The organism is Amycolatopsis coloradensis (assembly GCF_001953865.1).
In the GTDB taxonomy this organism is placed as follows: Bacteria; Actinomycetota; Actinomycetes; order Mycobacteriales; family Pseudonocardiaceae; genus Amycolatopsis; species Amycolatopsis coloradensis.
This window is the reverse complement of the sequence record NZ_MQUQ01000025.1, coordinates 1-57671: the sequence shown is the minus strand read 5'-3', so window position 1 is coordinate 57671 and position 57671 is coordinate 1. Positions and strand designations below refer to the sequence as shown.

At 70.0% G+C, this 57671-nt stretch carries 37 protein-coding genes (1 of these 37 running past the window's edge); 31 read left to right on the top strand and 6 right to left on the bottom strand.

Annotation, left to right across the window (positions count from 1 at the left end; translation table 11 throughout):
• The 3 genes in view from cysD to BS329_RS36210 are tightly spaced (at most 19 nt apart) and all read left to right on the top strand, a layout consistent with a single transcriptional unit that may run on beyond the window.
• A protein-coding gene (gene cysD / locus BS329_RS36220) for a sulfate adenylyltransferase subunit CysD (RefSeq protein WP_143253344.1) crosses the window boundary here: on the top strand, nucleotides 1-161 show its end. 772 nt of this gene lie to the left of the window's left edge; the window shows 161 of its 933 coding nt (coding positions 773-933); its start codon lies off the left edge, out of view; it ends in the stop codon at nucleotides 159-161.
• Nucleotides 161-1987 carry an adenylyl-sulfate kinase gene (gene cysC, locus BS329_RS36215; protein ID WP_076167395.1) on the top strand — a complete coding sequence of 609 codons (1827 nt, stop codon included), beginning with the start codon at nucleotides 161-163 and terminating at the stop codon, nucleotides 1985-1987. Before cysD ends, cysC begins: the two co-directional genes overlap by 1 nt.
• A 19-nt stretch (nucleotides 1988-2006) precedes the next feature.
• Nucleotides 2007-3347, top strand: a complete 1341-nt coding sequence (locus BS329_RS36210) for a M20/M25/M40 family metallo-hydrolase (RefSeq protein WP_076167394.1) — start codon at nucleotides 2007-2009, stop codon at nucleotides 3345-3347.
• Nucleotides 3348-3634: 287 nt separating this feature from the next.
• On the opposite strand, the gene BS329_RS36205 is transcribed toward BS329_RS36210, so the two are convergent.
• A complete protein-coding gene (locus BS329_RS36205; protein WP_076167392.1) occupies nucleotides 3635-4897 on the bottom strand; it encodes an MFS transporter in 1263 nt (420 codons plus the stop codon).
• Nucleotides 4898-5045: 148 nt separating this feature from the next.
• Here BS329_RS36205 and BS329_RS36200 point away from each other — a divergent pair, with 148 nt between their 5' ends.
• The 18 genes from BS329_RS36200 (at nucleotide 5046) to BS329_RS36115 (ending at nucleotide 34299) form a co-directional block, all read left to right on the top strand.
• Nucleotides 5046-7670, top strand: a complete 2625-nt coding sequence (locus tag BS329_RS36200; RefSeq protein WP_208619336.1) for a penicillin acylase family protein — start codon at nucleotides 5046-5048, stop codon at nucleotides 7668-7670.
• Between the two features lie 370 nt (nucleotides 7671-8040).
• A complete protein-coding gene (locus tag BS329_RS36195; protein WP_076167390.1) occupies nucleotides 8041-11448 on the top strand; it encodes a non-ribosomal peptide synthetase in 3408 nt (1135 codons plus the stop codon).
• A gap of 40 nt (nucleotides 11449-11488) precedes the next feature.
• Nucleotides 11489-12193, top strand: a complete 705-nt coding sequence (locus BS329_RS36190) for a thioesterase II family protein (protein WP_076167388.1) — start codon at nucleotides 11489-11491, stop codon at nucleotides 12191-12193.
• A 91-nt stretch (nucleotides 12194-12284) separates the two neighbouring features.
• Nucleotides 12285-13103, top strand: a complete 819-nt coding sequence (locus BS329_RS36185) for a thioesterase II family protein (RefSeq protein ID WP_084750629.1) — start codon at nucleotides 12285-12287, stop codon at nucleotides 13101-13103.
• Nucleotides 13049-15115: a condensation domain-containing protein gene (locus BS329_RS36180; protein ID WP_076167384.1), complete on the top strand. Its 2067-nt coding sequence runs from the start codon at nucleotides 13049-13051 to the stop codon at nucleotides 15113-15115. Before BS329_RS36185 ends, BS329_RS36180 begins: the two co-directional genes overlap by 55 nt.
• Nucleotides 15108-18290 carry a non-ribosomal peptide synthetase gene (locus tag BS329_RS36175; protein WP_076167382.1) on the top strand — a complete coding sequence of 1061 codons (3183 nt, stop codon included), beginning with the start codon at nucleotides 15108-15110 and terminating at the stop codon, nucleotides 18288-18290. Before BS329_RS36180 ends, BS329_RS36175 begins: the two co-directional genes overlap by 8 nt.
• Nucleotides 18287-19048 carry a 2OG-Fe dioxygenase family protein gene (locus BS329_RS36170; RefSeq protein ID WP_076167380.1) on the top strand — a complete coding sequence of 254 codons (762 nt, stop codon included), beginning with the start codon at nucleotides 18287-18289 and terminating at the stop codon, nucleotides 19046-19048. The genes BS329_RS36175 and BS329_RS36170 overlap by 4 nt, the downstream gene beginning before the upstream one ends.
• 59 nt (nucleotides 19049-19107) lie before the next feature.
• The gene (locus BS329_RS36165; RefSeq protein WP_076167378.1) at nucleotides 19108-19971 is read left to right on the top strand and encodes a RimK family alpha-L-glutamate ligase; all 864 of its coding nucleotides are present in this window, start codon (nucleotides 19108-19110) and stop codon (nucleotides 19969-19971) included.
• Between the two features lie 7 nt (nucleotides 19972-19978).
• Entirely contained in the window at nucleotides 19979-20317 is a 339-nt protein-coding gene (locus tag BS329_RS36160) for a hypothetical protein (protein ID WP_143253343.1), read from the top strand.
• Nucleotides 20317-20895 carry a hypothetical protein gene (locus tag BS329_RS43600; protein WP_076167375.1) on the top strand — a complete coding sequence of 193 codons (579 nt, stop codon included), beginning with the start codon at nucleotides 20317-20319 and terminating at the stop codon, nucleotides 20893-20895. The genes BS329_RS36160 and BS329_RS43600 overlap by 1 nt, the downstream gene beginning before the upstream one ends.
• The gene (locus BS329_RS43595) at nucleotides 20892-21905 is read left to right on the top strand and encodes a BtrH N-terminal domain-containing protein (RefSeq protein WP_076167373.1); all 1014 of its coding nucleotides are present in this window, start codon (nucleotides 20892-20894) and stop codon (nucleotides 21903-21905) included. The genes BS329_RS43600 and BS329_RS43595 overlap by 4 nt, the downstream gene beginning before the upstream one ends.
• Nucleotides 21906-22316: 411 nt before the next feature.
• Nucleotides 22317-22487, top strand: coding sequence for a hypothetical protein (locus BS329_RS36145; protein WP_020635739.1), 171 nt, complete (start codon nucleotides 22317-22319; stop codon nucleotides 22485-22487).
• Nucleotides 22488-22533: 46 nt separating this feature from the next.
• On the top strand, nucleotides 22534-27774 hold the full coding sequence (locus BS329_RS36140) for a non-ribosomal peptide synthetase (protein ID WP_076167371.1): 5241 nt from the start codon (nucleotides 22534-22536) through the stop codon (nucleotides 27772-27774).
• Nucleotides 27775-27879: 105 nt separating this feature from the next.
• On the top strand, nucleotides 27880-31038 hold the full coding sequence (locus BS329_RS36135) for a non-ribosomal peptide synthetase (RefSeq protein ID WP_076167370.1): 3159 nt from the start codon (nucleotides 27880-27882) through the stop codon (nucleotides 31036-31038).
• Between the two features lie 65 nt (nucleotides 31039-31103).
• Entirely contained in the window at nucleotides 31104-31931 is an 828-nt protein-coding gene (locus BS329_RS36130) for a phytanoyl-CoA dioxygenase family protein (protein ID WP_158075862.1), read from the top strand.
• 86 nt (nucleotides 31932-32017) lie between these two features.
• The gene (locus tag BS329_RS36125; protein ID WP_076167368.1) at nucleotides 32018-32443 is read left to right on the top strand and encodes a VOC family protein; all 426 of its coding nucleotides are present in this window, start codon (nucleotides 32018-32020) and stop codon (nucleotides 32441-32443) included.
• Between the two features lie 110 nt (nucleotides 32444-32553).
• Complete coding sequence (locus tag BS329_RS36120) at nucleotides 32554-33513, top strand: ParB/RepB/Spo0J family partition protein (RefSeq protein ID WP_076167367.1); 960 nt, start codon at nucleotides 32554-32556, stop codon at nucleotides 33511-33513.
• Nucleotides 33514-33678: 165 nt separating this feature from the next.
• On the top strand, nucleotides 33679-34299 hold the full coding sequence (locus BS329_RS36115; RefSeq protein ID WP_076167365.1) for a helix-turn-helix transcriptional regulator: 621 nt from the start codon (nucleotides 33679-33681) through the stop codon (nucleotides 34297-34299).
• A 138-nt stretch (nucleotides 34300-34437) separates the two neighbouring features.
• Here BS329_RS36115 and BS329_RS36110 read toward each other — a convergent pair whose 3' ends face one another.
• From BS329_RS36110 to BS329_RS36090, 5 genes are read right to left on the bottom strand one after another with little or no spacing between them, the layout of a single operon-like run.
• Nucleotides 34438-35172 carry a thioesterase II family protein gene (locus BS329_RS36110; RefSeq protein ID WP_244197430.1) on the bottom strand — a complete coding sequence of 245 codons (735 nt, stop codon included), beginning with the start codon at nucleotides 35170-35172 and terminating at the stop codon, nucleotides 34438-34440.
• Nucleotides 35173-35174: 2 nt separating this feature from the next.
• Nucleotides 35175-35909 (bottom strand): thioesterase II family protein, encoded by a 735-nt coding sequence (locus tag BS329_RS36105; protein WP_076167364.1) that lies wholly within the window; start codon nucleotides 35907-35909, stop codon nucleotides 35175-35177.
• A 17-nt stretch (nucleotides 35910-35926) separates the two neighbouring features.
• On the bottom strand, nucleotides 35927-37183 hold the full coding sequence (locus BS329_RS36100; RefSeq protein WP_244197429.1) for a cytochrome P450: 1257 nt from the start codon (nucleotides 37181-37183) through the stop codon (nucleotides 35927-35929).
• Nucleotides 37167-38999: a non-ribosomal peptide synthetase gene (locus tag BS329_RS36095; RefSeq protein ID WP_244197428.1), complete on the bottom strand. Its 1833-nt coding sequence runs from the start codon at nucleotides 38997-38999 to the stop codon at nucleotides 37167-37169. Before BS329_RS36095 ends, BS329_RS36100 begins: the two co-directional genes overlap by 17 nt.
• 52 nt (nucleotides 39000-39051) lie before the next feature.
• Nucleotides 39052-39270 (bottom strand): MbtH family protein, encoded by a 219-nt coding sequence (locus BS329_RS36090; RefSeq protein ID WP_076167362.1) that lies wholly within the window; start codon nucleotides 39268-39270, stop codon nucleotides 39052-39054.
• Between the two features lie 558 nt (nucleotides 39271-39828).
• Here BS329_RS36090 and BS329_RS36085 point away from each other — a divergent pair.
• From BS329_RS36085 to BS329_RS36040, 10 genes are all read left to right on the top strand, one after another.
• Nucleotides 39829-40935 (top strand): branched-chain amino acid aminotransferase, encoded by a 1107-nt coding sequence (locus BS329_RS36085; RefSeq protein ID WP_076167495.1) that lies wholly within the window; start codon nucleotides 39829-39831, stop codon nucleotides 40933-40935.
• Between the two features lie 102 nt (nucleotides 40936-41037).
• A complete protein-coding gene (locus BS329_RS36080; protein WP_076167361.1) occupies nucleotides 41038-43023 on the top strand; it encodes a SidA/IucD/PvdA family monooxygenase in 1986 nt (661 codons plus the stop codon).
• Nucleotides 43020-44939, top strand: a complete 1920-nt coding sequence (locus BS329_RS36075) for a helix-turn-helix domain-containing protein (protein ID WP_143253341.1) — start codon at nucleotides 43020-43022, stop codon at nucleotides 44937-44939. Before BS329_RS36080 ends, BS329_RS36075 begins: the two co-directional genes overlap by 4 nt.
• 70 nt (nucleotides 44940-45009) lie before the next feature.
• Entirely contained in the window at nucleotides 45010-46425 is a 1416-nt protein-coding gene (locus tag BS329_RS36070; protein ID WP_076167357.1) for a DUF6002 family protein, read from the top strand.
• Nucleotides 46419-47564, top strand: a complete 1146-nt coding sequence (locus BS329_RS36065; protein ID WP_143253340.1) for a hypothetical protein — start codon at nucleotides 46419-46421, stop codon at nucleotides 47562-47564. Before BS329_RS36070 ends, BS329_RS36065 begins: the two co-directional genes overlap by 7 nt.
• Nucleotides 47564-48442 (top strand): LLM class flavin-dependent oxidoreductase, encoded by an 879-nt coding sequence (locus BS329_RS36060; RefSeq protein WP_208619335.1) that lies wholly within the window; start codon nucleotides 47564-47566, stop codon nucleotides 48440-48442. The genes BS329_RS36065 and BS329_RS36060 overlap by 1 nt, the downstream gene beginning before the upstream one ends.
• A 3-nt stretch (nucleotides 48443-48445) precedes the next feature.
• Entirely contained in the window at nucleotides 48446-50278 is a 1833-nt protein-coding gene (gene asnB / locus BS329_RS36055) for an asparagine synthase (glutamine-hydrolyzing) (RefSeq protein ID WP_076167354.1), read from the top strand.
• A gap of 21 nt (nucleotides 50279-50299) precedes the next feature.
• Nucleotides 50300-55159 carry a non-ribosomal peptide synthetase gene (locus BS329_RS36050; RefSeq protein ID WP_076167352.1) on the top strand — a complete coding sequence of 1620 codons (4860 nt, stop codon included), beginning with the start codon at nucleotides 50300-50302 and terminating at the stop codon, nucleotides 55157-55159.
• A 20-nt stretch (nucleotides 55160-55179) separates the two neighbouring features.
• Nucleotides 55180-56325 carry an acyl-CoA dehydrogenase family protein gene (locus BS329_RS36045; protein ID WP_076167492.1) on the top strand — a complete coding sequence of 382 codons (1146 nt, stop codon included), beginning with the start codon at nucleotides 55180-55182 and terminating at the stop codon, nucleotides 56323-56325.
• 60 nt (nucleotides 56326-56385) lie between these two features.
• Entirely contained in the window at nucleotides 56386-57579 is a 1194-nt protein-coding gene (locus BS329_RS36040; RefSeq protein ID WP_076167351.1) for an MFS transporter, read from the top strand.
• The last annotated feature ends 92 nt before the right edge of the window (nucleotides 57580-57671 follow it).

Genomic DNA, 57671 nt, shown 5'->3' with positions numbered 1-57671 from the left:
ACGCGACCTGCACCGGATGCGTCGAATCCACCGCGGGCACGCCGGAGGAGGTGGTCGCCGAGGTGGCCGCCAGCCGGGTCACCGAACGCGGGGCGACCCGCGCGGACGACCGGATCTCCGAAACCGGCATGGAGGACAGGAAGCGGGAGGGGTACTTCTAGTGCGGTCTCGAGCACAGCTGCTGCGCCTGGCCACGGCGGGGAGCGTCGACGACGGGAAGTCGACACTGATCGGACGGCTGCTCTACGACTCCAAAGCCATCTTCACCGATCAGCTGGCGTCGATCGAACGGGCGGGCCGCGCTCGCGGCGGTGACCAGCTCGACCTCGCCCTGCTCACCGACGGACTGCGTGCCGAACGGGAACAGGGCATCACCATCGACGTCGCCTACCGTTATTTCGCCACGCCCCGGCGCCGGTTCGTCATCGCCGACACCCCAGGGCACCTGCAGTACACCCGCAACATGGTCACCGGGGCGTCGACGGCCGATCTCGCGCTCATCCTGGTGGACGCGCGCAAGGGGCTGCTGGAGCAGTCGAGGCGGCACGCCTTCCTCGCCAGCCTGCTCGGCATCGGGCATCTCGTGGTGTGCGTCAACAAGATGGACCTCGTGGACTGGTCGGCCGAGCGCTTCGACCGGATCCGCGAGGACTTCGAGCGGTTCGCGATGAAACTGCGGGTCGCCGACGTGACCCTCGTGCCGATGTCGGCCCTGCACGGGGACAACGTCGTGTTCCGCGGTGCGCAGATGCCGTGGTACGACGGGCCTCCGCTGTTGCGGCATCTCGAACAGGTCCACATCGCCGCCGGCCGCAACCTGATCGACGCCCGGCTGCCCGTGCAGTACGTGGCGCGGCACGGCGAGTTCCGCGGGTACGCGGGAACCGTCGCCGGTGGGGTGTTCCGCCCGGGCGACGACGTCGTCGTGCTGCCGTCGGGTGTCGGCTCGACCGTCGAAGCGATCCACGCGCCCGGAGGACGGGAAGCGGCGTACGCGTTCGCGCGGCAGGCGGTGACCGTGCGGCTGGCCGACGAACTCGACGTGCGCCGCGGCGACCTGATCTGCAAGGTGGGCAACCGGCCGGAGGTCGGGCGCGATCTCGACGCGATGGTCTGCTGGCTCAGCGACCGCGGCACCCTCACCGCGGGCTCGCGGCTGCTCGTCCAGCACAGCACACAGCAGGCGAGGGCCACCGTGCACGGCCTGCGCTACCGGATCGACGTCACCACGCTGCACCGTGACGAAACGGCGGAATCGCTGTCCCTCAACGAGATCGGCCGGATCAGCCTGCACACCCAGACCCCGCTGGCCTACGACACCTACGAGCGCAACCGGACCACCGGCAGTTTCATCCTCATCGACGAGAGCACCGGCGACACCGTCGCCGCCGGGATGATCCTCCGCCCGGCCGAGGCCGCGCCGACCGTGGTGCGGCACCGCGCGACGGTCACCAGGAGCCACCGCGCCACCCTCGGCGGCACGGTGTGGCTCACCGGCCTTTCGGCGTCGGGCAAGTCCACCATCGCCGCCGAGCTCGAACGGTCGCTGATCGACGCGGGCAGGCCCGCCTACCTGCTCGACGGCGACAACATCCGGCTCGGGCTCAACGCCGATCTGGGCTTCAGCGCCGAGGATCGCGCCGAGAACGTCCGGCGCGTCGGCGAGGTCGCGCGGCTGTTCGCCGACTCGGGCGCGGTGGCGATCGTCGCGCTGATCAGTCCGTACCGGGCCGACCGGGACCGGGTGCGCGCGAAGCACGACGAAGCGGGCCTGCCGTTCCTCGAAGTCTTCGTGGACACACCGATCGAGGTCTGCGAGTCACGCGATCCCAAGGGCCTCTACGAACGGGCCCGCAAGGGTGAGATCCCCGGTTTCACCGGGATCAGCGCACCGTACGAGTCGCCCCGGCGGCCGGACCTGGTCCTGCGCCCCGACGACGGCGACGTGCGAACGCTGGCCGCCAGAATCCGCACCCTGCTCGACTGACCCGAAGGAGCCCGCGCCGATGCCGCCGGAGTTCGCCAGCGATCCGTTGCCCCTGTTGCAGGACCTGATCAGGATCGACACCACCAACCCGCCGGGCCGCGAAGGTGAAGTCGTCGCCTACCTGCGGCGGCTGCTGGCCGACAGCGGGGCGGAGTTGACGGTCCTCGGGCCGGATCCCTTGCGCACCAACCTCGTCGCCCGGTTCCCCGGCCGGGGCGAGGCCCCGCCGCTGCTGCTGCACGCGCATTCCGACGTGGTCCCGGTGGACGGGCAGGAGTGGGACCATCCGCCGTTCGAGGCCAGGATCGTCGACGACCACGTCTGGGGCCGCGGCGCGATCGACATGAAGGGCGGCCTGGCGATGATGCTCGCCGCGCTGTCCCGGCTGGCCGCGACCGGAGAACGGCCGTCGGGTGACGTGCTGCTGGCGGTGGTGGCCGACGAGGAGGCGGGCAGCGCCGTCGGCGCCCGTTATCTGGTGGACCGGCATCCCGGCCTGTTCGACGGCGTGCGGTACGCCATCGGTGAGGAGGGCGGCGCCGGTGTCGATCTGGCCGGGCAGCGGTTCCATCCGATCGTGGTGGCCGAGAAGCGGGCCTGCTGGCTGCGGGTGACCCTGCGCGGCCCCGGTGGCCACGGCTCGCGGCTGACCCCGCCGGACACGCCGATGGCGCGTCTCGGCAAGCTGCTCACCACGCTGAGCGGGACCAGGATGCCGCGGCACCAGACCCAGGCCGCCGACCGGATGCTCGCCGCGCTGGCCGCCGCGCTGCCGGAGCCGATGGCGGCCGGGGTCGCCCGGTACCGGGCGGACCAGGCGGGCGATCCCCGCCCGGAAGGCCTGCCGCTGAGCGAGGCGCTGCGCCTCGACTCGGTGCTCCGGCACACCGCCAACCCGACGATCGTGCGGACCACGGAGAAGATCAACGTGGTCCCCAGCGAGATCACCGTCGACCTGGACGGCCGGGTGCTGCCCGGCGGGTTCACCGTCGAGGATTTCACCGGCGAACTGCGCGGCCTCATCGGCCACGACGCCGAGTTCGAGTTGCTGCTGGAAGGGTCGATGGTCCGCCCGGAGCTGATCGCGGAACCGGAGTTCGGCGGCTTCTACGACACCATGGCCGAGATCCTCACCAAAGCCGACGCCGGCGCGACCCCGCTGCCGATGGTGTCTCCGGCGTCCACCGACGCCCGGCTGTTCGCGCAGCTGGGCATCCGGTGCTACGGCTGGCTTCCGCTGCGGCTGCCCGCCGGGGTCGACTACCGCGGCATGCTGCACACCGCCAACGAACGGGTCCCGGTCGAGGCACTGGAGTTCGGCACCACCTGCCTGCGGGACCTCCTCCGCTCCTACCGCTGACCCGCTCTTTCGCGCGAACCAAGGTCGTGAAGGCCTCCTTGCTTACCCTGGGTCCCTCAAGGGGGCCTTCACGGATCGCCGCTCACGCCGCCCTTGAGTTCCTGGCATCGACCTTGACGATACGGACATATGGCATCCGAGTTTCGTCCACAAAGGACAGTTGTTCGGTCGATTAGGTGCGATTTGCTGACGTTTGACGCTTTTCTCGAGTACGTGAAGGGCGAGTTTCTTGCGCTAGGCGCAAGCAAGGGGGCCTTCACGTACTTGAGAAGGCGTGAAGGTCCAGGTCAGCCGAGATCCGGCAGGGTGCGCAGGGTGCGGATCGGGCGGCTCGCCGCCGGGATGACCGACAGCAGCAGCAGGCACGGCGCGAGGAACAGCACCGCCCTGGCGCCGAACGCGTCGACAAGGAAACCGGCCGTGCCCGCCCCGATCGACAACATGCCGAAGCTGATCAACCGGTAGCTGGCGTTCATCCGGGCGTGCAGCGTGCTCGGCGTGGACCGCTGGCGGATGGTCAGCGCGATCACGCTGCCGCTCGACGACCCGGTCACGCCGAGGAACAGGCCGATCCCGCAGATCAGGATGTCGCCGCTGTCGCCGTCGGCCAGTGGCAGCAGGAAGTAGGAGCTGGTGGAGAACACCAGCGCGACCAGCAGCGAGTGGCCGTAGCCGAGTCGCCGGATCAGCACCGGGATGCCCAGTGAGCCCACGATGCCGCCGATCCCGCTGGCCACCATGACCGCGCCGTAGACCGCCGGATCGTGGCCGAGTACCCGCACGAAGTAGATCAGGAACGCCACCACGATCATCGCGGAACCGGCGTTGTAGATCCCGGCGTGGGTCACCAGGGCGCGCACCGGCGGGTTGCGGAGGACCGCACGCAGCCCTTCGGCGAGTTCGCGGCGTGGATCCCGGTCCGCCTTCCGCTCCGGGACGGCCTCACGGTGCCGGATGAGCAGCAGGGCGTTGGCCGAGGTGAGATAGGACAACCCGTCGAACACGAGCGTGCCCGCCGGGCCGAACAGTCCGCTGAGCCAGCCGGCGAGACCGGGGCCCGCGGTGGCGCTGACCGCCAGGTTGACCGAGACCGCGCTGTTGGCCGAGGTCAGGTGGTGCGCGCTGACGAGCCGGGGCACGTAGCTGGTCGCGGCGATGTCGTACACCACCGTCATCGCCCCGCCCGCGATCGCGACGACGTAGAGCAGCGGGAGCGTCAGCAACCCGAACAGCGCCAGCAGCGGGACCGCCATCACCAGCACGAACCGGCCGAAGTCCATGGCGATCATCACCGGCCGTTTGGTCCGGCGCTCCAGCCACACCCCGGCGAACAGCGGGAGCAGGAAGAACGGCGCCAGATAACACGCCTGCAACAGGCCGACCTGCGCGCCCGAGCCGTCGAGCACGGTCACCACCAGCAGGGGCAGCACGAACTCGGTGATGCGGGAACCGAACTGGGACACCAGGTCCCCGGTCCAGAACCGGCGGAAGTCCCGCTGGGACCGCAACCGTCGCGGGCTGTCGGCCTTGGCGGCCGCGTCGATGGCCATCTCACTCGTCCCCAAGGATGGTGCGTGGTCACGCGGCAGCGCTCGGCCCGCGCGGTGAACCCGGCAAGGGTCGCATCGCGCGGATGCCGACGGCAGTCAGGAGAATCCCCGGCTACTCCACCCGGTGGCCGCGGACGATCCTGCGTGGGTGGGCGACGCGCTGAACACCGTGGACACCGAAACCGAAGCAGACCGGGGCGAACAGTCCGGCTCCGGCCGCAAGCGGCGCCGGGGCTGGCGGCGGTTGCGGATCATCGCCTGGTCGCTCGTCGTCGTGCTCATCGTGATCCTCTCCAGCGCCGGTCTCTACCTGACCTGGGCGGTGCGGCATTCGTTCCCCACCGTGGACGGCACGCTCGCGGTGCCGGGGCTGACCGGCCCGGCCGAGGTGCTGCGCGACGGCTACGGCGTGCCGCAGATCTACGCCGACAATCCGCACGACCTGTTCCTCGCCCAGGGCTACACGCACGCCCAAGACCGGTTCTGGGAGATGGACGTCCGCCGTCACATCACCTCCGGCAGGCTCTCGGAACTCTTCGGCGAGAGCCAGGTGGTCACCGACTCGACCGTGCGGACCATGGGCTGGCGCCAGGTGGCCGAGCAGGAGCTTCCGCTGCTGTCCCAGAGCACCAGGGACTACCTACAGGCCTACGCGGACGGCGTGAACGCCTACCTGGCCGAGCACAGCGGCACCGGGCTGAGCCTGGAATACACCGTGCTCGGCCTGATCAACCCCGGCTACACCCCGGAACCCTGGACCCCGGTCGACTCGGTCGCCTGGCTGAAGGCCATGGCGTGGGATCTCAACGGCACGGTGACCGACCAGGCCCGGCACGCGATGCTGGCCGCGGTCCTGCCCCAGGAGACGATCCGGCAGTTGTACCCGGACTACGACTTCCAGCGCTGGGAGCCCACCGTGCAGCCCGGCGAGACCAGCCGTGACCCGAAACCGGTCGGCGGCGGTGGCGGCACCGCGGCCTCCGGCGGGACCGGCACCGAGGACATGGCCGGCGCGCTGCGCGACGCGGCGGAGGCGTCGACGGCGCTCGACGACGTGCTGGGCCCGCGCGGCGAAGGCATCGGGTCCAACGGCTGGGTGGTCTCCGGAAAGCTCACCGCGAGCGGAAAACCCATGCTGGCCAACGATCCCCACCTCGGCCCGCAGATGCCGAGCCTGTGGTACCAGAACGGCCTGCACTGCCGGTCGGTCAGCCGGGACTGCCAGTTCGACGTGTCCGGGTTCAGCTTCTCCGGCATGCCGGGGGTCATCATCGGGCACAACGCCGACATCTCCTGGGGGCTCACCAACCTCGGTCCCGCCGACACCGACCTGTACCTGGAGCGGGTGACCGGCGGGAACTACGAATACCAGGGCAGGCAGGTCCCGCTGCGGACCCGCCAGGAGGTGATCAAGGTCGCGGGCGGCCAGGACCGGGTGATCACCGTACGCTCCACCGAGCACGGGCCGATCCTCTCCGACGTCGTCGACCGGCTGAAGTCCACCGGGCAGAGCGGCCGGTCACCCGGGGCCGATCCGGGCGGCGGATACGCGGTCGCCATCAAGTGGACCGCGTTGCAGCCTGCCCGCACCCTCGACGCCGTCTTCGCGCTGGACGCCGCGCACGACTGGCGCTCGTTCCGCGAGGCCGCGTCGCAGTTCGCGGCCCCGGCGCAGAACATGCTCTACGCCGACCGGTTCGGCCACATCGGCTATCAGGCCCCCGGCCGGATCCCGATCCGCAAACAGGGCGACGGCCGGTATCCGGTGCCGGGCTGGACCGACGAGTACGAATGGACGGGCTACATCCCGTTCGACGCGCTGCCCAGCGCGCTGGACCCGGCGAGCGGGTACTTCGTCAACGCGAACAACGCGGTCACCGATCCGTCGTACCCGTACCTGATCACCAAGGCCTGGGGCGACGGCAACCGCAGCCAGCGGATCACCGACCTGATCAAGCAGGGCGGCAAGCTCGACGTCACCGCGATGCAGCGGATCCAGCTCGACACCTACAACGTCAACGCCGCCACGCTGACCCCGCGCCTGCTGGCCGCCCAGGTCGGCAAGGACACCGAGAAGGCAAAGAACCTGTTGCGGGGCTGGGATTTCACCCAGCCGGCCGACTCGGCGCCCGCCGCCTACTTCAACGCAGTCTGGCGGAACCTGCTCGGCCTGATGTTCACCGACAAACTGACCAACGGCGCGCCGAAGGTCGACGTGGACGGCGGTGGCCAGTGGTTCGAGGTGGTCCGCGGCCTGCTGGATCGTCCCGACGACCAGTTCTGGCACAACACCACCGACCCGCGTGGCCCGCGTGGCCGCGACGCCATGCTGGGCGCGGCGATGGACGACGCCGCCAAGGAACTGACCGGCCGCCTCGGAGCGGACCCCGGTGCCTGGCGCTGGGGCGAGCTGCACAAGCTCACCCTGAAGAACCAGACCCTCGGCACCGGCCCGGCGCCGGTGCAATGGCTGCTCAACCGCGGGCCGTACGAACTCGGGGGCGGGCCCGCCACCATCAACGCCGCCGGCTGGAACGCCAAGAAGGGCTACGACGTCAACTGGGTCCCGTCCATGCGCGTGGTGGTCGACTGGGCGAACCTGGACTCCTCGCGCTGGATCAACCTCACCGGGGCGTCCGGGCACGCGTTCGACGCGCACTACGACGACCAGATGCCGCTCTGGCAACGCGGCGAGTCCACCGCGTGGGCGTTCAGCCGGGACGCGGTCACGGCCGCCACGAAGAACCACTTGACGCTGAAGCCAGCGGGTTAGGCCGTGTCTCTCAGATCGGTGTCGTGAGTGATTAGGGGTCGTTGGAGCCATGGTGTCTCGGGTACCCGCCGGTGTGCTGTGGCGGTGTCGCGTGATCAGCGGGACGACTCGCCGCGCAGTCCGGAACGGCCGTGTCGCGAAAGCCACTTTCGGGGCATCAGATGTCCCGAAAGTGGCTTTCGCGACACCCCTGGATGGCGGCCGCGCTCAACGTCTGAGTCCCGCTTCCGCCGGTGGGTCGTGAGTGGCGATCCGGGAGACACCCCCCGGGCGTTGTAGGGCTGATCCCGGACTTGTCGGCAGGCACCCGCGTCGATGATCCTGGCGACGCCCCGCGATCTACCCGAAGCCATCGAGCCTGGAGTGGCCAATGACCGGTGCCGGTCAGCACGGTGCGGATGCAGACACCGACCTCGAAGCGGTCCTGCGCGGCCTGTCGCCGGAGAAACGGCGTCTGGTGGCGGCGGAACTGGCCCGCCGGGCCGCGGTGGCGCCGGCGATTCCCGTCACGGCGCGGACCGGTGACCCGCTGCCGTGTTCCTACGCGCAAGAACGCCTGTGGTACCTCGAACAGGCCGATCCCGGGTCGATCGCCTACGTCGTTCCCGCGGCGGTGCGGTTCACCGGCGTGCTGCGCGTGGACGCGCTGCGGCGGTCTCTCGACGAGATCGTGCGCAGGCACGAGGTGCTGCGGACGACGTTCACCGATCGCGGCGGTGTCCCCGGCCAGCTCGTGCACGCGGCCGCGCCGCTCACCATCCCGTTGGTGGACCTGAGCGACCGGTCGGCCGAGGCCGCCGAGGCCGAGGTGCGCGACCGGTACCAGCAGGAGGTCCGGCAGCCGTTCGACCTGGCCGCAGGCCCGTTGATCCGGGCTTGTGTGCTCAAGGTGAGCGACACCGAGCACGTGCTCCTGCTGAGCACCCACCACATCGTCTCGGACGGCTGGTCCATCGGTGTCCTGCAACAAGAACTGACGACGTTGTACCAGGCGTACGTGGCGGGTGAGGCGTCCCCGTTGCCGGAGTTGCCGGTGCAGTACGCCGATTTCGCCGTCTGGCAGCGAGGACGGCTGGACGGCGGCGAGCTTGACGAGCAGGTGTCGTACTGGCGTGATCACCTGGCCTTCGCGCCGGTGCTGGAGCTGCCGACGGACAAGCTGCGCCCCGCGACGAGGTCGTCGGCGGGGGAGTCGGTCCCGATGCGCCTCGGCGCGGACACCGTCCGCGCCGTCGAGAAACTCGCCGAAAGTGAGCAGGCCACCCAGTTCATGGTGCTGCTCGCCGCGTACACCGTGCTGTTGCGGCGGTGGAGCGGGCAACAGGAGATGATCATCGGTTCGCCGATCGCCAACCGGGGCCACGTGGACATCGAGCCGCTGGTCGGCTTCTTCGTGAACACCTTGCCGTTGCGGATGGACACCTCGGACGACCCGAGTTTCCGGCAGCTCCTGGTCCGGGTGCGGGAGGTGTGCCTGGCGGCGTACGCCCACCAGGACGTCCCGTTCGAGCGGATGGTCGCCGAGTCCGGAGTGGACCGTTCGGCGGGCTCGATCCCGCTCGTGCAGACCCTGTTCGCGCTGCGGAACGTGCCGATGGCCCAGTTGCGGCTGCCGGGACTGCGAGTGAGCGAGCTCGACTTGCACACCGAGTCGACCAAGTTCGACCTGACGCTGGATCTGGTGCCCACCGCCGACGGCGGTCTCGACGGCCGGGCGGAGTTCAGCTCGGACCTGTTCGAGGCGGACACCGTCCGCCGGATGGTCGCCGCGTTCGACCTGCTGCTGGCCGCCGGCCTTGCCGATCCGGAGACGCCCGTCTCCCGGCTGCCGATCGCCGGGCCCGGCGAACTGGCGGAGATGATCGAGGTCGCGAGCGGTGGCGGTTCGGCGGCACCCGCGAAGACCGCCGGCACCCTGCACGGCTTGTTCGAACGACAGGTGGATCTCGCCCCTGACGCGGAGGCGGTGGCCTTCGGCGACCAGGTGCTGACCTACCGCGAACTGGACGAGCGCGCGAACCGGCTCGCCTGGTTCCTGCGTGCGGAAGGAGTCCGGCCGGAGCAGCTGGTCGGGATCTCGCTGCCGCGGTCGGAACTGATGATCGTCGCGGTGCTCGGCATCCTGAAGGCGGGCGCCGGGTATGTCCCGCTCGACCCGAACTATCCCCGCCGCCGCGTCGCCTACATGGCCGAGGACGCCGGTGCGGCGCTGGTGCTCACCCATTCCTCGGTGGCCGACCCTGCCCGCGTGCGGACTCGCGACGACGTCGAGGACACCCGCCTGGTCTGCCTCGACCTGGAGGCGGAACGCATCGGGGGGTATCCGGCCGAGCGACCGCCCGCGGTGGTCTCCGAGCCGAACCTCGCCTACGTCATCTACACCTCCGGCTCGACCGGGCGCCCCAAAGGATCGGCGAACGAGCACGGCCGGGTGGCCAACACCCTGCACGGCGTCAACGGCGCCTACGCGCTGACCCCGGCCGACCGGATGCTCGCCATCTCCTCGCTGAACTACGACATGTCGGTGTACGAGGTTTTCGGCACGCTCGCCGCCGGCGCGACGATCGTCGTGCCCAGCGACATCGAGACCACCGACCCGGAGCAGCTGCTCGATCTGTTGCGCACCAAGCGGGTGACCGCGTGGAGTTCCGCGCCGGCCCTGCTGGACATGCTGGTCAACCACGCCTACCGGCGCGACGGGATGGACGGCGTCGTGCTGCGCGCGGTCGGGCTCGGCGGGGACCGCATGCCCCCGGCGCTGCCCGGCAGGCTCGCCGAGCTGGTGCCCGGCGTCCGGCTGCTCAACCTCGCCGGGATGACCGAGGCGTCCTACTGCAGCACTTTCCACCCGGTCGCCGAGCGCAGCCCGGCGGGCGTGCTCTGGGGCAGGTCGCTGCCCAACCACCGGCTCTACGTACTCGACGAGCATGGCGAGCCGACTCCGCCAGGAGTGGCCGGGGAACTGTTCATCGGCGGCGCGGGACCGGGCCGCGGCTACTGGCACCAGCCCGGCCTGACCGCGCAGCGGTTCCTGCCCGACCCGTACAGCCCGGAGCCGGGTGGCCGGATGTACGCGACGGGCGACCACGCGCGGTTCCTGGCCGGCGGGGACCTGGATTTCCTCGGCAGGCTTGATCTCCAGGTCAAGATCCGGGGTTTCCGGATCGAACTCGGCGAGATCGAGAACGTGCTGTCCGGGCATCCGGCGGTGACCGAGCCGGTGGTCGTCGCCTACACCGACGCCGTCGGCGAACGCCGGCTGGCCGCGTACGTGACCCCGAACGGGGACAACCGGCCGACCGCCGCGGAGCTGCGTGCCCATCTTTCCGACCGGCTGCCGGACCACATGGTGCCGTCGGCCTACCTGGTGCTGGACAAGCTTCCCTTGCTGCCCAGCGGAAAGCTGAACCGGGCCGCGCTGCCCGCACCCGGTGCCGACCGGCCGGAAACCAGTTACACGGCCCCCGCGGGCGCGCTGGAGCAGTTGCTCACCGAGCTGTGGTCCGAGCTGCTCGCGGTGCCGCGGGTCGGCACTACGGACGACTTCTTCGAGCTGGGCGGCCATTCCCTGCTCGCCACGCAGGCGGTGTCCCGGATCCGCGAGCTGCTGCGGATCAAACTGGACATCCCCGGCTTCCTCGCGGCGCGCACGGTGCGTTCGGTCGCGGCGTACCTGCGTGAGCTCGGCACGGTCGAGGGAATCGACGCCGACGCCGTGGCCGAGCTGGTCCTCGAGGTGAGCGCCATGTCCGACGAAGAGGCCCGCGACCGGTTGTAGCCGTCGACCGCTGGCGAAGTCAAGAGAGGCCGGAGAGCTCATGAGCCGTATCCCGCTGGTGTGTGCGCCGTTCGCCGGGAGTGGGGCCGCGTTCTTCCGGCCGTGGCGCGCGCTGGCCCACAGCGACCTCGAGATCGTCCCGCTCCGGCTGCCCGGCCGCGAGCGGCGGATCCGAGAACAACCGTACCGGGACGTGCGCCAGGCGGCGGAAGACCTGCTGCCCGGGCTGCTGACGCAGATCGGTGGTGCCGGGCCGGTGGCGCTGTTCGGCCACAGCCTGGGTGCCGTGCTCGCCTACGAACTGGGCCACCTGCTCGCGGGGACGCCGTCGGTCACCGTGGTGAGCCTGGTGGTGAGCGGTTCCCCCGGCCCGTGGACGCGGCGGGAGCTCCGGGCGACCGGGTTGCCCGACAGCGAGTTCGTCGCCAGGGTCGGCGAACTCGCCGGGCACCACGACCCGGCACTGGAAGATCCCGAGGTGCGCCAGATGGTGCTTCCGACGCTGCGGGCCGACGTCGAGATGCACGAAAACTATCGGCCTGGCACGGATATCCCCTTGGCGGCACCGATCACCGCTGTCCGCGGCCGGGACGACAGCCTGGTTTCGGCCGAACAGGCCGGTGAATGGGTCAAGGCGACGAGCCGGGAGTTCGTCCTGCGGGAGCTGCCGGGAGAACACATGTATCTCGCCGATTCCCCGGCGGAGGTACTCCGGGTGGTCGAGGAGTCGGCGGGGCTGAGCTGACCGCCGCCGCGGCCGGAAGTGCCTGCCGATCCGGGGTTGTCGGGACACTCACTGACTTGTTCCCGTCACGCGATCCGGCGAATCTGATCGCGTGACTGAGTGGCTGCGGCGTTTCTCCCGATCCGGGCGGGCAAGGGCGAGGTTGCTGTGCCTGCCACCCGGTGGCGGGTCGGCCAGGATCTACCAGAACTGGGGTGAGCCGCTCGGCGCCGAGATCGACGTCGTGGCGGTGGAACTGCCCGGCCGCGGTGATCGTGGCATGGAACGGCCGATCGCCGACATGGCGGAACTCATCGATGGCGTGCTGCCGGAACTGGACGGGCTCGACGAGCTGCCGCTGGTCGTCTTCGGGCACAGCATGGGCGCCGTCGTCGCCTGGGAGCTTTGCCGGACTCTCCGCGCCACCAGGGGGTGGCTGCCCGAGGGACTCGTGGTGGCGGCCGCCGCGGCTCCGGCGAGCCTGCACGCGCCGAATTGGCGCAGCGACACCTCCGACGAGGGCCTGCTCCAGCTGATCACCCGCGCCGAAGGCCTGCCGGCGGACGCCCCGCCGGATCCGCTGTTCCTGGAGTACATCCTCCCCATCCTGCGCGCGGATCTGATGGTGGTGAACGACTTCCGGCCGCAACCGCTGCCGGCGCTCCGCTGCGACCTGCGGGTATACCTCGGCGCCGACGACCCGCTGGCCGGTGAGGAGGAAGCCGCCGGCTGGCTGGCGGAGGTCGAAGGCACCACGCGGATCAGCACGTTCCCCGGCGGGCATTTCTTCCCGCGGGACAACGCGACCCCGATGCTCACGCGACTGCGGCGGGACATCCTCGACTGTACCGGCCTCACGAAGGAGGTTTCGGCACCATGGCACCCGGATCGCTCTCCGCGGACCAGCATCGACTACTCCAGCGACGTCTAGACGAAGCGGGCATCGGCAAGGCCGCCGCGCGGATTTCCCGCCGCCCGGCCGGCGAAGCGCAGAGCCCGGCTTCGCATGCGCAGGAACGGTTGTACTTCTTCGAACAGCTCAACCCGGACAGCGCGCTGTACGTCGTCGCCGGCACGCTCAGGATGCGGGGCGCTCTCGACGTGGCCGTGCTGCGCGAGTCCGTCCGCGTGCTCGTCGAGCGGCACGAGGCGCTGCGCACCGGACTGCGGGTCGACGACACGGGCGGGGTCGTGCAGATCGTGCACCCGCCCGAGGCGGTGACGGTCGACGTGCCCTTCGCCCAGGTGAGTGAAGACGTGCTGTGGGACGAAATCCGGCTCGCCTGCCGCCGTCCGTTCGACTTGGCGGGGCCGTGCCTGCTGCGGCCGATGCTGTTCCAGGTCGCGCCGGACGACTGGCATCTCGTGCTGTGCGTGCACCACATCGTCGTGGACGGGTGGTCGCTCGGCATTCTCGCCGGTGAGTTCGCCCTCGTCTACGCCGCGCTGCGCGCCGGGACGAAGGCGGCGCTGCCGCCGTTGACGACTCGCTATGTCGATTTCGCTTCGTGGCATCGGGACCACGTCTCCAGCGGCGCGCTCACCGGCCAGCTCGCCTACTGGCGGGAGCGGCTCGCCGGGGTGCGGCCGCTGGAGCTGCCCGCCGACACCGCGGCTCGCCCGGACCGCCCGTTCTCCGGTGACGTAGTGCCGGTGACCGTCCCCGCGGACCTGGTCGCCACCCTGCGCCGCATCGGCGACGACGAAGGCGCGACGCTGTACATGGTGCTGGCCACGGCCTGGGCGATCGTGCTCGCGCGGTGGTCGGGACGCCGGGACGTGGTGTGGGGGACGGCCATCGCCGGGCGCACCCGCACGGAGCTGGAAGGCCTGGTCGGCTTCTTCGTCAACACACTGGCGTTGCGGGTCGACGTGCCGCCCGCGCCGGGTTTCCGGGAGTTGCTCGGCCGGGTGCGGGAGACCTGCGTCGGCGCCTACGCGAACCAGGACCTGCCCTTCGAACAGCTGGTGCGGGAGATCCGGCCGGACCGGGACGGCTTCAGCCGGTCCCCGATCGTGCGGCACATGCTGGTGCTCCACAACACCCCGCGCCGGGTGGTCGAGCCGCCGGGAGTGCGCATGGACGTGCTGCCGGTGCACACCGGCACCGCCAAGTTCGAACTCGAGATCGAGCTGTCCCCGGCGGAAGACGGGGGACTCGCCGGTTTCGCGGAGTTCTCGACGGACGTGCTGACGGCGGCTTCGGCCCGGCGGCTGGTGGCCGCGGTGCTGGCGGTGGCGCGAGCCGGCGTCGCCGAGCCTGCCCGCCCGGTGTGGGACCTGCCGCTGACGGAGACGACGGCTCCCATACCCGGCGGTACGGGAGCACAGGTGCTGGACCGGTGGCTGGCGCCGGTGCCGATCGGGGTCGTCGGTGCGCTGTTCCTCAGCGGAGTGGTTGCGGGACAAGGGTTCAATGGCCGACCGGCGGTGACGGCCGCGCGGTTCGTGCCGGATCCGTCCGGTACGGGCGCCAGGCTGTACGCGACCGGCGATCGGGCGCGACGGACCGCCGAAGGGCTGGTGGAACTCGTCGACGCGCCCGAGCCCGTCGCCGAAACCGCCCCAGCCGGCTCGCCGGACACCGTCGCACCCGCCGCCGGGACAGCGGTCGGACCGCGGACCGAGGCTGAGCGCCGGGTCGCGGAGATCTGGGCCGAGTTACTCGGTATCGAGGCCGGGTTCGACGTGCACGAGGACTTCTTCGAACTCGGCGGTCACTCCCTGCTCGCCGTCCGGATCCTGCACCGGATCCGCGCGGCCTGTCAGGTGGAGCTGGAACTGGCCGACTTCTTCGAGGCGGGCACCGTCGCGAACGTGGCCGAGCTGGTCGACGCGGCGGCGCCCGCCCGGCCGGTGGCGGCCATCCCGAGACTCGACCGCTCCCGGTTCCGGGCGTCCACCACGCCGGACGTGACGAAAGGCGAGAACGCCGATGACTGAGCAGCAGGCGAGCGCGGAGGTGTTCGTCTTCCCCGCCTCCTTCGGCCAGGAACGACTGTGGCTGCTGCACCAGATGGGGTCCGGGGCGGCCTACCACGTCAACGGCGCGTTGCGGATGACCGGCACGGTCGACGTGCCCGTCCTGCGGGCCGCGCTGCAGTTCCTGGTGGATCGTCACGAGGTGCTGCGGACCGGTGTCGAGGTCGGCGCCGACGGTGTGCTGACCCAGGTGGCGCTGGCCGCCGCGGTGGCCCCGCTGAGCGTGGTGGACACGACCCGCGACGGGCTGGACGCGGCGATGAGCGCGGTGACCGGGCCCGAGTTCGACCTCGCCGCGCCGCCCTTGCTGCGTTCCGCGTTGCTGCGGGTGCTCGACGGTGAGCCCGGCGAATGCGTGCTGCTGCTGTGCGTGCACCACGTGGTGGTCGACGGCTGGTCGCTGGGCGTACTGGTCGCCGAACTCGGCGTGGTCTACGCGGCGCTGCTCGAAGGCCGTGCCCCCGAGCTGCCGGAGCTGGACCTGCAGTACGCGGATTTCGCGGTGTGGCAACGGGGTTTCCTCGAAGGGGAGGTGCTCGCAGGGCAGCTCGCCCACTGGCGCCGGACACTCGCCGGGGCCAAGCCACTGGAACTCCCCACCGACCACCCTCGTCCGGCGCGCTCCCGCTACCTCGGTGACAGCGTGTCCGTCGACCTCGACGCCGGGCTGGTCGAGCGGTGGGCCACCGTGGCCGAAGCCGAGCGCGCGACGTTGTTCATGACGCTGACGGCGGCCTGGGCGGTGGTACTGCACCGCTGGTCCGGACAGGACGACATCGTCGTCGGCACGCCGGTCGCCGGGCGCGGCAGCACCGAACTCGACCGCGTGGTCGGCTTCTTCGTGAACACGCTGCCGTTGCGGGTGGATCTCACCGGCGACCCGAGTTTCCGGCAGCTCCTGGTGCGGGTGCGGGAAGTGTGCCTGGCGGCGTACGCGCACCAGGACGTGCCGTTCGAGCGGATCAGCCAGGAGGCCGACCCGGACCACCAGGGCCCCCGGCCGCCGCTGGTGCGGACCATGCTGGCGTTGGACAACACCCCCGGCGAGCCGTTACGGCTGCCCGGTGTCACCGTGGAACGGCTGCCCGCCCCCCGCGGCGCCCGGTTCGATCTCGGCCTGGACATCGCGCCTGCCCCGGACGGCGGCCTGAGCGTGATCCTGGACTTCGACGCCGAGCTGTTCGACCGGACCACCGCGACCGGCCTGGTGACCGGGCTGACCGAGGTGCTGCGGGGTGCGGTGTCCGATCTGGACAGTCCGGTGTGGAGACTGCCGGTGATGCCGTCACCCGAGTCGGCGCTGGTGCTGGACTGGGCTTCCGGCGGCGAGCCCTGGCACGGGTTCGGCTCGACCGTCGACTGGTTCACCGCGGCGGTGGACCGCTGGGGTGACCGGGTCGCGGTCGTGGCCGACGAAGGCGACGCGCTGTCGTTCACGGAACTCGACGAACGGGCCAACCGGCTGGCGTGGTGGCTGCGGCGCAACGGCGTCGAACGCGGCGCCAAGGTCGGGCTCTGCCTGGATCGCGGTCTGGACCTGCAAGTGGCCCTGTGGGGAGCGTGGAAAGCGGGCGGGGTCTATCTCCCGCTGGATCCCGGCGCCCCGCCGGGCAGGCTCGCGGTGATGATCGCCGAGGCCGAGCCGTCGGTGGTGCTGACCTCGCTGGCTTTGCGCGACCGGCTGCCCGGTGCGGTGAACGCGATCTGCCTGGACGATCCGGCGACGGCCGAGAAGGTCGCCGCGGAGCCTGTCGCCAGGCCGGGCACCGTGCTCGGCGGCGGCGACCCGGCGTACATCCTGTTCACCTCGGGTTCGACAGGCGTCCCGAAGGGGGCGGTGAACACCCACGGCGGTCTGGTGAACCGGTTGCGCGCCTTCGAAGAGCGGCTGAAGCTCACCGAGCACGACGTCGCGCTGGCCAAGACGCCGCTCGGATTCGACGTGTCGGTGCCGGAGCTGGTGTTGCCGCTGCTGGCCGGATCGCGGCTGGTGCTGGCGAAACCCGGTGGCCACCGCGACCCTGGCTACCTGCACGAAGTGCTCGATCGCCACGAGGTGACCAACTGCCATTTCGTGCCGTTGATGCTGCGAGTCTTCCTCGACCAGGATTTCGGCCCGCATCCGGCGCTGCGCGTGGTGACGGCCAGTGGCGAGGAGCTGACGCCGAGCCTGGCCGCCGACTTCCACCGCGCGCTACCCGGTGTCAGGCTCGTCAACGCCTACGGGCCCGCCGAGGTCGCCGTGGACGTGACCGCGCACGAGGTCACCGGGCCGCTGGGCGCACGGGTGCCGATCGGCGGTCCGACGCCGGGAGCCACGGCGTACGTCCTCGACCGGTGGCTGTCCCCGGTCCCGCCCGGGGTGGTGGGGGAGCTCTACCTCGGCGGCAGTCAGGTGGGGCTGGGCTACGTGGGCAGGCCCGGGCTCACCGCGGCGCGATTCGTCCCGGATCCCTTCGGCGACAAGGGTTCGCGGTTGTACCGGACCGGTGACCGGGCGCGGTGGATCGACGGCGGCCTGCTCGAGTTCCGTGGCCGCGCCGACTTCCAGCTCAAGGTGCGCGGCCAGCGGGTCGAGCCGGGTGAGGTCGAGGCGGCACTGCGCGACTGCGAGGGTGTCGCCGACGCCGTGGTCGTCGCCCGTCCCGATCCGACGGGCGCGGTCCAGCTCGTGGCCTATCTCGTGGGCCGCGACGGCGAGGTGCCACCGGCCGATCGGCTGCGGGTCCTGCTGGCGGACCGGCTGACCCCGGCCATGGTCCCGGCGGTGTTCATGGCCATGGAGTCACTGCCGAACTCGGTCAACGGGAAGGTCGACCGGGCGGCGCTGCCGGAGCCGGAGTTCGGCCGGACCGAGCGTGCGGCCGTGGCGCCACGGACACCGACCGAGTCGCTGCTCGCGCGTCTGTGGTCGGAGGTTCTCGGTGTCGCGGAAGTCGGGGTCCAGGACGATTTCTACGCGCTCGGCGGTGATTCGCTGCGGGCGATGACCGTGTTCCAGCGGGCGCGCCACGTCGGGGTCGAACTGCCGATCCCCGTCATATTGGGAAAGCACAGTGTCGAGGAGCTCGCCTCGGCGGTGCTCGCCGGTCGTGCGGAAGGGCGCACGAACCAGGAAAGGGGAGCGGATCGATGACCGAGGAAGTCTGCACTCCGGAGCGGCCCGCTCCGCCGGGCCGCGGGACTGCCTTCGCCGACCCGGCGGATCTCACCGCGGCCTTGGCGGCCGACGGTTTCGTTCGGCTGTCCGAAACGCACTTCCCGATCGACGTGCTCGACGCGGAATTCGCCGAATTCCGCGCGTGCTGGGAAGAACTGAAACAGGACGACCAGCTCGTCGACGGCGGTTTCTACCGCTACCGGCGCTACGGCAGGTTGCGCGCGGTGTCCACCGATGCCGGGCTGTCGCTCAGCCCGCTGCCGCATCAGCCGTTCCGGCAGGACAGTATCCCGATGTGGCGCGAACACGAGCGGACGTTCGCCCCGATCCCACCCGCGACGCTGGCCAACCGCTGCCTGCACGCGCTGGTGTCCACTGACGTGACGCTCGCGTCCACGGTACGGGACAATCCTGAATGGACGGTCGGATTGCACCTGATCCGCATCGTCGCGCGGACCGGGGAGAGCGGGCTGCCCACCCCGGAGGGCAGGCACCGTGACGGTCACTCGTTCGTCGGGATGCACCTGCTGCGCAAGGAGAACAGCGCGGGCGGTGAGTCCAGTATCTATCGCGACGGGCACCCCGATGTGCGGTTCACCCTTGCCGATCCACTGGACTCGGTGCTGGTCGACGACACCGCCCTCTGGCACGAGGCATCCCCGATCTCGGTACGCGACCGCACCGGCGGCCGGGCCGTGCGCGACATGCTGCTCGTGGACCTCAACCCGGCCTGAGCCGTTTTCCGGCCCGGTACCGGTCCGGTACCGGGTCCACCCCGACGCTGGAGTCTCCGATGCCCACTCCCCTTGCCGTACTGGCTTCCCGTATCCGCCTCGAAGAGAAACTCATCCTCTCGGCACTCGAAAAGCGTGGCGCCGTCGTCGAAGTGATCGACTCCCGCCGTCAGCCGTTCCGGCTCGACGGGCGCGAGCTGCCCTACGCCGGGGCGTTGAGCCGGGAGATCTCGCACACTCGCAACGTCTACGGCACCAGACTGCTCGAACACGCCGGGCTGACGGTGGTCAACAGCTACGACATCATCTCGCTGTGCGGGGACAAACTGCTCACCGCGCTCGCGTTGCAGGACGCGCGGCTGCCGGTGCCGCGGGCGATGGTGAGCCTGTCGCCGGAGCACGCCGTCGACGGCCTGGCCGAGTTCGGCTTCCCGATGGTGATCAAGCCGGTCATCGGCTCGTGGGGACGGCTCGCGTCGCGGCCGAAGGACCGGGAAGCCGCGGAAACCCTCATGGAGCACCGCGCCGCGCTGGCGAGCCCGCAGTATCAGGTGGTCTACGCGCAGGAGTACATCGACAAGCCGGGCCGCGACATCAAGGCGTACGTGATGGGCGGTGAGGTGGTCGGCGTCATCTACAAGGTGTCCGACGAATGGCGCACGAACACCGCGCGTACCGGACGGGCGGAGCGCTGCGACCCGAGCGACGAGCTGGTGAAGCTGCTGGTGGCGGTCGCCGACGTGATCGGCGAAGGGGTGTTCGGCATCGACGTGCTCGAAGATCGTGACGGCCGGTTCTACGTCAACGAGGTCAACCACACCCCGGAGTTCCACGGCGCGGTCGAGGTGCTCGACACCGACCTGGTCGGCGCCTACGCGGACTACGTGCTGCGCAGGCTCCCCTCGGCGTTGAGCGCCGGCTGAGATGCGCATGGGATTCACCGACTGCGACCTGCCGCTCGCCGGGCAGCACTGGGAGATCCCGCCCGGCCGGTACGACTGGGTGTACCTGATGCTGACGGGTGTTCCTCGAACCGGATGGGAGGAAACCGTCTGGCTGCACTACCGCGGCGGCGTGGACCCCGAGTTCCTGCGGCCGTTGCCGGGGGAGCCCGCCCACGCGCCGGGGGCCGTGCTCGCCAGGGTCGGGGCCGCCAGGCGTGACGACTTGACCGCGCTCGCGCTGCCTGCGCTGGCCGATGCCCGCGTGGTCGCGTTCGCCCTGCTGGAGTCCTCTGTGGACGTTCGACGGGCCGAGGGGGTCGCGTGATGCCGGACGCCGGGATGCGGAGCCTTTCGCTGCTGGAGCACGTCAACAACACCGGTCTGAGCGCCGTCGACGACCTCGCCGCCGCCGGGTTCAACATCTGGGGCAACAGCTTTCCCGCGGCGGATCTGCCTGCGCCGGGCGCCACCTCCGTCGTCGGCGGGGTGTCGTTCCGGTTCCCCGAGCGCGCCCCGGACGGGCGGGACAACGTCCGTTGCCGCGGCCAGCGGATCGCGGTGCCCGAGGGGCGGTGGGACTGGGTGCACGTGCTCGGCGCCGCCGAGCGCCGCACCGAGGACCCGCTGCTGCTGCGGTACGCCGACGGCGCCGTGCGGGCGCAGTGGCTGCGGATGTCCGACTTCTGGCCGGAGACCGAGCCGCGGTTCGGCGAACTGCTCGCCTACCGGTGTGCGGCGATGCACTACCCGCGGCACGTTCAGCGGACCACCGCCCCGGCGATCTGGGCGCACCGGGTCCCGCTGACGGTGCCGGACGGCGTCGTGGCGCTGGAACTGCCGGACAATCCGGCGCTGCACCTGTTCGCGATCACCTTGCAGGCGGGGGAAAGGGTGGCGGTATGAGGGTCGAACTGCCGGGGATCGAGCATTGGCGCCACGATCTCGGCCACTGCCTGCAGACCACCGCGGGGGTGCTGCTGGGCTTCCACGGGGCCGACCCGATCGACGTGCTCGGCGCGGGCTGGGGCTTCGGCTACCGGGCCGGGGACGTCCGCCGCGAGGAGTACTACTTTCCTTGCCTGCGCGGCTCGTTGTTCGCCAGCATCGCGCCGCACCACCCGATCACCTCGACCTGGCACGAGCCCGCCGACGCCGAGCAGGGCTGGCAGGAGGTCAGGGCCGCGGTGGCGGCGGGCCTGCCGGTGGCCGTCGCCGCGGACAACTACCATCTGCCGTTCCGGCCCGCCTATCGGGACGTGCACACCAACCATCTTCTGGTGGTGTACGGCTTCGACGACGAACGCGGTGTGGCGCTGGTGATCGACTCGGTGCCGCCGCGGTTCCGAGGCGAGATCACGATTCCGGAGCTGACCGCCGCCCGCGACTCGGCGAACCCCGTCGTCCACGACCGCGACATGTTCTTCACCGCGCGTCCCATCGGCAACCGGTGGCTGGAGGTCGGCGTGGAGCACCCGCTGCCCAAACTGGACCGTGACCGGCTGAGCGCGGTGCTCACCGCGAACGTGGCCGGGTACACCGGGGACGGCGACGGCGGCCGGGAGTACCACGGACTTCCCGGCCTGCGCCGGTTCTTGACCGACGCCGCCTCCCGGCTCGCCGACGGTGACCCGGCGGTGATCGACGAGGTGTTCGTGGTGGGAGGCACCGCACTCGCGGTGTCCGGCCTGCACGGCGACCACCTGGCCGCCGCCGCCCGCCGCTTCGCGGAACCGGCACTGGCCGAACTGGCACGGGAGGTCGACCGGATCGCGCACCACTGGTCGGCGGTGCGCATCATCGTGGCCGCCGGCCGGGAAGATCCCGAGGCCGCGGCCCGCGGCCTCGCCACCCGCACGACGGCCCTCCTTGCCGACTACACCCGGACCCTGAACCGCATGTCACGCCTCGCCTGAGCGCTTCCGTGAAGTCGGCGGGAGTGGTCTCCGCGTGCACGCGTTCGTTCCGAAAACTGCGGTCAGGCAAGTAAATGAAGGCCCCCTTCCTTGCGCCTAGCGCAAGGAAAACGACCTTCACACCCCACCCTTTGCGGCTTATGGGACAGGTGGGGCTACCAAGGAGTGTTCCGGGTCCGTGAAGGCCTCCTTGAGGGACCCAGAGTTCCTTAAGGAGGCCTTCACACCCCACCCTTCACGGACCCGGGCCCCAACCCAGCCCCGGTGAACCGCGAACCCTTCCACCTCACGAAATCACGGCCTCCGGCGGGGCCCGCACGGCGTTCCAGTCGGGGACTTCCCCGACTGGTCGCGGGACGGCTTCCGGACACATGCTGGGCTGTCACTGCTGGTGCTGGTTGAGGAGGAGTAATGACGGCGACAGCGTGCCCGGAGTGCGAAGGGGCGATCGAGGTCCAGGATTCCGCGCGACAGAACGAGATAGTCGAGTGCCCGGACTGTCTCAGCGAACTCGAAGTGGTCACCAAGGATCCGCTGGTGGTCGCGATGGCGCCGGAGGTCGAAGAGGACTGGGGCGAATAGGCGGCGCCGAGGACAGGGCCGGACATCCGCGTACAGGAGTGAATCCATGAGACTGCCCACCCAGCGAGCCGATCTCATCGGGTTGCTCACCGGCCGGTCGGCCGAACAGCCGTCGGACGTCGCGTACGTGTTCGCCGACGGCGAGGGCGGCGAGCGCCGGGTCACCTACCGGGAGCTCGACACCGCCGCGCGGGTCGTGGCGGTCCGGCTGCTGGCCGCCGACGTGCGGCCCGGCGACCGGGCGCTGCTGCTCTACCCGCCCGGCGCGGAGTACGTCACCGCGTTCTTCGGCTGCCTGTACGCCGGCGTGACGGCGGTGCCGGTGTACCCGCCGGCGAATCGGCTGGGACTGGAGCGGGTGCTCGCGGTGTCCGCGGACTCCGGCGCGGTGGTGGCCATGACCGACGCGGCGAGCCTGGCAGCCGTCCGCGCGCGGTTCGACGGCCCGGACGGCCCCGGTGTCGAATCCGTGCGTTGGCTGCTGGCCACCGAGGACGCCGGTACCGCCGAGGCCGGGGACTGGACGGCCGGGTCCCCGGACCCGGCCGCGATCGCGTTCCTGCAGTACACCTCCGGTTCCACCGCGCGGCCGAAGGGTGTCCTGGTCAGCCACGGCAACCTGCTGGAGAACTCGGCGGTGATCGCCGGCGTGCTCTCCCCGGATCGGGACACCCGCAGCGTGAGCTGGCTGCCGCCCTACCACGACATGGGCCTGATCGGCGGGATCCTTCAGCCGCTCTACAGTGGGTTCCCGGGGATGTTGTTGCCCCCCTTGGCTTTCCTGCATCGTCCGGTGCGCTGGCTGCGGGCGATCAGCGAGTTCGGCGCGACGGCCAGCGCGGCTCCCGACTTCGCCTACGCCGAATGCGTGCGCCGTATCAGCGACGAGGAGATCGCCGAGCTGGACCTGAGCCGCTGGCGGCACGCGCTGGTCGGCGCGGAGCCGGTGCGCTCGCAGACTTTGCGTGCCTTCGCCGACCGCTTCGGCCCGGCCGGGTTCCGCGCCGAAGCGTTCCTGCCCTGTTACGGGCTCGCGGAGGCGACGTTGTTCGTGACCGGCGTGTCGAAGCCCGCTCTCCCGGCTGAGCTGACCGTCGATCGTGGCGAGCTGTCCGCGGGGACCGCCGTCGAGGCCGAATCGGGCGTGACACTGGTCGGCTGCGGGCCGGTTCAAGGTGCCGCGCTCGCCCTCGCCGACCCAGTGACCCTTCGCGAGTGTCCGGACGGGAGCGTCGGCGAAATCTGGGTCAGCGGGCCTTCGGTGGCCGCGGGTTACTGGCAGGCCCCGGAAGAGACCGAGCGCGCGTTCGGTGCCCGGCTGGCCGGCGACGACCAGGACCGGACCTGGCTGCGTACCGGCGATCTCGGCTTCCGGCGCGCGGGCGAACTCTTCGTGACCGGCAGGCTCAAGGAGCTGATCGTGGTCCGCGGCGCGAACCACTACCCGGCCGACATCGAGCTGACGGCGGCGCGGGCGAGCACGGCGCTGGCCGCGGGCCGGGCTGCCGCGTTCGCGGTCGAAGACGCGGAAACCGAGCGGGTCGTCCTGGTGCACGAAGTGGCCAGAGGTGTCGCACCCGCCGATCTCGCGGAGGCGATTCGCGCGGTGCGCGAAGCCGTCACCGGCGAGCATGGACTCGATCTGCACGATATCGCGTTGGTACGCCCCGGAAGCGTGCCGAGAACCTCCAGCGGCAAGGTCCGCCGGTCCGCCTGCCGCGACGCCTACCTCGCCGGGACGCTGCCGGTGCTGGCCACCATGACGGTCCCAGACACCCGGCAGCCCGAAAAGCCCGCTGTCGAAGCGCCCGACGCCGTAACGGAGCTGGTCGCCGAAGCGCTCCAGCTCACCCCTTCCGCGCTGGAACCGGACCGGCCGCTTGTCGGCCAGGGTCTCGACTCCCTGCGTGCGACGCGGCTGCGTGCGGCGTTGCAGACCGAGCTCGGCGTCGAGGTGGCACTGGACTGGCTGCTGTCCGGTGGGACGGCGGCGGAGATCGCCAAGAGCGCCATCGCCGAGACCACACGGGAAAGCACTCGCGGGATCCCACGGCTTGCCGACGACACGACGGCACCCGCGTCGTTCGGGCAGGAGCGGTTGTGGCTGCTCGACCAGATCGGCGCCTCGGCCGCGTACCACATCGCCGGTCGTGTCGACTGGCCCGGTGAACCCGGCCACCAGGCCCTTCTCGACGGGATCCGCCTGCTCATCGACCGGCATGCCTTGTTGCGCACCGGTTTCCGGCTCGACGCCGACGGGCAGGTCGGACAGCACGTGTCCGCCGACGCCGCGGCCCGGTTCGACCTCGCGGTGCTGCGGGTGGCAGACGACACGGCGCTCGGCGAGGCCTGCGCGCGGTTCGCCGCGGAACCGTTCGACCTCGGCTCGCCGCCGTTGCTGCGTGCGGCCCTGATGCGGGTCTCCGCGACCGGCCGGTGGGTGCTCGCGTTGTGCGTGCACCACATCGTGGCCGACGACGTCTCGCTGGGCATCCTGACCTCGGAACTGTCCATAGTGTACGCAGCGCTGGCGGGCGGCACCGTTCCGGTACTGCCCGAAGTGCCGACGAGCTACCGGGATTTCGCCGCGTGGCAACGGGAATCGGCCTCTCGCGAAGGCTTCGGCGAGGCCGAGGCCTACTGGCGGGAACGGCTGGACGGCGCGGTCCCGCTCGAACTGCCCGCCGACGGGCCGTCGGAGGCGACCCGATCGTTCGCGGGCGCCACGCTGGCCACCGAAGTCCCACCGGACCTGGTCTCGAAGGTGCGTGAACTGGCGGCCGCCCATGAGCTGACGCCGTTCATGGTGCTGGCCGCGGCTTGGTCGGTGGTGCTGTCGCGGTGGTCCGGGCAGGTCGACGTGGTACTCGGTACGGCCACCGCGGGCCGGTCCCGACCGGAACTGTCCGAAGTGGTCGGATTTTTCGCGAACACCTTGCCGTTGCGGGTGAATCTCGGCGACGAACCGAGCTTCGGTGAACTGCTCGGCCGGGTACGGGAAGCATGCCTGGGTGCGTACGCGCATCAGGAACTGCCCTTCGAACGGATCGTGCGCACCGCCGGGCAGGACCAGGGTGGCGTGCACGGACTGTCGATCGTGCGGAACCTACTCGTGCTCCGTGACCGGCTGCCGGTACTGGCGTCGGCCCAGGTCGAGCAGATCCCCACGGCGACGGCGAAGTTCGATGTCTCCCTCGAGCTTTCCCCGGCGGCGGCCGGCGGCCTGACGGGTTTTCTGGAGTACGCCGAGGATGTTCTCACCGCAACCGCGGCCGCCGGATTGCTGTCGGCCTTCGCGGAGGTGCTGCGGGCCGGCGTCGCCGACGCAGGGCTCCCGGTGTGGCGGCTGCCGATCATGCCGCGGGCCGCGGGATCCGACGTCCTCCGGCTCGGTTTCGGCGGTGAGCCGTCCACGGGGCATCCGACGACGGTCGCGTGGTTCGAAGCGGCCGCGGACCGGGCGGGCGCCGAGCAGGCGTTGTTCATGGACAACGGCGAGGCGCTGTCGATGCGGGAGGTCGAAGAGCGCGCGAATCGGCTCGCGTGGTGGTTGCGCGGGCGGGGCGTGGAACGCGGGTCGCGGGTCGGGGTCTGCCTGGAGCGCGGCACCGACCTCATCGTGGCACTGTGGGGGATCTGGAAGGCGGGCGGCGTGTACGTCCCGCTGGATCCCGCCAATCCCGCCGGACGGCTGGCGCGGATGGTCGCCGAGGCCGACCTGGTGAAGGTCTTGACGACACGGTCGTTGCACGAACTGCTGCCTGCCGGCGTCGACCGCGTTCGCCTCGACGACGGCGACCTGGTGCGCGAGATCGCCGCGCAGCCCACCGGACGACCGGCCATCGTGGTCGGTGCGGAGGATCCGGCGTACGTGCTGTTCACCTCCGGCTCCACGGGTGCGCCGAAGGGCGTGGTGAACACCCACGGCGGACTGACGAATCGGCTGCGGACGTTCGAAGAACGGCTGGACCTGACCGGGGACGACGTCGCGCTGATCAAGACGCCGATCGGGTTCGACGTGTCAGTGCCGGAGCTGGTGTGGCCGTTGCTGACCGGGGCGCGGATGGTGCTCGCGGAACCCGGTGGTCACCGCGATCCGGTGTACCTGCACGGCGTGCTCGAGCGCCATGGCGTGACGATCTGCCATTTCGTGCCGTTGATGCTGCGTGCTTTCCTCGATTGCGGTGTGGTGGGCCGGTACCCGGCGCTGCGCGTGGTGATGGCCAGCGGGGAGGAGTTGCCCGCCGGTCTGGCGGGCGAGTTCCTGCGGGCCTACCCCGGCGTGCGGCTCGTCAACACCTACGGCCCGGCGGAAACGGCCGTCGACATAACCCTGCACGAGGTCGCCGAACCGCTCGGATCGCGGGTGTCGCTGGGTGGCCCGACCCCCGGCGTGACGCTGTACGTGCTGGACCGGCGGTTGACCCCGGTGCCGGTGGGTGTGGTCGGCGAGCTGTTCATCGGCGGCCGCCAGCTCGCCTCGGGCTACGCGGGACAGCCGAACCTGACCGCCGCGAAGTTCGTGCCGAGCCCGTTCGGTGACGGCGAGCGGCTGTACGCGACCGGAGACCAGGTCCGGTGGATCGACGACGGGACGCTGGAGTTCTGGGGACGTCAGGACTTCCAGGTCAAGATCCGGGGCCAGCGGGTGGAGCTGGGTGAGGTCGAGGCGGCGCTGCGGGAAATCGCGGGAGTCGCCGACGCCGTCGTCGTCGCCACCGACGATGCGCGGGGTGACCGGTTCCTGGCGGCATACCTGGTGGCCGACACCGGCACCCCGCCGGACTCCGGCAGGCTGCACACCGCGCTGGGGGAGCGCCTGCCGCCGCACATGATCCCGTCCGTGTTCACCTGGCTGCCGTCGATTCCGGTTTCCGCGAACGGGAAGGTCGACCGGCCCGCGTTGCCCGCCGTCACGCGGACCCGGGACACCGGGACCCCGCACGTCGCACCGCGGGACGAGCTGGAGACCCGGCTCGCCGACATCTGGACCGAGGTCCTCGGTGTGCCACGGATCGGCGTGCACGACAGCTTCTTCGACCTCGGCGGGCATTCGCTGCTCGCCACCAAGGTGCTGAGCCGGATCAGGGCGATGCTGCGCGTCGAACTGCCGCTGGCCGATCTGCTCACCGCGCACCTGACCGTGGCGCTGCTCGCCGAACAGGTGCGGGAACGGCGGCTCCAGCAGGCATCGCCGTCCGATCTGCGGGAGGTGCTCGCCATGGTGGCGGAACTGTCCGAGTCCGAGACCGCGGCGCGGCTGGCGGTGCGCCCGGAAACGTTGTGAGCAGGCGAAACTGACGCTGTCAGTGGCTTACCGGACTTGTGGCCCGAGGGGGGACGCCGTGACGATTTCGTGGTCGCACGCCGTCACACCGTACTGGAGTGGGTAATGGCCGGGGAACCGTACGAATCGTTCAGCCAGGCCTCCTCTTTCCACCGTGGACTCTGGTTCCTCGCCCAGATCGATCCCGGCGGCGCCGCCTACAACCTCGCGTTCGCCTGGCGGTTGTCCGGCGAAGTGGACGTTCCCGCCCTGCGAGCGGCCTTCGGCGGGCTCAGCGAGCGCCACCCGGCCCTGCGCACCAGGTTCGCCGAGTCGGCGGGGATGCCGACGCGGGTCGTCGACGAACCGGCGAGTCCCCTGTCCTTCGTACCGGACGAGGCCGGGTCCGAGGCCGCGGCGCTGCACCTGCTGGAGACCGCCGCCCGCGTTCCGATCGACCTCGCGGCCGGGCCGGTCTTCCGTGCCACGCTCGTCCGCTACGGCCCCGGCGAGTATCTGCTCGGCGTGGTGGTTCACCAGATCGCGTTCGACCAGCGGTCGGTCCGGTTGCTGGCCAGGGACCTGTCCGAGTTCTACGCGGCGGAGACCGGCGACAGGGCCGCTTCGCTGCCACCGGTCGATGCGCACGCCGTCCCGGGGGATGAGGCAGGAGACTCCGGGGTGGCGCTGCGGTACTGGGAGCGCCGGCTCGACGGCTTCCCGGTGGGCCTCGAACTCCCGAGATTGACGAAGGGCGGTGGAGACGGCCGCGCGACCTCGTCCGCCACCCTGTCGTTCGACCTCGCGGACGCGGCGGTGGACACCGTCGCCGGACAGACCGGCTGCCCGGCCTCCACGGTTTTGCTGGCGACCTGGGCGTTGCTGCTGCACCGCTACAGCCGTCAGTCCGACATCATGATCGGTACGTCGGTGCTCGCCGACCACGGCGACTCGCGCGAGAACATCGCCTGCCTGCAACATATTCTCGCGTTGCGCCTCGATCTGACCGGAGACCCGGGGTTCGGCGAGCTGACCGCTCGGGTGCGCGACACCTTGCGCGACGCCGTGGCCCACCGCGAGATCGGGTTCGACGACGTCGTCAGGGTGGCCAGCCCGAGCCGCCGTGGCCGGGGCGACTCGCTGTTCGAGGTGTGGTTCGAAGTCACCGAAGCGGGCGCGGCCGACCTCGCCCTGCCCGGCGTCGAAGCCACCTGGCTCGACGTGCCCGCTCCCGAGGCCAGGTACCCGCTCGCACTGCGGGCACGCCGCCTCGGTGACGGCTGGCGGTTGTCCTTCGACTACGCGACCGCCGAGTTCGCCGCGGACACGATCGCCGCGCTGGGGCGGCACTTCTCCCGGCTGCTCACCGGGATCGCGGCGGGTGGCGATCCGCGATCGTCCCGGATTTCCTTGCTGGGCCCCGAAGAGCGCGACGCGCTGCTCGCCTCTCGTAGCCAGGGCGCCGTCGCCGTCGCCGCCACCCCGCCGGGCACGCTGGTGAGTGTCTTCGAGGAGCAGGTGGCCTGTTCGCCTGACCGCATCGCCGTCCGTCTCGGCTCGGCGGAGCTGAGCTACGAGGCGCTCAACGGGAAGGCGAATCTGCTCGCCACCCGGTTGCGCGCGGCGGGGGTCGGGCCGGACACGCGGGTCGCGCTGTACCTGGAACGCGGCCTGGAGCTGGTGGTGGCCGTCCTCGGCGTGCTGAAGGCCGGTGGCGCGTATGTCGCCATCGACCAGCGCAACCCGGCGGACCGGATCGGCGCCGTACTGGCCGAAGTGGCCGCACCGGTGCTGCTGACCACGAAGGGACTGCGAGGCAAGCTGCCGGAGACCACGGCCGAGATCTGGTCGCTGGACGGCGTTCATCGGGAACCGGGGGTGCCGGACAACCCGGCTACCGGCCTCACCCCGGAAAACCTGGCGTACGTCACCTACACCTCCGGGTCCACCGGCGGCCCCAAGGGCATCGCGATGCCCCATCGGGCCGTCGTCAACCTGCTCGGCTGGCAGGCCGCGCACTACGGGATGAGCCGGGACGACCCGCCGCGCACACTGCAGTTCGCTTCGCTGGCCTTCGACGTGTCCGTCCAGGACATGTTTTCGACCTGGCTGGTCGGCGGCGAACTCGTGCTCATCACCGAGGACGAGCGGTTCGAGCTGGCCAGGCTGCACACGGTCCTGGAGGCGCGGCAGGTCCGGCGGCTGTTCATCCCGGCGCCCGCGTTGCAGCAGGTGGCCGCGGGCTACCGGGAGGCAGGCGTGCTGCCCGCCGCGCTGCGCACCGTCATCTCCGGGTCCGAGCAGTTCATGGCGACCCCGGACGTCCGGCGGCTGGCCGGCACGCCCGGAATGGCGCTGCACAACGAGTACGGGCCGTCCGAGACCCATGTCGTCACCTGTTACGACCTGCCGCTGACGACCGGGGACTGGCCGGCGCCGGTCCCGGTGGGCCGCCCGATCGCCAACGCGTCGGTCTACCTCCTCGACGAGCGCGGCGAGGTCGTACCCGACGGGGTGATCGGCGAGATCCACATCGGTGGCGAAGGGCTGGCCCGCGGGTATCTCGGCCGCGCGGGCGTCTCGGCCGAACGGTTCCTGCCCGATCCGTTCGCGGCGGGCACCGGACGCCGGATGTACCGCACCGGCGACCTCGGCCGCTGGCTGCCGAGCGGCGACCTGGAGTTCCTCGGCCGCGCCGATTTCCAGGTCAAGATCCGCGGCTTCCGGGTGGAACTCGCCGAGGTCGAAGCCGCGCTGGAGAGCGATCCGCGGGTCAGTGAGGCGATCGTGCTGGTGCGGGAGGTGGCGGGCGACGCCCGGCTGGTCGGCTATGTGTGCTGCCCCGGTCACGGCGCCGAAGACCTCGCCCAGCAGTTGCGGGCGCACGCCGCGTCGAAGGTGCCCGACTACATGGTGCCCAGCAGCGTGGTGGTGCTGGACAGGCTGCCGCTGACCGCGAACGGGAAGGTCGACCGCCGCGCGCTGCCCGAGCCGCGGCGAGCCGACGAAGAGCGAGCCGGGCGGGTCGCGCCGGAGACCCCCACCCAGCGTCTGCTCGCCGAGATCTGGGCGACCGCGCTGGGCGTGCCGGAGGTCGGCTGTGACGAGGACTTCTTCGATCTCGGTGGGCATTCGTTGCTGGCGACCAAGGTGCTGGCGAGAGTGCGCGCGTCGTTCGCGGTGGACATCCCGCTGCGAGCGCTGTTCGAGTTCCCGACCGTGGCCGAGTTCGCGTTGGCGGTGCAGGACGCCGCGGCGGTCGAAGAGCCGACCGGGACGAGATGACTGGGGCCGGTTACGGGCCGGCGGATACCTGGCCGGCCGGCAACCACCGACAAGGAGGCGTATCTGTGAACCTGCCAGACGAAGTGACCAGGCGGTACCGCGAGGAGGGATACTTCGTCCACGAAGGCCTCTTCACCCCGGGAGAACTCGCTGTGCTCCGCGACGAGGCCCAGGCCGAGTTCGGGCGGCCAGGGCCGCATCGCACCCTGGAAAGCGACTCCGGGAAGGTCCGGGCCGTGCACGGCGTGCACCGGACGAACGACGTGTTCCACCGGCTCGTCCGGGATCCGCGGCTGATGCGGGCCGCGAGTGAACTGCTCGGCGACGACGTCTACATCCACCAGTTCAAAATCAACGCGAAGCACGGTCTTGGCGGCGGGATCTGGGAGTGGCACCAGGACTTCCTGTTCTGGCAGCGGGAAGACGGCATGCCTGCCCCGGAAGCGCTGAGCGCGGTGTTGTTCCTCGACCCGGTGACGGAGTTCAACGGACCGCTCTACCTGGTGCCCGGTTCGCACCGTGAACTGCTGCCGGTCACCTTCGACGAGGAGGAGAACTGGGCGTCGACGCTGGCCGCCTCGCTGAAGTACCGGATAGCGCCCGACGCGCTCAGCGAGTGCATGCTGCGCAACGGCATGGTCGCGCCCCACGGCGATCCGGGCACCGTATTGTTCTTCCACGGCCAGATGCTGCACGGCTCGCCGCCCAACATGTCCGCGATCAGCCGCCGCCTGGTGATCATCACCTTCAACGCGGTGCGCAACGTGCCGCAGTCGGTGGACCAGACCCGCCCCGAATTCCTCGCCGAACGGGACAGCACCCCGCTGGTCCCCGGTGCCACCGACGAACTGCTGCGTGCCAGGGTGACCGCCGCTTCGGGCGAACAGCCGTAACGACGTCGCACGACACGGTCGCGCCAGCCGGATCGAGGTTCTTGGAATAGGGTGAACCGGGACATCCGAATGGGAAGGCGTTGTGCATGACGAGTCGGTTCGAATGGTTGACCATCGACAGCGTGGACCCGCGGCGGCTGGCGCATTTCTGGTGCGGAGTTCTGGATTACATCGTTTACGAGGACAAGAACGGCGCCGTGGTCGAGATCGGGCCCGATCCGGAGGAGCCGGACGAACAGCGGCTGGCCGCGTTGCGTGGCGGGCCCGCGGTGCCGAGTATGGCCTTCGTCCGCGTTCCCGAGGGCAAGACCATCGCCAAGAACCGGCTGCACCTCGAGGTCTGCCCGATCGACAGTGACCAGCAGACCGAACTGGACCGGTTGCTCGCGCTCGGCGCGGCCAAGACGGACGTGGGACAGGGAGAAGGCCGGTCCTGGGTGGTACTGGCCGACCCGGAAGGAAACGAGTTCTGCCTGGCACGCAGCCTCGCGCCGGGGGAATTCGAACTGTAGTACGGAATTGCCGGGCGGATCCGCGGGACGGCCGCCCACTCCGAAGGCCCGCTCTCGGCCGGCGCGTTCGATCCGCTGTGTTCGAGTAGTGCTGGGGAAAGGACGCGGAGATGTCGAACCGTCGGACGGGGGATGGCGGGTTCCATTATTCCGAGGAGTGGGTTCCGGTCGATTCACTGCTTCCCGCGGATTCGCCGAGGCTGGCCGGTGAGAGCGCCGAACACATCCGGGTGCTGGCTTTGTCGGAGGCGGTGTTGCCGCCGATAGTCGTGCAGTTGGCGACCAGGCGCGTGATCGACGGAATGCACCGGCTGCGGGCGGCCAGGCTGTGTGGCCGCACCGAGATCCTGGTCCGGTTCTACGACGGTGACGACGACGACGCCTTCGTCATCGCGGTGGAGACGAACATCGCGCACGGACTGCCGCTGTCGCAGGCCGATCGCACCGCGGCGTCGGCACGGATCATCCACACCCGCCCGCAGTGGTCGGATCGGAAAGTCGCTTCGGTCACCGGTCTTTCGGCGACGACGGTCGGCGCCATCCGGCGGCGTTCGGCCGGAGGGGCAGGGCAGGCGAAGGCGTCGACCCGGATCGGCCGGGACGGCAAGTCCCGTCCACTCGACGCCGCCCAAGGCAGGCTGCTGGCGGGTGACCTGATGAAGCGGCGGCCGGAGGCGCCGATCCGCGAGATCGCCGCGGCGGCGGGGGTCTCCCCGGCCACCGCCTTGGACGTTCGCCGCAGGCTCCGCAACGGCGAACACCCGCTTCCCCGGCGGCAACGAGCGATTCGTCCGGCGCGGGCCGGGGAACACCAGGAGGCCGACGCCCTGCCGGGGCTGGACCGGCGGGCGGCACTCCTGGAACTGGGCAAGGATCCGTCGCTCCGGTTCACCGACGGGGGGCGTGCGCTGCTGCGATGGCTGGACGCGCACACGGCGGGTATGGAGGAGTGGAAGCAGCACATCGACCACCTTCCGCCGCATTCCCTGCGAACCGTTGCGAAGCTGGCGCAGCAGAACAGCGTTGCCTGGCAAGAGGTTCTTGAGTACCTTGAAGACAGGATATCGTGAGATTCGTCCACGTCGTCCGGAGTTCGCCAGGGAGCCGATCGTCGTCGGCCGATGTTCAACTGAAGGATCCGGGCAGTTGAATAGCGCACGGAGACACGCCAGATATGCCGGAGGCGCGCCAACGAACCTGATCACTGCATCCGTTCGATCGAGGGGGCTACCGTGATGCGGGTCAATGTTCTTGTCGGTTCATCGAATTATCTCGCTGATCTCGTCCACGAGCTGACGAATTCCGGAATCAAGGCCGCCCCGTCGAAATCCCTGTCCGACAGCGAGATCCTCTGGTCCGCCGACGTGGTCCTCGTCGACGCGGACATGCTGCGTTCGGACCGGGATCTGTTGCATATCGCCGAAATGGCCCAGGTCACCGCGGTACTCGTCCTCGAGGACAGTGCGACAGAGGCTGATCGCGAGGCGTATCTCGAGGCCGGGGCCGCCGGCGTGATCAGCAAGCACGACTCGATCGGGCACCTCGTGTCCGTGGTCTGGGCGGTCACTTCCGGACGCGAGGTGGCCGATCGTCGTGACGTCGAGATCCCGGCGGCCCGGGAGCAGTCGGACCCGGTGGAGGGCAACCTCTCGGAGCGGGAACAACAGGTGCTGTTCCAGATCTCGCGAGGCCTGACCCACGGCCAGATCGCGACCAGGCTGGGAATCAGCCCGCATACCGTGGACACCTACGTCAAACGCATCCGGGCGAAGCTCGGCGTGGGCAACAAGGCCGAACTCACCAGAGCCGCCCTGCTGCGCGGGGCGACAGCACCCAGCGTCCCCGCCCCGGGATGAAGCGCAATGGTTCCGAGGGCTGCGGTCGGCCAAGTACATGAAGGCCCCCTTCCTTGCGCTAGGCGCAAGGAAGGGGGCCTTCATGTACTTGAGGATACGGTCGAACTGGATGCAAGCGGACATTTCTCCTTGAGGGCTTCAGGCGAGGTCGCTCCCGATCACGTCGAGCACGTGCCGTAAACCGTTGTCGTCGAGGAAATGCCCGGTGTCGAGGACGTCCAGGTCGAAGGTCGCGGACGTCTCCGCGCGCCACGGCGCCATCCGCGCCGGTGACGCCTCGAAGTCGTCACGCCCGGCGAACGCGTGAATAGGGACATCCAGCTTCGCCGACGGGGCATACGCGTGAGTGCCGAGAACCGTCAGATCGGCACGCAGTGCGGGCAGCAACGCCATGAGCAGATCGTTGTCGTCGAGCACTTCCGGCGGTGTGCCCCCCAGTTCCCGCATGTACGCGACAAGCTGCTCGTCGGTTTCGTTCCAGCCACGTACCACTTCTTCCAGCACCGGGCCCGAACTGCTTGCCACGTAAAGCTTTCGTGGCATCGGGAGGCACCGGTCACGCAGTGCGTGCGCCAGTGCCCAGGAAACCCGGGCGCCCATACTGGCGCCGTAGCAGGCGAAAGGGTGGTCGAGCGCCGGTTTGAGCACCTCGACGAGCCGGTCGACGAGCGCGGTCATGCTGGTATAGGGCGCCTCCCCGAACCGGTCCGCGCGGCCGGGAAGCTGTACGGCGACCGGCTCGACGGAGTGCGGCAGCAACCGCTGCCAGTCCCGGAACATCGACGCACTGCCACCGGCGTAGTGGAAGCACAGCAACCTGATCCTGGCGTCCTCGCACCGGCCCATGCCCTTGAGCCAGCGGCGCTCGTCCACGCTCAGTACCTGCGGCCGAGTCCACCGGACAACACGCTCAGCAGCTCGGGTGGCGCGTCGATGAACCGGTGGTGTTTGCCGGGCAGCAGCTCGAAAGTCGTTTCCCCGCAAGCCGTCCACCCACCCATGGTGTCGTGGCGGATCTCGACGTCCTCGGTCCAGCCGATCGTGGTGACCGGGCAATCGAGCCGGAACGGATCGGGCATCACGTATCGCTTGTTGGTCTCCACGTCTTCACGCAGCACTTCGACGTAGAACGAGATGAGGTCCGGGTTCGGCTCGGACCCGAGCTGCCGGCTCAGCGTGGTCAGCTCCTCGGCGAGTTCGTCGTCGTCCATCTCCAGGAAACGGCCGAACGGGCCGTCCTGGGGTGCCACCTGGGACGAGATGTACACCGTGGCGGGCTGGGGGAGCCCCGCCCTGGTGATCTCCGACGAGACCTCATAGGCGGCGAGCGCCGAACCGCAATGTCCGAAGAAGGCGTAAGGCAGATCGAAATACGGCTCGAGCCCGGCGGCCATCAGCTTCGCCAGCTCCTGGTAGGTCTCGAAGTTGGGCTCGGCCAGCCGGGTCTCGTGCCCGGGCAGCTCCACCGGCAGCAGGTCGACACCCTCGTACTGGCGCGGCCAGTTCCGGTACATGCTGGCGCCGCAGCCGGAATAGGGGATCAGGAACACCCTGCCGGTGGCTTCGGCCGACGGTTCGCGTGGCAGCCACTTGTTTCGTCGTTTGCGCATCGGTGGCACTCCAGAGGTCAACGTGTCCTGGCGGCGATGGGCAGGTGCTTGTAGCCGGAGATGAAGTTCGAGCGCAGCCGCGCGCGTTCGCCCGCGGACTCGAATCCGGTGAACCGGGTGAGCAGCTCGTCGAACACGATCCGGAGCGTGACGCGGGCGACGTTGTGCCCGACGCAGTAATGCGGCCCCAGGCCGAACGAGACATGCCGGTTGGGCCTGCGCCGCAACTGGAACTCCATCGCGTCGGGGAAGGCCTCCTCGTCCCGGTTGACCGCGCCGAACCAGACCGCGACGGCGTCGCCCGCCTTGATCTTCGTGCCGCGGATCTCGGTGTCTTCGACGGCGTAGCGCATGAAGTGGCTGACCGGCGAAGCGAGCCGCATCGCCTCTTCCGTCGCGGTCGGCGTGACGCTCAGATCGGCCGCCCACTCCTCGAGCAGGCCGTCCTCCATGTGCTCGGCGAGGACGTAGGTCGGCGAGTGCGGGGTGGTGACGGCGGCGCCGAGCAACACGCTGTAGCAGTTGGACATCACTTCGCCCGGCGACATGGGGCGCCCGTCGATCTCGGTGGCGATCAGCACGCTGATCAGGTCGTCACCGAGGTTCTTGCGCCGCTCGTGGAAGATGTCCTGGAAGTAGGCGAACAGTTCGCGGTGCGCGTTGTCCAGCGTGGCCTGGGTTCCGCCGGGGAGCAGGTAATCGGGATCCTCGGGGGCGCTCGACGCGGTGAGCAGCCGCACGAGCTCCGGCCAGTCCTGCCGCGGCAGCCCCATCGCCGTTCCGCCGACCGCCACCGGGAGGGCCAGCATCGCCTCGGCGAAGTCGAAGGTCCCGCCGTCGGCGAGCGGTTCGAGTGCTTCGACCACGAGCTCACGGATCATCTCGTGCTGGCGCTCGATCGGTTTGATCGCCAGCGCTTTCTGCAGGGACGCGCGCATCGTCGTGTGGCGCGGCGGATCGGTCGCCGGCAGTTGCCTGCCGCCCGCCGGGTCCTGGATGCCGAGCATGCACAGCATCGTGCCCCGTTCCGAGGTGAACGTCCCGGCGTCACGAAGGACGAGGTGCGCGTCTTCGAACTTGACCACGGACCAGAAGCCCCGCCGCTCGTCCACCTGTTTCCAGCTGAGCCCGTCCAGGCCGCGAAGGTCCTCCCAGACCGAGAGGTAGTCCCCGTCGCTGTAGAGCACGGGATCGTCGACGCCCGTCGCGGCCCCGCTCACCGGGCATCCGGTCGCCGGACGCCGGTCCATCGTCTGGTCATCGAACTGTCGCATCAGCCGTCGCCTCCAAAGGATCCGTCGCGTCGTCACCGAGTTGCTTGCGCAGCTCCTCGGCGAGTTCCGCGATGGTCGGCCGCAGGTACAGGGTGCGGGCGGGCAAACTGACCTCGAACTCCTCTTGGAGCCCCGCGAGCAGTTCGGCGGCCAGCAGTGAATGCCCGTCCAGGTCGAAGAAGTTGTCGTGGATCCCGACCGGCTCGACCATCAGCGCGTCACTCCAGATCTCGGCGAGCCGCTGCTCGAGGGGATCCGCCGGCGCCGCGTAGTCGTCGGGCACGTTGCGCGGGACCTTCGCGCGCGGCAGGACCGATCGGTTCACCTTGCCGTTGCCGTTCAACGGGATGTCGGGCAGCACGATGACCGCCCACGGCACGAGATGGGGCGGCAGCGTTTCCCGGAGCCGCTCACGAAGGGTGATGCCGAAAGCGTTCCAGTCGTCCTGGGGCATCCGCCCGACCGCGACATAGGCGATCAGCCGGGAGTCGCCCGCCCCGTCGATGTGCGCGAGCGCGGCGGCCTGCTCGACGCCGGGTTGCCCCAGCAGCTCCATCTCCACGGTGCTGGGTTCGACCCGGTAGCCGCGGATCCTGATCTGGCGGTCTCCCCGGCCCAGGAAGTCGAGCGTGCCGTCGTCGGCCCAGCGCACGAGGTCCCCGGTCCGGTACATCCGGCCTCCCGGCCGGGCCGGGTCCAGGTCCGCCACGAACTTCTCCGCCGTGGCACCGGGTCTGTTCAAGTATCCGGTGGCGACCCCGTCGCCGCCGACCCAGAGCTCGCCGACGTCGCCGCGGGCCACCGGCCGCATCGCGTCGTCGAGGACCGCGACCGTGGTGCCGTCGATCGGCACCCCGATGGGCACGCGGGGAGCGTCGCCACTGTCCCGGGTCGTCCAGCACGTGGTAAAGGTGGTGTTCTCGGTGGGGCCGTATCCGTTGGTGAAGACGAGATGCGGGTACGCGGCGAGTACGCGTTGTACGTGTGAGGGCGACAGGACATCGCCGCCGGAAAGGAGGTGCCGCACCCCGGCGAGGCAGTCGAGCTGATGGGTGACGATCTTGTGGAACAGCCCGGAGGTCAGCCATAGCACGGAGATCTTCTCCGCGCGGATCAGCTCGGCGATCTCGGCCAGATCGGCGAAGCCTGGCGGGGCGAGCGCGAGCCGGTTGCCCTTGACCAGCGGCATCCAGATCTCGAACGTCGAGACGTCGAAGCCGACCCTGGTCATCTGCAGGAACACGTCGTCTTCCCGGACCTCGATCCAGGACGGGGCGTCGAGCAGCCGGTGGATCGCGCGGTGGGAGACCACGACACCCTTCGGCTCACCGGTGGATCCCGAGGTGTAGCAGACGTAGGCGGGCGTGTCGGGCACGACCTCCGGCGCGTGGACCGGCTCCGCTCGCCCGGTGCGGACGTCCTCGTACCGCAACACGATCGGGACGTCGGGCGCCTGCTCCCGGGTGGCTTCCGTGATCACGGCGAATCGCGTTCGCGCGTCCCGCACGAGCCGGGCTCGTTGCTCGGCCAGTTCGGCCGGATCGAGGTACAGGTACGCGCCACCCGCTTTGAGCACCGCCGTCAGGGTGACGATCAGTTCCGGCGACCGCTCGAGTACGACCGCGACCACTGACCCGCCTCGGACCCCGGCGCCGCGGATACGGTGCGCCAGTTCGTCCGAGGCGGTGTCGAGCTGGCGGTAGGTCAGCGTTTGCCCGCGGTAGGAGACCGCGATCGCGTCCGGTGTCCTGGCGGCCTGGTCCGCCACCATTTCGTGCACGCACGGCCGCGTGGTCGAGGGCTGTTCGATGCTCATGGGTGATTCCATCGTTCCTGACTCTTGCGACGTCGGACGGCGAAGGGTGCGGTCACTGGTTGGACGCCGTGACGGCGTCGCGCCGCGCGCTGCGCGGCCGCAGATCGGTCCAGTTCTGTTCGATGTAGTCGAGGCACGCCTGGCGGGAATCCTCACGGTGGGCGATCGTCCAGCCGGACGGCACGGCCAGCGTCGCGGGCCAGAGTGAGTACTGCTCCTCATCGTTGACAAGCACCGAGAAGGTCCCGTCGGGATCGTCGAACTGGTTCATGCCGCCGGCTCCTTGCCTAGTGTCGCGAGTCGAAAATCAGCGCCGTAAGTCTGGGTGATGACCATGGAATGCCCCATCGACGCCCATGTGCACGCTCTCGAGTGGCGATTCGGGTTGGTGAGGGGTAAGGCAACGATGGCGTCTTACGTGCTCGCTCGGGTGCTGATCTGGGTGTCGCGAAAGCCACTTTCGGGACAACAGATGTCCCGAAAGTGGCTTTCGCGACCTGCTCGGTGCGTGTGGTGTGGTCACGAAGCGGCACCTCTGCCTTACCCCTCAGGAGAACCCGAATCGCCACTCACGACCTCACTCTCCTGGACGATCGACGAGCAGGGCACGTCACGCCGGATGCGGTACGCGAACTTCCGGTGCACGACACGGGAAACCCAGCGTCGGTGAGCGCCATCGATTCGCGGCTGTACGGGGAAACCACGTCGTGACGGTGACAGTACCGACGCGGCGTGCGGCGTCCCTGTCCCTCCTTCCTGTGACACCACGGCGATCTTGGCCGCCGGTAGGTTGGCCGTGTCCCCGGCCGCGCGGGAAGGTGAACTGCTGATGGTCGATTTCGAGGTACGCCCGAACCGGCAGCCCGTGCCGGAGGCGAAGCGGAAGGCGATTCTGGCCTCGCCGGGGTTCGGCAAGACCTTCACCGATCACATGGTCACGCTGCGCTGGTCGGCCGAACGCGGCTGGCACGACGGGCGCCTCGAGCCCTATGGGCCGTTCATGCTCGACCCCGCGACCTCGGTGTTCCACTATGCCCAGGAATGCTTCGAGGGCATGAAGGCCTACCGTCAGGCCAACGGGATGATCGCGTTGTTCCGCCCGGACGCGAACGCGGCCAGGTTCACCGGATCGGCCGAGCGGATGGCGATGCCCGAGCTGCCGGAGGAGCTCTTCGTCCGCGCGCTGGAACTGCTCGTCAGTCAGGACAGCGACTGGGTGCCGGACGCCGTGGGCACGAGTCTCTACCTGCGCCCGTTCATGATCGCCACGCAGCGGGGCCTGGGGTTCACCCTGCCGTCGGACAGCTACCTCTTCTGCGTGATCGCCTCGCCGGCGACCGCCGCGTTCGGTGCCGGGGACGTGCCGAGGCCGCTCAACGTGTGGTTGTCCGAGGACTACACCCGCGCCGCGCCCGGCGGAACCGGGGCCGCCAAGGCAGGCGGGAACTACGGGGGGACGTTCAAGGCCACGCGGCAGGCGGTGGACAACGGATGCGATCAGGTGGTGTGGCTGGACGCGGCCGAGCACACCTGGGTCGAGGAAATGGGCGGGATGAACCTGTTCTTCGTCTACGCGCCCGACAGCGACGGCAGACCGCGAATCGTGACCCCGCCCCTGACCGGGACCCTGCTGCCAGGGGTGACCCGCGACTCGCTGCTGGCGTTGGCGCCCGAGCTCGGCATCGCGACCGGGCAAAGCCGGATCTCGGTCGGCCAATGGCGGCGGCAGTGTGCCTCCGGTGAACTGACCGAGGTGTTCGCTTGCGGTACGGCAGCGGTGATAGCGCCGGTGGGGATGGTCAAGAGTGTGTCGGGGGAATGGCAGATCGGCGACCGCAGACCGGGCCCGGTGACCCTGCGGCTGCGCGAGGAGCTGCTGGGCATCCAGCACGGTCATCGACCCGATCCCTTTTCCTGGGTGCACAAGGTGTGCTGACGGCGGCGGCGGGTGGTGTCATCCGCTCGCGTTCGACTGAAGGATCCGGACAGTTGAACGCGAGTGTCTCGGGGAGAAACTTCGATGCTGTGAGGTACTGCTGTGAGGAATGATTCACCGCCGAACACGCGCAACGCGGAACTGGGTGCCGAGGGCAACCCGTACGACCTCATCGGCGTGGGTTTCGGGCCGTCGAACCTCGCCCTCGCCATCGCGGCCGAAGAACTCGACAGCGAACGGAGTTGTCTCTTCTTCGAGCGAAGCTCCCGGCTGCGGTGGCACCCCGGGATGCTGATCGACGGCTCACGCATGCAGATCTCGTTCCTGAAGGACCTGGTCTCACTGCGCAACCTGGCCAGCCGGTACACCTTCCTGCAGTACACCAAGGCCAAGGGCCGCCTCGAGCAGTTCGTGAACCTGAACGACTTCCGGCCGACCAGGCTGGAGTACCAGGACTACCTGGAATGGGTGGCGGAATCGTTCTCCGATCAGGTCCGCTACAACTCCGAGGTCACCAGGGTGACGCCGATCCGGCGGGCGGGTGAGGACGCGCACCGGTTGTTCCGGGTGGAGGCGCGTGACACCGGTACCGGGCAGACGACCATCCGTTACGCGGCCAACGTCGTGCACGCCGCCGGTGGACGGCCCCGGCTGCCCGCCGGTGGTGTCTGCGCCGGCCCGGCCGTGGTGCACTCCAGTGATTTCCTGCCGCGGTTCCCCGACCACTTCGCCGACCGGTCGCGTCCTTACGAATTCGGTGTCGCCGGCGACGGCCAGAGCGCCGGTGAGATCGCCGCGTATCTGCTGAGCCGGTATCCCGCGAGTCGCGTGCACCTCCTGCATTCCGGCTATGCGCTGCGGGCGGCCGACAGCAACCCGTTCGTCAACGAGCAGTTCTTCGAAGGCAAGGCGAACTCCTTCCACGCCAGGACGAAATCGGACCGGGCGGGGCTGCGGGCGGAGCTGCGCAACACCAACTACGGAGTGGTGGAACCCGGCTTCCTCGACGACCTCTACCGGATGGTGTACGACGACGAGGTCCGCGGTACCCGCAGGCTGATCGTCCACCCGGGCACCAAGGTCACCGCCGTCGGTGCGGACGGCACCGCCCTGCGGGTCGCGGTCACCGATCGGCGCGGCGGGGACGAGGAGATCCGGTGTGACGGGGTGGTGCTGGCCACCGGGTACGTCCGCGAGCTGGACGAGGCGATCTTCGCGGACCTGGCGCCGTTCCTGCGGGAAGAATCCGGAGATCTCGTGCTGTCACCCGAATACCGGGTGCGCACCACCGCGGAACTGGAAGGCGGCTTCTACGTCCAGGGCTACGGCGAGTCTTCGTTCGGTCTCGGCGACACCTTGTTGTCCCTGTTGCCGTTCCGGGCCAAACAGATCTTCACCGACCTCTGCAAGCAGACCCCGCCGCCGGTGCGGACCCGACGGCCGGTCGAGGTGTCCAGGGCGTCGGCGTATCCGCCGCCGCAGTACGTCGAAACCGATCCGGAGAAGATCTACGCGGTGATGGAGCGGTTCACCTTCGCCACCCTGATCTCCGCCCGGGGCGCGGAGGATCCGGTGGTGACGCACCTGCCGATGACGCTCGACCGGGCGCGCGGCGAGCACGGAGTCCTTTTCGGACACCTGGACCGGGCCAACCCGCACGTGCAGCTCATCGACGGCCACCAGTTGACCGTGCTGTTCCACGGGCCGAACGCCTATCTTCCCCCGCAGGTCTTCGAAACCAGCGTGCTCCCCACCTGGAACTCGATGAACGTGCATGTGCGAGGCCGTGGCCGCCTGCTTCCCGATCGGGCCGCACTGCTGGCCGGGCTCTCCGGTATCTGCGTGAAAGCCGATCCCGGTGAGAATTCCTATCGACTGGACCTCGACGATCCGCGCATTGACCGGATGATCGAGCACATAGTAGGTTTCGAAATAGAGATCCATGAATTGGTGGGCCGGTTCAAGCTGTCCCAGGAACTCGATGACCAGAACAGAAGGCTGGCCGCCTCCGTGCTGTCGGCCACAGCGCGGCGCGGTGAACTCGAACTGATCGAGGAAATCGTCGGGCTGAATGTCGTCCAGGGATGACAATGCGAGAAGAACAGACCTCACGAAACCTCGATCGCGCGTTCGTGCGCTCGGTGCTGAGCGCCGCGAAATCCGGGAAAGGCGCTGTCCTGCTGTATGAGGGAGCGCCGCAGACAGGGAAGACCTGGGTGCTCGGCGAAGTCCTCGGGCTCGCGGCGGACGCCGGATTCGCGACCATCCGGCTCGGCGCGGACGAACACCCGGCCGTCGGCGCGGCCACGCACGCGGAACCGACCGTCGTGGCGATAGACGACGTGCATCGTGCCTCGCCCGGCTTCGCGCGAGAGCTGCTGGCCATGGTCACCGCCGGGACACGAACGGTCTGGGTGCTGGCCCGTGAATCCGGCGCGGGCTGTCCCGAGGTCGAGCGGCTTTGCCGGGTGCTCGGCGACACGAGGGCGGAACTCGTCCCGTGGACGGAGGACGAGACCGCCTGTTATCTCACCGATCGGCTGCACGCCACGCCGGATCTCGCGCTGACCCGCCTGGCCAATACCGCCGGCGGAAACCCGGCCCTGCTCGAAGCGCTCGTCGACGGCTTGTCGCACGAGGGTTTCCTCGAGGTCGGCGACGGGTGCGCGCGACTGGTCAAACCCGGGCTGCCCGAAGGCGTGCTGTCCGCGGTACGTGACCGCGTCCTGCGGTTGTGCGGCGAGCAACTGGCTCGGGACGCGCTTGTCGAGCTCACCCGGTCCGCGCTTCCGGCAGGCGGCGTTCCCGCCGGTGTCGTCCGTGAGCCGCGGGAGACGATGGCCCGCGCGGCCAAGGCTTGGTATTCGGGGGACCTGTCCCTCGGCTTACGGCTGGCCCATCAGGCGATTTCGGAGAGCGGGCGGCTCGCCGCCGACGAGGCGCCCGCCGAGGTGGAGATCGCGGCCGCCGTCGTACTCGCCGACGCGTCCCGGTTCGAGGAGTGCGACGCGACACTGGCCGCGGTCCGTGATCGGATGCGGTGGACCGGGCAGACCCGATGGGAGGCCCCGTGGTCGGCGGCGAAGGCCCGCCGGCTGGCGAAGGCCGGGCGGCTGAGCGACGCCGTCGCGGTGGTGAACAGCCGAGACAGCGCGGAGTTGTCCTCGTCCGAGCTGGCGGTGCTCGCACTGGCCGCGCTTCGTGATGGCGACATCGCGAAGTCGGCACGGTATGTGCGCCGGTGCAAGCTTATCGAGGGCGATCCGGCGGAGTACGGCTCGGTCGTCTTGCAGCTCGCCGAAGCCCAGTACGGCCCCGAGCACGCGTTGTCGCTGATGAAGGAGATGTACGGGACGGGACGGCGGCTGCGGGAGCTGCTCGTGCACGAGCCGTCGGTGGCCGCGCTGATCGTGCGGGTCGCCCGGTGCGGCGACGACCTCCCCACCGCGCGGTGGGTCTGCGGACTGATCGGCGATCTGGCGGAGGACGACCTGCCTGCCTTCCGGGCGGCAGACCTGCACGCGCACGGATTGTCGCGGCGGGACACCGGCCTTCTGGCCCAGGCGCGGCTGCTCTACGCGGACAGCTGGTCGCGCGCCAGGGTGGTCGAAGACATCGCCGACATCGCGCCGGCCGACGCGAGCCCGCGAACGGCCAACGCGCTCCAGGAGGCGCTTTCGCTGTATTCGGAGGCGGCCGCGGCACGCGACTTCGCCAGGGTCCGAAGCAGGCTGCGTTCGGTCGGCGTCTACGACACTTATGCGCGTTTCAGTGGAATTCCCGGGGTGACGTTCCGGGATCTGACGGACAAACAGGAAAGCATCGTCCGGCTGGTGGCCGACGGCCTGACGAACCACCAGATCGCGAACCAGGTGTTCGTCACCACGCATACGGTCAATTTTCATCTCAGGAAGATCTTTCGCAAGATCGGCGTGAATTCGCGGGTGGAATTGGCCGCGTTGTACAAGTCTTGGGCAAGTTCGGAATTGCCGCGTTCGGGTTGATGACCATCGGGGGCGCCACCGGCCCCGGCCCAGCGGGTCAGTGCGTTGTGACGATCTAAGGAGTGCGGTCTTGTCTCGTACCGATCAGCCGGATGCCGGAGTCGTCCGCGCGGCGCATGCCGTCCGGACCGGGAATCTCATCACCGACTTCTACGACGAGGTACGGGAACTGTCGGCCGCGACCTGGCCGGCGCCGGCGCGGGACGATCCGGCGCGGTTCGGCGTGGGCGGTGTGTTACCCGACCTGACCCCGGCGGTCCGCGAGTACTTCGCGGCGGCCGAGGCGTCCTGGCACGAGATGGGCAGCTACCGCGGCCACGAGCTGATGCTGCTCAACCTCGCCCGCAACCCGGGGACCAACACGACGAAGACCTTCGCTTCGTTGCTGATCGTCGCGCGGGCCGCGGAGTTCGTCCGGCAGCACGGCGAACCCGTGGTGATCTTCTCGCCGACTTCGGCGAACAAGGGAACCGCGCTGCGGGACGCGCTGGCGCGAGCGGTGTCGTGCGGGCTGGTCCAGCCGGACCAGCTGCGGGTGGTCGTCCTCGCGCCCGCGGCGAACATCGCCAAACTGCGTACCGACGCGTTGTCCGCGGACCCCCGGCTGGCGGAGCTGAACCCCTTGCTGACCTACGACGATCCCGTCGCGGAGAACGTCAAGGTGCTCGGCCGCCGCTTCGTCGATGAGTACGCCGAAACGTTGCTGCGGCAGCACGGCCGCCACCTCTGGTACTCCCTCGACCTGGACAATTACCTGGTCGCCGACGTCGGCCGCGCGTTGTTCGAACACGCCGTCGCGCCCGTCGACAAGGCCGACCGGCAGCGCACCCACGCCCACGCGGTGTCGAGTGCTTTCGGTCTGCTCGGCTACCACCTCGGGCGCGACCGGCTGGAACGTGACGGGCAGTCCGATCCGATGCGCCGCCCGCACAGCCTGCTCGTCCAGCATCTCGGGACCCCGGACATGGTGTTGCACCTGCGGCACGGCGACTTCGACCGCGACCGCGTCCCGCGGTACCGGCTCGATCCGGCGACCGGGCGGCACGAGCAGCGGTCCGACCCGCGTTTTCCCTACCACACGGGCGATCCCGGCGAGGTGCTCGATCCGACCTTCTACACGCGACGGCCGGCGACGGCGAACCGGATGACCGACATCATCAACCGGCACGGCGGAGACGGAATCGTCGTGTCCGAGCTGGAATGCCGGCAGCGGTACCCGGAGCTGAGCCCGCTGCTCACCGACGCCGGTTTCCCGGTACCGGCCGATCCGGCCGCGGTGCGCGAGTGGTCGCTCATGATGGCGCTCACCGGTGTCCTCAACGGCATCGACCGCGGCCTTGTCGATTCCGCGCACGACGTGGTCGTGCACGGTTCGGGCTGGTACACCGACGAAGACATGAAGCCGCTGACCGAGCGCGGGGTGACGCCGGTGTCCTCGGCGGAGGAGGTCTTCAAGTACGTTTCCGCCGGGAGCGGGCCTTGGTGATCCGGCGCTCGCTCGTCGCGCGGCCGGTGTTCGCCTGGCGTACCGGCACCCGGCCGTCGCTGGTGCGGACCAGATTGGCGTTCGACGACGCGCGTTTGCGCCGGGCGACGTACGTCCGTTCCACCATCGGCGGTTCGCTCACCCTCGGCTACGCCGGTCTGCCCGAGGGCGCCAGCCATGTCGTGCCGTTCCTGGAAGAACAGGCCGCCGGTGGTGACACGATCCACCGGGAGACCCGAACGGTGCGGTGGGCCGAGGCACTGGCGCCGTCCGGCGTCGACCTGCTGGCCATCGGCGCACCGGCCGCACGGCTCCGGTCGCTGAGGTCGGCAGGCGACCTGCTGCTTCCGTTCCGCATCGAGCTCGTCGTGCCGGTCGTGCCGGACGCCGGGGCCATGCGGGCCCGGATGTCGAGGAAGGAGCGTCAGCGAGTCGCGCGACAGCGGCGCGACCTCGGCTGGACCCTCGAACACGCCACCGCCACCGAGGATTTCGAGTGGTTCTACGAACACGTGCACCTGCCGACGATGCGTGCGCGACACGGTCCCGCGACGCGCAGCCTGGAGCGTGAGATCGCGTTCCAGTGCGTCTTTCGCCGGGGTGTCCTGTTCTTCCTCACCGAAGGGCCCGAACGCATCGCGGGGATGCTGTGCCTGGTCAACCGGCGGACCCGCACCCTCACCCTGCGGTTGGCAGGCGTGACGCACGGAGCCCGCTCGCACTACGGCACGGGCGCGTTCGCGGCGTTGTACGCGCTGATCCTGGAATGGGCGGCCGCCAACGGCATCCGGGCGGTCAACCTGTCCGGATGCGAGCCGTTCCTGAGCAAGGGCATCTTCCAGTTCAAGCGCAAGCTGCACCCGCGGGTGGTCCTGCCGGTCGACCACTTCGGCGGCAAACGGTTGCTGCTGCGGGTGCTCCGGGACACCCCTCGGGTGCGTGACCTCCTGGTGGCCAACCCGGTCGTCGCCGAGACTCCCGACGGCGCGCTGGAAGCGGTGTACTTCCACGACGAGCAACGCCCGGCCCGGCTGGACCTCCGGTGGGAGGGCACCGGCCTGCGCGCCGCGCGGCTGACCCACCTGGACGTGTTCCTGCGGGACACCGCGGAGAGGGGGACACCATTCGCATCGGCGTGATGATCCTGCCAACGGCCCGCTGGCGGGAGGCACGGCAGTCGTGGAAAATGGTCGACGAACTGGGTTTCGCGCACGCCTGGACCCTCGACCACATCGCGTGGCGCGAGCTGGCCGGGCGACGGTGGTACTCCGCGATGCCCACACTCGCCGCGGCCGCGCAATGTACCCGGCGGATCCGGCTCGGCACGCTGGTCGCGTCCCCGAACTTCCGGCATCCGGTGCCCTTCGCGAAGGAAGCGCTCACCCTGTCCGACCTTTCCGGCGACCGGTTCGTGCTCGGAATCGGCGCGGGAGCGTCCGGTGCCGACGCGAAGGTGCTGGGCGGGGTGCCGTGGTCGCCCGCCGAGCGCCGGGACCGCTTCACGGAGTTCGTCGAGGTCGTCGACCAGCTGTTGCGGCAGCCGTGTTCGGACTACGCGGGCCGGTTCTACTCCGCGCGCGACGCGTGGATCGACCCGGACGGCGGCGCGCGCGACAGGATTCCGGTGGTGGTCGCCGGAAGCGGTCCCACCGGCATGCGGTTGGCCGCCCGCCACGGGGACGGTTGGGTGACCAACGGCGTCGCCGCGCGCCGGGGGCGGGTGCCCCCGGCGGTGACGCCCGAGCTGGCCCGCGAGCAGATCGACGCCGTCCGGCGGACGTGCGTCGAGGAGGGCCGTGATCCCGCGACGCTGAAGGTGTTCCTGATGAACGTCAATCGAGCGCAGGCAGCGTTCTCCTCGGCCGCCGCGTTCGCCGACACGGCAGGCCGGTACGCGGAGATCGGGGTGACCGACCTGATCGTGCCGTTCCCGAGAAGCGAACCGCCGTACGAAGGAGATCTGCGTGTGCTGGAACAGGTCGCAGCGGATGTGCTGCCCATGGTGGCGGGGGACTGACTGATGTGCGGAATCGCCGGTTGGGTGGACTTCACCCGCGATCTGTCGGCAGCGGGTGCCCGCCTCGGTGAGATGACCGGCGGGCTGGCGCCTCGCGGCCCGGACGGCGAGGGGGTGTGGCTGTCGCGCCATGCTGCCGTCGGTCACCGCAGACTCGCGGTCATCGACCTCGCCGGTGGCAAGCAGCCGATGATCACCACCCGGTCACCCGGTGGCGGGCAGATCGTGCTGACCTACAGCGGCGAGATCTACAACTTCCGGGAGCTGCGCGCCGAGCTCGTCGCGCGCGGGCACCGGATGCGCACGCAGTCCGACACCGAAGTGGTCCTGCGCTCCTATGTGGAGTGGGGCGCCGCGGCGGTCGAGCGCATGGTGGGGATGTTCGCCTTCGCCGTCTGGGACACCGACCGGCGCCAGCTGCTGCTGGTTCGCGACCGGCTTGGCGTGAAACCGTTGTACTACCACCGTTACGCGGGCGGCCTGCTGTTCGGGTCCGAGCCGAAGGCGATCCTCGCCAACCCGCTGTTCACCGCCAGGATGAGTGAACAGTCGCTGCCGATGCTGTTCAACGCCCGGCTCACGCCGTCGGGCGCGACGCCGTTGCTGGGGCTGGCCGAAGTACGGCCGGGGCACGTTCTGAGGTTCACCCCCGGCGAGTTCGCCGAGTCGAGATACTGGGCGTTGCACGGCGAGGAGCACACCGACGACCTCGACAAGACGGTGTCGACGGTGCGTGAACTCGTCGAGCGGATCGTCGCCGAGCAACTGATCTCCGACGTGCCGCTCGGCACGTTGCTCTCCGGTGGTCTTGACTCGTCCGTGGTGGCCGCACTGGCCGCGGAGACACTGCGGGAGAACGGCTCCGGGCCGTTGTCGACGTACTCGGTCGATTTCGCCGGTGCCGAGTCGGACTTCCGGCCGACCGCGCTGCGCCCCGACCGGGACAGCCCGTACGCCAAGCTGACCGCCGCGCATATCGGCGCCGCCCATCACGAGGTGATCGTCGACGACGAGCGCATGCGCTCCGCCCTCCCGATCGCCAGGCACGCGCGCGACCTGCCGAGCCTCGGGCAGTTCGACGCGTCGATGCTGGAGCTGTTCCGTTCGGTCCGCGAGACGTCGACCGTCGCGTTGTCCGGTGAGGCGGCGGACGAGGTGTTCGGCGGCTACCCGTGGTTCCGTCACCCGGACGCGGTCTGGGCGGACACGTTTCCCTGGATGGGGGACGGCGTCCGGCTGACCGACTTCGTCGCGCCGGACGTCCGCGCCCGGATCGAACCGAGGGAACAGGAACAGGACCTCTACCGGACGCTGCTGGCCGAGGTGCCCGGCCTGCCGGGGGAATCCAAGCTGAACGCGCGGATGCGTGAGGTCCTGTACCTGAGCATGCAGGCCCCGCTCGGCTTGTTGCTGGACCGCAAGGACCGGATGAGCATGGCGGTGGGCCTCGAAGTTCGGGTGCCGTACTGCGACCATCGGCTGATCGAGTATGTCTGGAACGTCCCGTGGGAGATGAAGACCGCGGACGGCAGGGAGAAGAGCCTGCTCCGGCTGGCGTTCGGCGACCGGCTGCCGCCCGCGGTCCTCGACCGGCCCAAGAGCGCCTATCCGGCGTCGTTCTCTCCTGGCTACGGCGCACAAGTGATCGCCGGTGTCCGCGCGCTGGCGGGCGACCCGGACTCCCCGTTGGCCGGAGTGCTCGACGGGCAACGGATCGAGGACATGATCTCCGCCGCGGACCGGCCGACGATGACGCACGCCAACCATGCCCACATCTTGATCCCGTTGCTGGAGGTCGACCTGTGGATGCGCGAGCTGGGAGTGACCCTTTGCTGACGGCACCGATGGGGGAAACCGATGTCCGAGCGTGGTGACTTCGCCGGTGCGCCGTCGGGGACGGACCCGCGAACCGATCTCGTCCGGTCGATCTTCGCCGACGTGCTCGGCGAACCGTGGGTGGCCGCGGACGACGACTTCTTCGAGCTCGGTGGCCAGTCGATGCTGGCATCCCGCCTGCTGAGCCAGTTGCAGGCGGCTTTCGGCGCGCAGATCACCCCACGGGAGTTCTTCACCGCGCCGACGCCCGCCGGGGTGGCGAGCAGGCTCGACACGTACCGGACGAGCCGCCCGCCCATCGAGCGGAAGGACCGGCCCGCGCGGGTCCCGTTGTCGTTCGCGCAGCAGCGCCAGTGGTTCCTCAACCAGGTCGCCGGTGGCGGGGCCGGTTACAACACCCCGCTGGCCTTGTGGCTGTCGGGTGAGCTGGACGTCGAGGCGATCCGCCAGGCGGTGCGCGATGTGATCGCCCGGCACGAGCCGCTCCGGACGATCTTCCCGGCGGAGGCGGGAACGCCGAGGCAGGAGGTCCTCGAGGTCCCGGACGCGGCCACGGCGGTGGTGGTGATCGACGTCGAGCCGGACAAGGCGCAAGAGACGGTCCGGCGGTACGCGTCCGAAGGCTTCGACCTGACCGAGGACGCGCCACTGCGGACCTATTTGTTCGTCCTCGGTCCCGACGAGCATGTGCTTTTGCTCGCGCTGCACCACATCGCGGTCGACGGCTGGTCGTTCGAACCGCTGCGGCGCGACCTGTCCACCGCCTACCGGGCCAGACTGACCGGTAGCGCGCCACCATGGCCGGAACTGCCGGTGCAGTACGCGGATTACGCCCAGTGGCAACGGGAACTGAGCGACCGTGACGAGGATTCCCTGCTGGCCGACCAGCTGGACTACTGGCGGACGGCGCTCAAGGGCACGCCAGGGCAGCTCACCCTGCCGACCGACCGCTCCCGCCCGGCCGTCGCGGGCTACGACGGCGGCCGGGTGCGCCTGCATCTCGGAGCCGAACTGCACCACCGGCTCGCCGCCCTCGCCAGGGAGCATCAGGCCACGCTGTTCATGGTCATCCAGGCCGGCATCTGCGCCCTGCTGACCAGGCTGGGCGCGGGCACCGACGTGCCGATCGGCGCGCCCATCGCCGGCCGCACCGACGCGGCGCTGGACGACCTCGTCGGATTCTTCGTCAACACGCTCGTCCTGCGCACCGGCACGGCGGGCGACCCGGACTTCCACGAGCTGATCGAGCGGGTCCGCACGACCGACCTCGCCGCGTTCGACGCCGCCGACGTGCCGTTCGAACACGTCGTCGAAGCGGTCAACCCGGTTCGTTCCCTCGGCGTGCACCCGCTTTTCCAGGTGCTGTTCCTGGTGGACGCGAACGTCGAGCCCGCGCTGGACGCGCCGGGCCTCACATCCCGGTTCGAGGCGGTCGACATCGGGACCTCCCGGTTCGAATTGTCGTTCAACTTCAAGGAGAAGCTGTCCGCCGACGGTGAGCCGGACGGGGTCGACGGCCTGGTCGAATACACCACCGACGTGTACGACCACGGCACGGTCGAGGCCATGGCCGAGCAGCTGTGCCTGGTGCTGGAGCAGGCCGCCGGTGACCCCGGGCTGCCGATGTCGCGGTACGAACTGCTGTCCGCGCCCGCCAGGCAACGGGTGCTGACCGAGTGGAACGACTCGGCCAGGGCCCTGCCTGCCACCGACCTCGCCACGTGGCTGGAGAACCAAGCCGAGCGGACACCGGCGGCGGTCGCCGTCGTCACGGACACGGTCAGCGTCACTTACGCCGAACTGCACGCCAGGGCCAACCAAGTGGCCAGGGAACTGACAAGGCGGGGCGCCGGGCCCGAGCGGGTCGTCGCGGTGGTGCTGGACCGCTCCGTGGAACTCCTGGTCGCGATGCTGGCCACCGTCAAGGCCGGCGCGGCCTATCTCCCGGTGGATCCGGACTTTCCCGACGACCGGGCCGGTTTCATGATCGCCGACGCCGCGCCCGCGGTCGTGGTGACGAGCGCCGAGCACGCACACCGGGTGCCCGGCGCCCTGGTCCTCGACGACCCCGAAGACGTGGCGCGGATCGACCGGTGGCCCGCGGCGAAACTGGCCGGGGACGAGCGGCGCGGCGGGGGAGCGGCCGCTGCCGCCTACGTGATCTACACCTCCGGCTCGACAGGGGTGCCCAAGGGAGTCGTGATGCCCGCGGCCGGACTGCTCAACATGGTCTGCTGGCAGGCGGACGGCGGTTCCGGGTACCCGGGTGGGGTCACCGCCCATCTGGCGAGTGTCGGGTTCGACATGTCGTTGCAGGAGACGCTCGCGACGCTCGCCCGCGGTGGCACGGTGGCGATCCCGGAGCCGGATCTCCGCACCGATCCGGCGCGGCTGGTGCACTGGATCGACCGGCACCGGGTGCGCATGATCATGGCGCCGGCGTTGCTGCTCGACAGTCTCTGCTCGGCCGCCGTCGCCGAGGGCACCGAGTTGCCGACCTTGACCGACATCGTGCAGGCGGGATCGGCGCTGACACTGGGCGATGACCTTCGCTGCCTGCTGGCCGCCCGGCCGGGCCGACGGCTGATCAACCAGTACGGGCCGACGGAGACGCATTGCGCGCTCTCGTTCCCCGTGCCCGGCGAGGTCGCCGCGAGCGGCCGGACCACGACGGTCCCGCTCGGCCGTCCAGTGTGGAATCACCGGGTCTACGTGCTGGACGAGACAGCACGGCCGGTCCCGCCCGGTGTGCTCGGCGAGGTGTACATCGCGGGCGCGGGGGTGGCCCGTGGCTATCTGGCCAAGCCCGGCCTCACCGCGTCGAAGTTCCTCCCGGATCCGTTCGGCGCACCCGGCGAGCGGATGTACCGGACGGGTGATCTGGCCAGGTGGAACAGTGACGGCACGGTGACGTTCGCCGGCCGGGCCGACCACCAGGTGAAGATCCGGGGCTACCGGGTGGAACCCGGGGAGATCGAAACGATCCTGCACGAGCACGCCGGGGTGGCACAGGCCGCCGTGACCGCGATCGAGGTGGCGCCGGGAGACCTCCGGCTCGTGGCGTACGTGGTGGGCACCGGTGCCGTCCGGCTCGACGTCGCCGAGTTGCGCCGGCATGTGTCCGGGTCCCTGCCCTCCTTCATGGTCCCGGCCTCGTTCGTCGTACTGGACCGGTTGCCGGAAAACGCCAACGGGAAAGTGGACCTCGCCGCGCTGCCCGCTCCACGGTGGACGGCGACCGGCCGGGCACCGCGCACCCCGCAGGAAGAACTGCTGTGCCGTCTGGTCGCCGAGGTGCTGGGGCTCGCCGAAGTCGGTGTGGACGACGGGTTCTTCGATCTCGGCGGCCACTCGCTGCTGGCCGCCAAGCTGGCGGGCCGGGTGCGTTCGGTGTTCGGCGTCGACCTGCCGGTGCGGGTGGTCTTCGACCGGCAGACGGTCGCGGGCATCGCCAAGGCCATCGACGGGCCGGCGTCCAGCAGGCTGCCGGTCAGGGTGATGCGCAGACCGGCCCGGGTGCCGCTGTCCTTCGCGCAGCACCGGTTGTGGTTCGTCGAGCAGCTGGCGGCACGGGCGGACGATGGTTCGGCGTACCACCTGCCGTCGGTGTTCTCGCTGACCGGCGAGGTGGACGTGGCCGCGTTGCAGGCGGCGATCGGTGACGTGATCGCCAGGCACGAAAGCCTGCGAACCGTGTTCCCGTTGTCCGGTGACGAGCCGTACCAGCGGGTGCTCGACCCCGAACCGTTCCGTCTGACCACAGTGGACAGTCCGGAGCCCGGCGTTCCCGCCGCCGTGGCGGCCGAAGTCGACCGGCCGTTCGACCTCGAGCACGAGCCGCCGTTGCGCGCCAAGCTCTTCCGGCTCGCCCCCGACCGGCACGTGCTGCTGATCTGCCTGCACCACATCGCCACCGACGGCTGGTCGATGCGGCCGCTGTTGCGGGATCTGTCCACCGCGTACGCCGCAAGGCAGGCGGGTGGCGCCCCGGACTGGGCGCCGTTGCCGGTCCAGTACGCGGACTACACGCTGTGGCAGCGGGAAAACCTCCGCACCGACGGCACGGGTATCGCGGAGCAGCTGCGGTACTGGACAGGACAGCTGGCCGGTCTGCCCGAACAACTGGAGCTTCCGCTGGATCGGCCCCGCCCGGCGGTACGCAGCCGGCGTGGCCGGACCATCTACTTCGGACTCGACGCCGATCTGCACGAAGGCCTCACCCGGCTCGCCGGAACCGGGGGCGCCAGCTTGTTCATGACCTTGCAGGTGGTGCTGGCCGGTTTGCTCACCCGGCTGGGGGCGGGCACGGACATCCCGATCGGCGCGGCGATCGCGGGCCGCAACGACGACGCGTTCAGTGATCTCGTCGGCTTCTTCGTCAACAATCTGGTGCTCCGCACCGACACCAGCGGCAACCCGACCTTCACCGAACTAGTGGCGAGAGTGCGGGAAACCGACTTGGCCGCCTACGCCAACCAGGACGTGCCGTTCGAGCGACTGGTCGAAGTGCTCAATCCGGCGCGATCGTTGAGCTACAACCCGCTGTTCCAAGTGTCACTGGTCCTGCAGAACGCGGGCGAGGCCACGCTGGAACTTCCCGGCGCGGAAGTGACCGAGCACCAGGCCGGGCTGCGCAACGCCAAATTCGATCTGCTGTTCGCGTTCACCGAGCGGCGTGACGCCGGCGGCCGTCCACAAGGCATCGACGCGCTGGTCGAGTACGCCACCGACATCTTCGACGAAGAGACGGTCACATCCCTGACCCAGCGGCTGGTCCAGGTGGTGCGTGCCGCGGTCGCCGATCCAGGTTCGCGCCTGGGCGCCGTCGATATACTGCTCCCGGGTGAGCGCGAGAAACTGCTCGCCATGTGGTCGGGCTGATGGAAAGGCGGCGACGGCAGATGAACCTCCGCGGTCACTTCACGCCCGGCCCGGAGTTCGGTGAGACCCTCCGCGCCGGTGCCCGCCGGGCACACGAGACAGGGGAGGTCGACGCCGCGAGCCTCGAGGCGCTGCGCCGATCGGGGCTGCTGGGCATGATGGTCCACGAAGACCACGGTGGCTGGGGCTACCCCCCGGCCACCGCGAACACCGTGATCGAGGCCGTCGCCGCGGACAACCCGTCGATCGCCATCATGTTGTACCTCCACTGCGCGGTGGTGGTGCGGATCGAGCAGTACGGCACCGAGGCCCAGAAGAAACACTGGCTGCCACGCGTCGCACGAGGCGGTGAGCTGGTGGCGTCCGCCTGGAGCGAGCCCGGATCGACCGCGGACAAGCGCTCGCTGTCCACGACCGCCCAGCGGGACACCGCCGGAGGATGGGAAATCAAGGGCGGCAAAACGTTCTCCACCAGCGCCACCGTCGCCGACTTCTTCATCGTGCTCGTGCAGCTTCCCGCCGGCACCGAAACAGCTCACGCCACCGGGCCCACCTACGGCGGGAGCGACCAGGCGCTGTTCCTCGTCGAAGCGGCCGCCCCCGGGGTCCAGGTACCCCCGGGCGCACTCGACATGGCCGGCATGCGCGGCTCCGGGACGGGAATGGTGCAGTTCCAGGACGTGACCGTCGCGGAAAGCAATCTGCTCTGCTCCGGCAGCGCCACCACCGAGGCGATCCAGTTGCCCCACCGGCTGGGGCTCACCCTCGGCGCGGTCAGCGTGGGGCTGGCGCAGGCGGCGCACGAAACCGCGCTCGGGCACGCCCGCGACCGCGGCCTCTTCGGCGAACCACGATTCCAGCGGCAGCTCGCCTCGACGGAGATCGCCGTCAGATCGGCCCGCGCCGCCGTCCGCGATCTCACCACCGGCCCGGCAGACGACAGAGTGCTGCGCGCCTACTGCGTCAAGGTCTTCGCCTCGGAGACCGGTGAGACCGTCTGCGGCACGGTCCGAGGTCTCCTCGGCAGCGCCGGCTACCTCCAGGCACACGAGATCAACCGGATCTCCCACGACGCCGAAGCCGTCACGCATATGGGGCCGCCCACGCACTTGTGCCTCGACCTGATCGCGGGACGATGGGATCCCGCGCCCGGCCCCGATCGGTAGCCTTCGAGGTTCCACTGACCGCGACGCGCACATCCATGCCAGGCCTGCCAGGAGGAAGCTATGTCCGTCGAGGACGAGGTGGCCAGGCCGCTGCGGTCGAATCCGGTCTGGTTTCGGTGGCTGGCCGCGGCGTCGCTCGCCAGGCTGCCCCAGACGATGCTGCCGGTCGCGCTGGTCCTCACCGCCCACGACGTGACGGGGTCGTTCGTCGGCGCCGGTTTGCTGAGCGGCGCCAGCGCGCTGACCTACGCGGCGTGCGCGCCTTGGCGGGGCAGGCAAATGGACCGGGCCACGCTGCCTCGTGCGCTGGGCTGGTCGCTGCTGGGGTCGACGGCAGGCCTGGTCGCCACGGCGATCGCGGCCGCCGCGGGTGCGCCTTTGGTGGTGCTGCTGGCTTTGGTCGTCGTGGCGGCGGGCAGCGGTGCGGGAGTGAGCGGGGCGTACCGGTCGCTGTTGCCGCTGGTCCTGCGGCCCGGCCAGCTCAAGCAGGCGTACGCGATCGACGCGGTCGCGCTGCAGTCGGCGTGGATCGGCGGTCCGGCGCTGGCGGCCGTGGTGGCCGCTCTGGTCGGGCCACAGGCGTGTATCGGCGCGGTGGCCGCTGTCGTGGCATCGGGTGCGCTGCTCAGCTGGACGTTGCCGAGCCGGGCACCCGCGAGCGGCCCCCGGCAGTCGTCGTCGGCGCGCACCCTGCTGGCGCGGCTCTGGGTGCCGCTGCTGCTCAACGTGGGCATCGGCATCAACCTCGGCGCACTCGACGTCGCCCTTCCCGCGTTGCTGGCGGACCACGGCAGTCGCACCACGAACGGCGGCCTGGTGCTAGCAGGTATCTTCGCCACGAGCGCGCTCAGTGGTTCCGTCTATGCGGCCTTACCCGCCACGAACCTGCTGCGCAGAGCCCCCAGTCTCACCGTGGCCTGGGTGCTGATCTCCGTGTACGGCTTCATCACCGTGATCGCCGCCGTGACCCCTTCGCTGGTGCTCGCCATCGCCGGCCTGCTGATCGCCGGACTGGCCTTCGCGCCGGGTGACACCGCGGCTATGTTGCTGGTCCCCGAGAAGGTCTCGCCGGATCGGCTGGCGGAGGCGTTCGGGTACTTCTCTGCTTTCGGCTATCTGGGGACCGCCGCCGCCAGCCCGGTGGCGGGATTGCTCGTGACACGATTCGGCGCCGACGCGGGTCTGCTCCTGGCGGGCCTGGCGCCACTGCTCACCGCCGTGATAGTGCCGATCACCCGGCTACGGAAGAACTAGTGCCCGGCACCGGAAGTTCGCCACACCACACGCACCGGCATGTCGCGAAAGCCACTTTCGGGACATCAGACGTCCCGAAAGTGGCTTTCGCG

Bases quoted from the DNA above. Each gene is read 5' to 3' on its own strand.
- BS329_RS43600 (WP_076167375.1), top strand. From the start codon at position 20,317: ATGCCGGACGCCGGGATGCGGAGCCTTTCGCTGCTGGAGCACGTCAAC.
- BS329_RS36125 (WP_076167368.1), top strand. From the start codon at position 32,018: ATGACGAGTCGGTTCGAATGGTTGACCATCGACAGCGTGGACCCGCGG.
- BS329_RS36140 (WP_076167371.1), top strand. From the start codon at position 22,534: ATGAGACTGCCCACCCAGCGAGCCGATCTCATCGGGTTGCTCACCGGC.
- BS329_RS36170 (WP_076167380.1), top strand. From the start codon at position 18,287: ATGACCGAGGAAGTCTGCACTCCGGAGCGGCCCGCTCCGCCGGGCCGC.
- BS329_RS36145 (WP_020635739.1), top strand. From the start codon at position 22,317: ATGACGGCGACAGCGTGCCCGGAGTGCGAAGGGGCGATCGAGGTCCAG.
- BS329_RS36045 (WP_076167492.1), top strand. From the start codon at position 55,180: ATGAACCTCCGCGGTCACTTCACGCCCGGCCCGGAGTTCGGTGAGACC.
- BS329_RS36115 (WP_076167365.1), top strand. From the start codon at position 33,679: ATGCGGGTCAATGTTCTTGTCGGTTCATCGAATTATCTCGCTGATCTC.
- asnB (WP_076167354.1), top strand. From the start codon at position 48,446: ATGTGCGGAATCGCCGGTTGGGTGGACTTCACCCGCGATCTGTCGGCA.
- BS329_RS36050 (WP_076167352.1), top strand. From the start codon at position 50,300: ATGTCCGAGCGTGGTGACTTCGCCGGTGCGCCGTCGGGGACGGACCCG.
- BS329_RS36095 (WP_244197428.1), bottom strand. From the start codon at position 38,999: ATGAGCATCGAACAGCCCTCGACCACGCGGCCGTGCGTGCACGAAATG.
- BS329_RS36120 (WP_076167367.1), top strand. From the start codon at position 32,554: ATGTCGAACCGTCGGACGGGGGATGGCGGGTTCCATTATTCCGAGGAG.
- BS329_RS36175 (WP_076167382.1), top strand. From the start codon at position 15,108: ATGACTGAGCAGCAGGCGAGCGCGGAGGTGTTCGTCTTCCCCGCCTCC.
- BS329_RS36040 (WP_076167351.1), top strand. From the start codon at position 56,386: ATGTCCGTCGAGGACGAGGTGGCCAGGCCGCTGCGGTCGAATCCGGTC.
- BS329_RS36100 (WP_244197429.1), bottom strand. From the start codon at position 37,183: ATGCGACAGTTCGATGACCAGACGATGGACCGGCGTCCGGCGACCGGA.
- BS329_RS43595 (WP_076167373.1), top strand. From the start codon at position 20,892: ATGAGGGTCGAACTGCCGGGGATCGAGCATTGGCGCCACGATCTCGGC.
- BS329_RS36105 (WP_076167364.1), bottom strand. From the start codon at position 35,909: ATGCGCAAACGACGAAACAAGTGGCTGCCACGCGAACCGTCGGCCGAA.
- BS329_RS36090 (WP_076167362.1), bottom strand. From the start codon at position 39,270: ATGAACCAGTTCGACGATCCCGACGGGACCTTCTCGGTGCTTGTCAAC.
- BS329_RS36160 (WP_143253343.1), top strand. From the start codon at position 19,979: ATGGGATTCACCGACTGCGACCTGCCGCTCGCCGGGCAGCACTGGGAG.
- BS329_RS36060 (WP_208619335.1), top strand. From the start codon at position 47,564: ATGATCCTGCCAACGGCCCGCTGGCGGGAGGCACGGCAGTCGTGGAAA.
- BS329_RS36165 (WP_076167378.1), top strand. From the start codon at position 19,108: ATGCCCACTCCCCTTGCCGTACTGGCTTCCCGTATCCGCCTCGAAGAG.
- BS329_RS36085 (WP_076167495.1), top strand. From the start codon at position 39,829: ATGGTCGATTTCGAGGTACGCCCGAACCGGCAGCCCGTGCCGGAGGCG.
- BS329_RS36075 (WP_143253341.1), top strand. From the start codon at position 43,020: ATGACAATGCGAGAAGAACAGACCTCACGAAACCTCGATCGCGCGTTC.
- BS329_RS36195 (WP_076167390.1), top strand. From the start codon at position 8,041: ATGACCGGTGCCGGTCAGCACGGTGCGGATGCAGACACCGACCTCGAA.
- BS329_RS36205 (WP_076167392.1), bottom strand. From the start codon at position 4,897: ATGGCCATCGACGCGGCCGCCAAGGCCGACAGCCCGCGACGGTTGCGG.
- BS329_RS36210 (WP_076167394.1), top strand. From the start codon at position 2,007: ATGCCGCCGGAGTTCGCCAGCGATCCGTTGCCCCTGTTGCAGGACCTG.
- BS329_RS36135 (WP_076167370.1), top strand. From the start codon at position 27,880: ATGGCCGGGGAACCGTACGAATCGTTCAGCCAGGCCTCCTCTTTCCAC.
- BS329_RS36180 (WP_076167384.1), top strand. From the start codon at position 13,049: ATGGCACCCGGATCGCTCTCCGCGGACCAGCATCGACTACTCCAGCGA.
- BS329_RS36190 (WP_076167388.1), top strand. From the start codon at position 11,489: ATGAGCCGTATCCCGCTGGTGTGTGCGCCGTTCGCCGGGAGTGGGGCC.